Source organism: Plantibacter sp. CFBP 13570 (genome assembly GCF_014841395.1).
In the GTDB taxonomy this organism is placed as follows: Bacteria; Actinomycetota; Actinomycetes; order Actinomycetales; family Microbacteriaceae; genus Plantibacter; species Plantibacter auratus.
Map to the genome: position 1 here is coordinate 1 of NZ_JACYTW010000025.1, position 50,651 is coordinate 50,651.

The window sequence follows — 50,651 nt, forward strand, 5'->3', positions numbered from 1 at the left end:
ACGCTGTTGAGTTCTCAAGGATCGGATGCTCCTGCCTTTGGCCATCACGACCGCCCTGCAGGGCAACTTCTCTAACTTACCACTTTTTCGGTTCTTGTCAAGTCGAACCAGGAGCTGATCTGAGTGGACCGGAGTCCGTCTGATCCTCACCGCTTCGATGACCCGAGATCTGGGAAGTTCCAACCTAGTCTTGAAGTGAGACGATCTCAAGTGTGAGTTTGACTCACGTGGAGATCCTCGGCTTTTGGCTGGGTATCAGTCCCACTTGAGGCCGGGAAGCTCTTCCGCTTCCCGCACCTTTGGGGTGACGAGTGATTACTTTACGCAGACCGCCAGGGGCTGGCAAATCATCACTGCATCCCGGGCGTGTCGCCCGGATCCACGCGCTTCAGTCCCGATCAGCGTCACCGATGCCGAGGACGGCCGCCGAGTCGGAACCGGCCGCGACGACCGTCGCGACGGCCAGTGGGCTTCCGCCCCAAGCGGTGAACGAGTACTCGTCTCCGGCGGAGTCGACCGACCAACCGCGCTCGCCCGTGGTCGCGTCGATGCCGACGAGCGTGCCGTCGAGCGTGAGCAGGAGGGTCCGATCGCTGTATCCGACGAGGCTGCCCTCGGCGTCCTGCTCCTCGTATCGGATCTCACCGTCGCGAGCGCCGACCCCGGTGTATCCGCCTTCGCCGTCACCGAGCATGATCGTGTCGCCCACGGTGTAGGCGCCGTCCCAGGTGCTCGTCAGTCCGCTGCGCCACTCGACCTCGCCGGATCGCGGGTCGAGGCGGCGGACCCGCTCCCCCGACTGGTCGGCGACGACCAACAGCCCGCTCGCGTCGAGCACCACCGGCAGCGCCCCGGTCGCCTTCCAGCGCTCGGCGCCGGTGCGGTCGTCCACCCCGCGGATCGTGGTGTCGTTGCCGGAGTAGTCGATCGCGACGAGATCGCCGCCCACCTGCTGGTAGTACCAGGAGAGGTCGCCCTGCCAGTCGATGGTCGATCCGTCGTCGAGCGAGTAGACCGCACCGTCGTAGAAGAGCTTGTCGCCCGCGGTGGTCGCCCGCTCGCCGGCATCACCGCTGACCTCCCAGACCGGGTCGGTCAGGTCCGTCGACCGGTAGCGGCCGACCGTCCCGGTGCCGTCGGCCGTGGTCGACGAGATGAGCAGGTCACCCTCGAGACCCGGGACGAACGCCGCCGGCGCAGCGAAGTCGGCGAAGCCGATCCCCTCGACACTCGAGTGCTCTTGCGAGGTGGACACCACGTGCCCGTCGCGACGGCTCACGGCCACCATGAGGTCGCCCTGACTCAGCACGATCGCGGCCGCATCCGGTGGGGAGACGACCACCGGTGCGTCGAAGCGGTCGAACTCCGGAGAGAGCTCGGTGACGCGACGGTCCCAGAGGGTGTGGCCGTTCGCCGTGTTCACCAGGGAGACCACCGTCTCGCCCGGAGCGTCGTCGAGGGTCGTCTGATCCAGTGGCCGGTCGGTCGACCACACGAGCAGCGCGGTGTTGGGGCTCGCGGTGTACCCGTTGAGGTAGAGCTCGTCGCCCGCGGGCACCTCGTCGTCCAGCGGATGCGCGAGTTCCCACGTTCCGACGGTCGGCCTCGTCGGGAGGTCGCGGAGGAGCGCGAGCCCCTCGACGCGGTGGGGAACGGCCGCGACCACGATGAGCACGACCGCGACGATCGCAGTGACCACGGCCAGCGCGAGTCCGCCGAGGAGGAACCATCGTCGGCGCGAGGGGGCCCGCTTGACCGTGGTGGGCAACGAATCAGGGTGCCAGAGGGCGCGGGGCGCAGTCGGTTCCCCAGGTGCCTCCCCCGCGGCGGTCGCCGAGACAGGTTCGGCCGCAGCGGCTGTCGCCGGGTGCGGAGTCGACGCCTGCGCCGGCGCCGGGTCGGTGGATTCGGGATCCGGGACCGGTGTCGGCACCGCGCTCGGGGCGATCGACGTCGCGGTACCGGGGTTCGCGGGCTCAATCGTGTCGACGTCCGGCGACGGCAGTCGATCGGCTTCCGCTGCTTGGGCACCGGTCTCGACGTGGGGTGCATCGGTCTCGACGAGGTCGCCGTCATCGGCCGGCGTGGGCCGGCCGTCCGTCGACTCCGACTCGAGCCCGTCCGCCGGCTCCGGCTCGGCCGGCGTCTCCACCGCCGACAGCTCGCCCGTGCGCAGCGGCAGCATGGCTCCACAACTCGGGCACACACCGTCGCGACGGTCGACGATCTCGGTCCCGCACGCCTCGCAGAGCTGCACTCGGAGCATCCCCTTCAGGTTCGATGACGACGACGATGCCGTCGTCGGCGGATCAGGCGGGCGCTCCGTCGAGGAACAGCCCGGCGAGGGTGCGCTTGCCGCGGCGCAGCACGGCCACCCCGCCCGTGAGGAAGCGGTCGTCGAGGGTCGCGTCGACGTCGTCGATCTTGCGGTTGTTCACCGAGACGCCTCCCTGGGCGACCGCGCGTCGAGCCTCACCGAGGCTCGAGCACAGCTCCGTGTCGACGAGCGCCTGGATGACGAGCGTCTCCGCGGCCACCCGCGCGTTCGGCAACTCCGTGACGGCCGACCGCAGCGTGTCCGCGTCGAGAGCGTCGAGATCGCCCTGACCGAAGAGCGCGGCCGACGCGGCGATGGCCGCATCCGTCGCGGCGACCCCGTGGACGAGCGCGGTGACGGCGTAGGCGAGGGTCTTCTGCGCCTCACGCTTGAACGGTTCCGACTCGGTCGCGGCCGCCAGTCGCTCGATCTCCACCCGATCGAGGAACGTGAACACCTTCAGCCGGGCGATGACGTCCGCATCGTCGGTGTTGACCCAGAACTGGTAGAACGCGTACGGGCTCGTCATGCTCGGGTCGAGCCAGACCGCGTTACCTTCGCTCTTCCCGAACTTCGTGCCGTCCGAGTTCGTGATCAGCGGGGTCCCGATCGCGTGGACGGTGGCCCGCTCGACCCGGTGGATGAGGTCGGTGCCGCTCGTGAGGTTGCCCCACTGGTCGCTCCCGCCGGTCTGCAGGACGCAGCCGTATTCGCGGTACAGCTCGAGGTAGTCCATCCCCTGCAGGATCTGGTAACTGAACTCGGTGTAGCTGATCCCCGCCTCCGAGTTGAGACGGGCACTGACCGCGTCCTTCTTCAGCATCGTGCCGACGCGGTAGTGCTTGCCGATCTCCCGCAGGAAGTCGATCGCGGAGAGCGGTGCGGTCCAATCGAGGTTGTTGACCATGCGCGCGGCGTTGTCGCCCTCGAAACTGAGGAAGCGTTCGATCTGCGCGCGGAGCGACTGCACCCACTCGGCGACGGTGTCCGGCGTGTTCAGCGTGCGCTCGGCGGTCGGTCGTGGGTCGCCGATGAGGCCGGTCGAACCGCCGACGAGCCCGAGCGGGCGGTGTCCGGCAAGCTGAAGCCGACGCATGACGAGCAGCTGGACCAGGTTGCCCAGGTGGAGGCTCGCCGCCGTCGGGTCGAACCCGCAGTAGTAGGTGATCGGCGTTCCGCCGAGCAGGCGCTTCAGCTCCTGCTGATCCGTCGACACATGGACGAGCCCGCGCCAGACGAGTTCGTCCCAGACGTCCTCGAAGGTCGGATCGTTGCGCTGGTCAGGAAGAGCGAGGTTCGACACGCTTGCAAGGCTATCAGCGCGGCATCGGCTGCCGGATCGGGCGCATCGGCACCGGCGCGATCGTGGCGACCGTGACGTGCAGGAATTCCTCTCATTCGTCAGAGTTGTGGAAATACCTGCATGTTGCGACTAGGGTGATCGAGCCCACCCACCGCCGAGAGGAGAACCGTGTACGTGCTGACCGTCGATCAGATCGCGAGCCGGACCGGCCCTGATCGAGCCGCCGGTGTCATCGAGTCGATCAACGACCGGTTCCCGGACCGCCTGCTCCTCCAGGCCGAACGCACGGCGGGCGACGAGTTCCAGCTCGCCACCGAGGACGCCGAGGTCGCGCTCGCCATCGCCTTCGACCTCCTCCGGGATCGCGGCTGGAGCGTGGGTGTCGGACAAGGCGACGTCCGGCGTCCGCTCCCCGATTCGACCCGAGCCGCGACCGGTCAGGCCTTCTACGCCGCGAGGGAGGCCGTCACGCGGGCCAAGCGGGCGCCCTTCCGGTTCGCGCTCGAGGCGGCCGACCAGCAGGGCGGCGCCGACGTCGAAGCGCTCATCGTGCTCCTCCTCCACCTCCGCGACCGGAGGACCGCCGGCGGCTGGGAGGTCGCCGACCTGCTCGCGGCCGGCGTGACCCAGTCCGAGGCCGCGGCACGACTCGGCATCACCGAGAGTTCGATCAGTCGCCGGGTCGCGGCCGCCGGAGTCCGAGCCGAAGCCGCGGCGACCACCGCGCTCATTCGCCTCCTGGCGAAGCTCGACCAGGACGCCTCCGTGCACCACCCCGACGACCGAAAGGACGAGCGATGAACCTCATCACGCTCACGCCCATCACCTGGCCGACCGTCATCGGCCTCCTCGGAAGCGCGCTCGTCTTCCTCCTGCTGGCCCGGGTGCTGACCGCGCGTCTCGCGGATCGTCTCATGGTCGTGGCGGCTGCCCTCATGGTGATCGGGGCCCTCCTGGTCGCGCTCGTCCCCTCGGTTCCGCCGACCGGTCCGGCACTCGTGCTCCTCGGCGTCTTCGTCCTCGCCGTCGCGGTCGCCGGCGGTGGTCCGGTCGCCTCCTTCGTCCTCGCCCTCGCGACGAAGGGCAGCGTCGCCCCCGGGATCCACGGCGGCATCCTCGTGGAGCACCGGAACCCGAGCGCCTCGCAGGTCGTCGGACGTCCGATCGAAGTGCTGCGCGGCGGGACCGCGATCGGGATCCTCGAACGGCTCGCCCTCGTCGCCGCGTTGTTCTCCGGCTATCCGGAGGCGATCGCGGTCATCGTCGCCGTGAAGGGTGTCGGACGCTTCACCGAACTCGACTCGGCCGAGGCGCGCGAGCGGTTCATCATCGGCTCGCTCGCCAGCCTCCTCTGGGCTGCCGGGGTGGCGTCGATCCTGCTGCTCGCGCGAGGCTGAGTCGGCGGGTCAGTCCACGGCCCTGGGCGAGCGGCGGTAGGGCGAGACGGTCGTCTCCCCCGGGAGCACGAACCGCCACGGGTAGGCGGCTCCCCCACCGACCCCGCTGACGCCCGTCCGCGGACCGGCCGCTGAGGCGAGCGGGCGCTCGGGCAGGAGCAGATCGAACGGCGGCTCGGCGAGGTCGTCACCCGACTGGTCGAGCGCGATCCCGAGCGACACGGTGAGCCGCGCCGGTCCTCTGGCCAGGTCGCGATCCAGCACCCGGTCACCGCGTCGCAGCCGCGCGAGCTCCAGCCCCGCGACGACCTCGCCGGCACGCAGGAGGACGGCCGACGCCGTGCCGACCGGTGAACACACGACGTTGATGCAGACGTGCATGCCGTAGCTGAAGTACGCGTAGAGATGCCCGGGCGGACCGAACATCGGACTCGTGCGCGGGGTCGGACCACGGTGCGCATGGGATCCGGGATCCTCGCCGACCCCGAGATAGGCCTCGACCTCGGTGAGACGGACCGACACGGTGCCCTCGGGCGTCGTGTGGGACAGCACCGCGCCGAGCAGCGCGGGCGCGACCTCGAGGGCCGATCCCGAGGTCAGCGCCCGCAGCGGACCGGCCGACGTCATCGGACCCCGCCCCGTCTAGAGCGAAAGGGCCTGCGACAGCGTGCCCACCCGCCCGACGAGTGCCACGAGCTGGTCCTGGACCCGCTCCGGCGCCGTCCCGCCGGCGCCGAGTCGGCTGCCGATCGAGCCGTCGACGGTCAGTACCCGTCGCACAGCCGGCGTGAGGTGCTCCGAGACACCCGCCAGTGCGGCGTCGTCCGGTTCGTCGAGGGCCAGCCCGCGCTCCTCGCAGTACCGCACGAGCTCGCCGCTGATCTCGTGGGCGTCGCGGAAGGCGACACCCTGCTTGACGAGCCACTCGGCGACGTCCGTCGCGAGGGAGAACCCCTCCGGTGCGAGCTCGCGCAGCCGTGCCGTGTCGAAGCGGAGCGTCGCCACCATCCCGGTGAACGCCGGCAGCAACACCTCGAGCTGGTTCACGGAGTCGAACACCGGCTCCTTGTCCTCCTGCAGGTCGCGGTTGTACGCGAGCGGCAGCGCCTTCAGCGTCGCCAGCAACCCGGTCAGGTTCCCGATGAGTCGCCCGGACTTCCCGCGGGCGAGTTCGGCGATGTCGGGGTTCTTCTTCTGCGGCATGATGCTCGAGCCGGTCGAGTAGGCGTCGTCGAGGGTCACGAACCCGAACTCGCGGGTGTTCCAGACGATGATCTCCTCGGCGAACCGGGACAGGTTGATCCCGATCAGCGAGGTGATGAACGCGAACTCGGCGACGACGTCGCGGCTGGCGGTCGCGTCGATCGAGTTCTCGGTCGGCCGGTCGAGCCCCAGCTCGTGCGCGACGAGCACCGGGTCGAGCCCGAGGGAACTGCCGGCGAGTGCTCCGGAACCGTACGGCGAAGCGCTCGCCCGGGCGAGCCAGTCGCGGAGCCGTTCCAGGTCACGGGTGAGCGGCCAGGCGTGCGCGAGCAGCTGGTGGGCGAGCAGCACCGGCTGGGCGTGCTGCAGGTGCGTGCGGCCGGGCATCACCGCGTCCGGGTGCGCCTCGGCCTGGGAGACGATCGCGTCGATCAGGTGGATGACGTCACGGGCGATCACCCGTCCGTGATCGATGAGGTAGAGCCGCACGAGCGTCGCGATCTGGTCGTTCCGGCTCCGTCCGGCGCGCAGCTTCCCACCGAGTTCCTTGCCGGCCCGTTCGACGAGCCCGCGTTCCAGCGCCGAGTGGACGTCCTCATCGCTCTCCGCCGCGACGAACGTCCCGTCGGCCACGTCGGCGTCCAGGACGTCGAGGGCGGCAAGCATCCCACTGAGCTCGTCCTCGTCGAGGTACCCCGCCGACGCGAGCGCTTTGGCGTGGGCGCGGGAACCCGCGATGTCGTATGCGGCGAGGACCCAGTCGAACTGTGTGGACTTGCTCAGACGGGCCAGTTCCGGCGACGGTCCGCTCGCGAAGCGTCCACCCCAGAGGGCCCCGGATTCGCCTGCTCGGTTCTGCTGATCTGCCACGATGGGCCTCCTGTACTGCTGGCGTCCGGAGTGCTCCGGACTGGTCGGTCGGCCGCAGCCGGGGAAGGGTCAGGCCGCGGAGCCGGCGTGCTGCTGCTCGAGCAGCCACACGAGCAGGGCCTTCTGCGCGTGGAGGCGGTTCTCCGCCTCGTCCCAGATGATGCTCTGCGCCCCGTCGATGACCTCGGCCTCGACCTCGAAGCCGCGATCGGCGGGCAGGCAGTGCATGAAGACGGCGTCGGACGCGGCGAGCCCCATGAGCCTGCGGTCGACCCGGTAGCCGCCGAAGATGGCGACGCGTTGCGCCTTCTCGTCCTCCTTGCCCATCGACACCCAGGTGTCGGTGATCATCACGTCGGCATCCGCCGCCGCCGCGTCGGGGTCGGTGGTCACGAGCACGGAGCCGCCCGTCGTCGCGGCGATGCGCTCCGCGTCGGCGACGACGTCCGCAGCCGGGGCGAACTCGGCCGGGGCGGCGATGCGGACGTGCATCCCCGCCGTCGCGCCGGCCAACAGGTAGGAGTGGGCCATGTTGCTCGCTCCGTCGCCGAAGAACGACATCGTCAGACCGGCGAGCTCGCCCTTGTGCTCGCGGATCGTGAGGAGGTCGGCGAGGAGCTGGCACGGGTGGAAGTCGTCGGACAGCGCGTTGACGACGGGCACCGTCGTCCCGGCCGAGATCTCCTCGAGACCGGACTGGGCGTAGGTCCGCCAGACGATCGCCGCGACCTGACGTTCGAGGACGCGAGCGGTGTCGGCGGCCGTCTCCTTGCCGCCGAGCTGGCTGTTGGCCGTCGAGATGATGAGCGGTGATCCGCCGAGGTCGGCGATCCCCACGGCGAAGGAGACGCGTGTCCGCGTCGAGGACTTGTCGAAGATGACCGCGACGGTCTGCGGGCCTTCGAGCGGCTTCCGCGACCAGCGGTCGCGCTTCAGCTCGGTGGCGAGGTCGAGGATCTCGGCCTGCTCGGCCGGGCTGAGGTCGTCGTCGCGGAGGAAGTGACGGGTCATGGCTGGTGGTCCTGTTCGTGTGGGTCGATGGCTGGTCAGGCCTGGACGGCGTCGAGCGCCGCGCGGAAGAGGGAGGTGAACTCGTCGATCTCGGCGTCGCCGATGATGAGCGGCGGCGCGATCCGGATGCTCGTCGCGTTCGGGGCGTTGATGATGAGCCCTCGGTCGAACGCCGCGGCCGACAGCTCGGCCGCCACCGGGGCGCTCAAGCCGATGCCGATGAGCAGCCCGTGTCCGCGGACCTCCTCGACGAGCGGGGAACCGATGGCGGTGATGACGGCCCGCAACTGCTCACCGCGCGCGGCGGCGTTCTGCACGAGGCCGGCGCGCTCGATCTCCTCGAGCACCGCGTTCGCCGTCGCGGTCGCGAGCGGGTTGCCTCCGAAGGTGCTGCCGTGCTGGCCGGGTCCGAACAGCTCGGAGGCGGCGCCGAAGGTGACGAGGGCGCCGATCGGCATGCCACCGCCGATCCCCTTGGCGACGGTGATCGCGTCCGGGACGATGCCGTCCCGCTGGAACGCGAACCACTCCCCCGTCCGACCGGCCCCGGTCTGGATCTCGTCGATGATGAGCAGCACACCGTGTGCCTCGGTGAGTGCCCTGGCACGGGCGAGGTAGCCCTCCGGCAGGTCGATGACGCCGGCTTCGCCCTTGATCGGTTCGAGGATCAGCGCGGCGACCCGGTCGTCGATCGCCGCCTCGAGTGCCTCGATCGTGGTCGGGATGTGCTCGACGCCGCCCGGGAGCGGGTGGAACCCCTCCTGCAGGGCAGGCTTGCCGGTCAGGGCGAGCGCGCCGAAGGTCCGCCCGTGGAAGGAGTTCTCCAGGGTGAGGACCCGGGTCCGCGATCCGTCGCCGTGGTTGAGTCGGGCGAGCTTGAACGCCGCCTCGTTCGCCTCGGCACCGGAGTTCGCGAAGTACACCCGACCGCCCTCGTCCGCTCCGGCGAGACGCTTCAGTCGGGCCGCGAGCTCGAGCTGCGGCGGACTCGAGAAGTAGTTGGAGACGTGCGCGAGCGTGCTCGCCTGTCGCGTGATCGCACCGACGAACGCCGGATGAGCATGTCCCAGTGCGTTCACCGCGATGCCCGCGAGGAAGTCGAGGTAGCGGTTGCCCTCGGCGTCCCAGACATGGCATCCCTCACCGCGCGTCAGCATCGCGATCGGCGTGTTGAACGTGCGCATCATGTCGCGGTCGACGCGGCTCTTCCAGTCGCTCATGAGTCCTCCGGGACGACCTCGGTGCCTGAGCCGTTCTGGGTGAACACCTCGAGCAGGATGGAGTGGGGTACGCGGCCATCGATGATGGCGGCCTTGGCGACCCCGCCGTCGACGGCGTCGAGGCAGGCGGTCATCTTCGGGATCATGCCCGATTCGAGCGTGGGCAGCATGGCTCGGAGCTCACTCGTCGTGATCTGCGAGACGAGCGAGTCGCGGTTGGGCCAGTCGCTGTACAGCCCGGCGACATCGGTCAGGATGACGAGCTTCGCGGCACCGAGTGCCACGGCGAGCGCCGCGGCGGCCGCATCGGCGTTCACGTTGAGCGTCTGGCCGGGCTGGTCGAGGTCGGGGGCGATCGAGGAGACCACCGGGATGTTGCCGGCGTCGAGGTAGGCCTGCACCGAGGTGGGGTCGACGCTGACGACGTCGCCGACGAGCCCGATGTCCACGGTCTCGCCGTCGACGACGATCGAGCGACGACGCCCGCCGAACAGGCCCGCGTCCTCGCCGGACAGTCCTGCGGCGAGCGGGCCGTGTTCGTTGATCCGCCCCACGAGCTCGGGGTTGACCTGACCGGTGAGGACCATCCGGACGACCTCCATGGCCTCGGGCGTCGTGACCCGGTACCCGCCGCGGAACTCGCTGTGGATGTCGAGCCGCTCGAGCATCGCGGAGATCTGCGGGCCACCACCGTGCACGACGACGGGCTTCAGCCCCGCGTAGCGCAGATAGACCATGTCCTCGGCGAACGCCTGCGCGAGCTCGTCGCTCACCATCGCGTTGCCGCCGAACTTGACGACGATCGTCTGGTCGCGGAAGGTCTTCAGCCAGGGAAGCGACTCGATGAGGGTGGCGGCCTTGATCGCCGCCTCCTCGGGAGAGTTGTCTCGATACTGGGTCATCATCAGCTCGCGTACGCGCTGTTCTCGTGCACGTAGTCGTGCGTGAGGTCGTTCGTCCAGATGGTGGCTCCCGTGTCGCCGGCGTGGAGGTCGATGAGCACGTGCACGGCGCGCGGCGACAGGTCGACGAGGTCGCGCGACTGATCCGGCTCGCCGGCCGTGCACACCTGGACGCCGTTCATGGCCACGTCGATCCCGTACGGGTCGAACTCGGCACCCGTGGTCCCGACGGCCGCGAGCACCCGGCCCCAGTTCGGGTCGTTGCCGAAGATGGCCGCCTTGAAGAGGTTGCTGCGGGAGACCGCGCGGGCGACCTCGACCGCGTCGTCCTCGGACACCGCGCCGACGACCTCGATCGCGACGTCGTGGGCCGCGCCCTCGGCATCGGCCTGCAACTGCAGGGTGAGGTCGCGGCACACCTCCGTCAGCGCCTCGGTGAAGGCGGACAGCTCCGGGGTCACGCCGCTCGACCCGGAGGCGAGGAGTGACACCGTGTCGTTGGTGGACATGCAACCGTCGGAGTCGAGACGGTCGAAGGTGACGCGGGTCGCGCTGCGGAGCGCCTGATCGAGCTGCGCCGGCTCGAGCACGGCGTCGGTCGTGATGACGACGAGCATCGTCGCGAGCCCGGGGGCGAGCATGCCCGCACCCTTCGCCATGCCGCCGACGGTCCATCCGTCCGCGCTCCGAACGGCCTGTTTCGGCTTCGTGTCGGTCGTCATGATCGCGGTCGCCGCGGCGAGCCCGGCCGCTTCGCTCGCACCGTCCTCGTCGGCGACCGCGCGGGTGGCGTCCCAGACGCCCGCGGTCAGCTTGTCGAGGTCGAGCTGTTCGCCGATGAGCCCCGTGGAGCAGACGAGGACGTCGCCGGCCGAGATCGCGAGCCGCTCGGCGACGGCCTCCGCGGTCGCGTGCGTCGTCTGGAAACCGCGCGTCCCCGTGTAGCAGTTCGCGCCGCCGGAGTTCAGGACGATCGCCGAGACGATGCCGTCCTGCATGACCTGCTCGCTCCAGAGGACCGGGTTGGCCTTGCACCGGTTGCTCGTGAACACCGTCGCCGCGTGCTGCAGCGGACCGACGTTGTGGACCACCGCGAGGTCGAGGCCCCCGGAGGTCTTGAGGCCGCAGGCGACGCCCGCCGCGAGGAACCCTGCTGCTGCTGTCACACTCACGGCGCCACTCCATTCACACTCAAGCCGGTCGTCTCGGGGAGCCCGAGCGCGATGTTCGCCGATTGGATCGCCGCGCCGGCGGTCCCCTTCACGAGGTTGTCGACGGCGGTCACGACGACGACCCGTCCCACCGTCTCGTCGACGGCGAGTCCGATCAGCGCGGTGTTGGCGCCGAGGACGTCGGCCGTCCGGGGGAACGAGCCCTCGGGCAGCACCTGGACGAACGGCTCGTCGGCGTAGGCCGTCTCCCAGGCCTCGCGGACCGCTGCCGCCGTGGTGCCCGGGACGATGCGTGCCGTCGAGGTGGCCAGGATGCCGCGCGACATCGGGACGATGACCGGGGTGAACGAGATGGACGCGCGATCGGCACCGGCCGCCCGGAGGCTCTGCGTGATCTCGGGGATGTGCCGGTGGGTACCGCCGACGGCGTACGGGTTGGCCGTGCCGAGCACCTCGCTCGCGAGCAAGTTGACCTTCAGGCTCTTCCCCGCGCCGGACGGCCCGACGGCGAGCACGGAGACGAGGTCGAGCGGCTCGATCACCCCCGCGGCGATGCCGGGCGCGAGGGACAGGGCGACGGTGCTCGCGTTGCATCCAGGAGCGGCGATCCGCTTGGCGCCCACGAGAGCGTCGCGCCCCCGACCGGTGGACGTCTGGAGCTCCGGCACACCGTAGGCCCAGGCGCCGAAGTAGTCGCCGCCGTAGAAGGCGTCCCAGTCGGCTTCGTCGACGAGCCGGTGGTCGGCTCCGCAGTCGACGACGAGGGTCTCCGGTGGAAGCGATGCCGTGACCTCACCCGACTTGCCGTGCGGCAGGGCGAGGAAGACGACGTCGTGTCCCGCGAGCACCTCCGGCGTCGTCGCCTCGAGGACGAGATGCCGGAGTGATCGGAGGTGTGGCTGGTGGTCGACGAGCGGTTGACCGGCGTTCGCGTGCGCGGTCACCGTCCGGACGTCGAAGTCGGGGTGGTCGGCGAGCAGCCGAAGCAGCTCGCCTCCTGCGTAGCCGGATGCTCCGGCCACCGCTACAGAGAAGGACATGGCTCTACCTTATTGAGTGGACGCTCGAGGGGCGGAGGCGGCGACTCCTGGACGACTGCACGGTCACCTGGACCGTGCGAGCACCTGGGTCGCCTATCGTCGCTCTGCGGTAGCGCGTGCGGACACGGTACGGCGGAGGGCGCGGAGCGTGATCGCCCGCGAAGAACCCTGTGCCTGGAAACGTGCCATGTCGAGAGCGTACTACGACGACGAGGATGCCGACGAATCCGCGCCCGGAGCAGCCCGCTCCGCGATGAGCGCGGCCTGGACCCGCGACCGTGCGTCGAGCTTCACGAGGATCCGGGACACGTGCGTGCGGGCCGTCGCCTCGGACAGCCCGAGCGCGGTCGCGATCCCGGCGTTGCTCAGCCCCTCGCGCAGCTGCTCGAGGACCTCACGCTCCCGCGGTGTCAGCGTGGCCAGACCGGGGTGCGCCGGCGCCGGCGCCGGCACGACCGGAGGTCGGGCTGCGGCGAGACGTTCGAGGACTCGGCGGGTCACCTCAGGGGCGAGCACCGCCTCGCCCGCGTGCACTCGTCGGATCGCATCGACGAGGCCGGCAGCGGAGACCGTCTTCGCCAGGAAGGCGTTCGCCCCGGCCGCCAGCGCCTCGTCGACGTACCGGTCGAGCGCGAAGGTGGTGAGCATGATGATGCTCGGCGGTGGGGTGGCCGCAGCGAGGATGGCCGGGATCGCGTCGATCCCTGAGGCACGCGGCATCTGGACGTCGAGCAACACGACGTCCGGTCGGTGTCGCACGGCTTGCGCGACGACGGCCTCCCCGTCCGCCGCCTCGGCGATGACCAGGATGTCGTCCGGCTCGTCGAGCAGCGCTCCCAGACCCGCTCTGACGGCCGCATGGTCGTCCGCGATGAGGACCGTGATGGTCATGACGCCCCTCCTACAAGGGCGACCGCGGCGGTGGAGGTCGGCACCCGGGTCGGCACCGTGAGCGCCGTCCGCCAGTCGGGACCGTCCGGCCCCGCGACGAGGTCGCCTCCGACCAGACGTGCCCGCTCGGCCAGGCCGACGAGGCCGACCCCACCGGACCCGGCGAGCACCGAAGACGAGGTCGCCGTCGGCAGCGGGTTGCTGAGCGTGACGGACAGGGCACCGGGCGGGAGCGAGACCTCGACCCGCACGGAGGCACCCGGTGCGTGCTTCGCGGTGTTCGTCAGGCCTTCGACGAGCGTGCGGAGCCCGACGATCGAGGTCTGCGCGGGGACCTCGGCGAGCGCCGCGTCGTCCGGTGCCCGTACCTCCACCTCCAGTCCGTTGGCACGGGCGACCTCGACCGCGCGGCGGACCGACTCGGCCGTGAGCCGGTCTGGCGCCTGGGCCAGCTCGTCGGCCGACTGGTCACCGCGGAGCACGTCGATCATCGTGCGCATGTCGGCGAGCGCGTCGAGACTGCTGGTCCGGACGAGTGCGAGGCTGCGCCGCAGCGCCACCGGGTCGGTGCCGTCGCGTCGTTCCAGGGCCGCCGCCGACTGCATCGCGATCGCCGAGAGGTGACCGGCGATGACGTCGTGCAGCTCCCGGCTGAGCTCGAGCCGTTCACGGGTCACGGCGTCCTGCCGGAGCGCAGCCGCTGCCTGGGCGATCGTGTCCGCGCGCTCGCGCTGGCGTTCGGCCTCGAGACGGGGGTACCGGACCATCCTGCCGTACCAGATCGAGCTCGCCAGGATGACCGGGACGATGATGAGCGAGCCGAGGACCACTCCGCGACCGAGCCGGGTGACGGCCTCGACGTCGTCGGTGAACCAGATCACCGCGAAGACACCGACCGACACGACGGCGAGCGCGGTGCAGGCGAACGCGGCGACGTCCATGACCCGGGACCGTGAGTAGAGCGCCGCCGCGTAGGCGAGGTCGGACACGACGATGAGCATCCCGAGGCCGCTGCCTCCGGTGGTGAGCGCTTCGGCGAGGGCGATCAGGACGCCGACGGCCAGCGTGGTCAACGGGCGTCGGCGGCGGAGCAGGTGCACCGTCAGGATGGCGACGAGGAACGCGAGCGTGAGGAGGAGCGGCGGTTCCGACACGGTCGTCCCCCAGGGGACATGGATCCCGAGGAGGGCGAACAGGAGTCCCATGGCCGCGCACACCGTGGTGATGACCGGCTCACGGTGTCGATCCACCCATGCGCGCGGTCCTTCGAGAGCAGCCATACTTCCATCACACCAGCTCGAGCCGCGCGGCGCGAGCGTCGGAGGGACGAGCCGGCGTACGCAGTTCCGCTGACCCCGTCGCCGGAGGATCAGCAGCACGGTCGATGTGGCACGGCATCACCCCGCGACACCATCGGAACATGGACAGCTTCACTGAACTCTTCGGCACGAGCCCACTCATCTGGGCCATCCTCGGCGCGGAGGCCGCGTTCTGGATCCTCCTCTTCGGCGGGCTCGCGGTCCGCTACCTCCTCCGGCGGCGCCGGCTCAGCGCGATCATGTTGATCGGTGTACCGGTCGTGGACCTCGTCCTCCTGGTCCTGACCGCGACCGACCTCGCGTCCGGCGAGGAGCCGAACGTCACGCACCTCCTCGCGACCATCTACCTGGGCTTCACGGTGGCGTTCGGCCACGCGCTCATCACGAAGGCGGACGTCTGGTTCGCACACCGGTTCGCGGGCGGTCCAGCACCGCGGCCGAAGCCGAAGTCCGGGCCCGCGTACGTCCGGGCCGCCTGGTCGGAGTGGCGTCGGGTGGTCCTCGCCGTCGCGATCGCGGTCGCCGGGCTCCTCGCGATGCAGGCCATGGTCGGCTGGACCGTCCCCGCCTCCTTCGCCCTCGCGAACGAGGACGTCATCTGGGGCATGATCATCAAGCTCGTCGCGGTCACCGCCATCTGGTTCGCCGCAGGCCCGGTGTACTCCGTCCTCTTCCGGAGCTCCGCGCCCGCGTCTGACACCACGGAGCGGGTTTCGGATTCCGTTCCGACATCTCAGGGGCGTCCCTAACGGCGCTCTATCTCATATCTGAGATAGAGTGACGACATGGAAGACACGGCAACGTTTGAACGAACGGACCCTGCGGCACCGCTCCGGCAGGTCGGAGCACTCATCCGCGGCGCCCGTCAGGGACGCAAACTCACCCAGGCCCAGCTGGCGGAACGCGTCGGTACGAGCCAGAGCGCGATCAACCGGATCGAGCAGGGCAGTCAGAACATCAGCATCGACCTCCTGAGCCGGATCAGCACCGCGCTCGAGAGTGAGATCGTCAGTTTCGGCGAACAGAAGAAGAACTCGCACCTCCGCGTCCAGGGTGGCCGACAGCTGCACGGGACCATCGCGGTGCGTTCGAGCAAGAACGCCTCGGTCGCGCTCCTGTGCGCCGCGCTCATGAACCGCGGCCGCACCACGCTGCACGGCATCGCCCGGATCGTCGAGGTCGACCGCATCATCGACGTCCTGCGCAGCCTGGGCGTCTCCGTGGTCTGGTCGCCCGACGGCCAGGACGTCGAGATCCACGTCCCGGACGACCTCTCACTCGAGAGCATCGACGAGGACGCCGGTCGCCGGACCCGCAGTGTGCTCATGTTCCTCGGTCCGCTGCTCGGCCGCTACGACACCTTCGCCCTCCCCTACGCCGGTGGTTGCGACCTCGGGACCCGCACCGTCGAGCCGCACCTCATCGCGCTCCGGCCGTTCGGCCTGTCCATCGAGGCGACCGCCGGCTGGTACCAGGCCACCGTCGCCCCCGACGTGCCCGAGGAGCTGAGCGTCGTGCTCACCGAGCGCGGCGACACCGTGACCGAGAACGCCATCATGGCCGCCGCGGTACGCGACGGTGTGACGACCATCCGCAACGCCAGCCCGAACTACATGGTGCAGGATTTGTGCTTCTACCTGGAGCTCCTCGGCATCACCATCGAGGGCATCGGGAGCACGACGCTCCGGATCACCGGCCGCAGCGTCATCAACGAGGACGTGGACTACTGGCCGAGTGAGGACCCGGTGGAGGCGATGAGTCTGCTCACCGCCGGGATCGTCACCGACTCGGAGATCACCGTCACGCGCGTGCCGATCGAGTTCATGGAGATCGAGCTCGCGACGCTCGGCGAGATGGGACTGCGCTACACCCGCTCCCCCGAGTACGCAGCCGCGAACGGTCGGACCCGTCTCGTCGACGTCACCGTGCATCCCTCGAAGCTGCACGCCCCGATCGACAAGATCCACCCCATGCCGTTCCCGGGGCTCAACATCGACAACCTCCCGTTCTTCGCGGTCATCGCGGCCTGCGCCGAGGGCGACACGCTCATCCACGACTGGGTGTACGAGGGCAGGGCGATCCACCTCACCGACCTGACCCGACTCGGCGCGAACGTCCGCCTGCGCGACCCGCACCGCATCGACGTCTCCGGGCCGACGCACTGGTCCGGCGCCGAGGTGAGCTGCCCTCCCGCGCTGCGACCGGCAGTCGTCATCCTGCTCGCCATGCTCGCCGCGAAAGGTACGAGCGTGCTCCGGAACGTCGACATCATCGCTCGCGGGTACGAGCAGCTGCAGGAGCGGCTCATCACCCTGGGTGCGTCGATCGAGACCTTCCGCGACTGAGTCCGTCCCGTCCGACGGACGCGGCCCCGCAGATCGTCGATCCGCGGGGCCGCTGTCGTCCGGTACGACCGGCTCAGTCCCGGATGCTCGCGCCGAAACGCTCGGCCGCCACTGCCGCGCCGGCGAGCTTCGCGTCGCTCGCCTCCGCCGCGGTGAGCGTGCGGTCCGGCGCGCGGAACCGCAGCGCGAAGGTCAGGCTCTTGCCGCCCTCGGGGACGCCCGAGCCGCGGTAGTCGTCGACGAGGCGGATGTGCTCGAGCAGTGAACCGGCTCCGACCCGGACGGCGTCGAGGACCTCGCCGGCGGAGACCGTCGCGGGGACGAGCAGCGAGAGGTCCTGCGTCGCAGCGGGCAGGGTGCCGATGCCGACGGCCTCGGGCAGTGCGTCGCCGAGCGCGATGATGCGATCCAGGTCGAGTTCCGCGACCGCTACGACGCGCGGCAAGTTCGCCTCCTCGGCGACGGCCGGGTGGACCTCCCCCGCGTATCCCACCAGGACGTCGCCCACGTGCAAGGCCGCGGTCCGTCCGGGGTGCAGTGCCTGGTGGCTGCCCTGCGAGACGGTGATGTCGACACCGGTCGCCACTGCGACGGCCTGGACGGCCTCGAGCGCGTCCGCGATACCGGCCGCGACCGCGGGCTGGCCCGGCTGCTTCGCGACGGCGTTGCCGACCGCGAGGAATCCGAGATGACGCGGTTGGGCCGGGACGCCCGCCTCGAGCTCCTCGAGCTGGGCCTCGCTCGGACGGACCGCCGCCTGCGGGAGTTCGGCCTGGCCGAACGCGCCGTGACGGGACGGACGGAACACCGCGCCGACCTCGAAGATCGAGAGGTCGGTCAGACCGCGCGAGACGTTCCGGTGGGCCACCGCGAGGAGACCGGGCAGGATCGACGCGCGGAGGAAGGGGGCCTTCGCGTCGAGCGGGTTCGCGAGCTTCACGGCCGGGAACTCACCTGGTTGCGGTGCGCCGAACCGGGCGTTCTCCCCGGCGGAGACGAACGGGTAGGCCAACACCTCGGTGGCGCCGCCGTAGGCGAGCGCGTCGGCGACCCCACGGCGCAGCCGCTGCGAACGCGAGAGCCCGCGTCCCGGAGGCGCGACGGGGAGCACAGACGGGATGCGGTCGTATCCGAGGATCCGCGCCACCTCCTCGGCGAGGTCCTCCTTGCCGGTGATGTCGTGGCGCCAGCTCGGCGGCGTCACGAGCAGGCCGCCATCGGTAGCCTCGACGGCCGCGCCGATCTCGGCGAGCGCGGATCGTGTCTCGTCCGCTCCGAACGTGACGCCGATGAGGCCGTTGATGTAGTCGTCGGGGAGCAGGATCGGCTCGCGATCCGGCGCCGTGGTGACGGTGGAGCCGAGGTCGTCCGTCCGGCCGCCGGCCAGGTCGACGAGCAACTGCGCGACGCGACCGGCGGCCGCGACGGCGATCTGTGGATCGACACCGCGCTCGAACCGCTTGGACGCCTCGCTCGGCAGCTTGTGGCGACGCGCGCTCCGCGCGATGGACACCTGGTCGAAGTTCGCGGCCTCGATGATGACGTTGCGCGTGGCATCGGTGATCTCGGTGTCGAGGCCACCCATCACGCCCGCGAGCCCGATCGGGCCCGAGTCGTCGGTGATCAGCAGGTCCTCGTCGTGGAGCTTCCGCTCCTGGCCGTCGAGCGTGACGAAGGTCTCGCCGGACCGCGCGCGCCGGACGACGATGCCGCCAGTGAGCTTGTCGAGGTCGTACCCGTGGATCGGCTGCCCGAGCTCGAGCATGACGTAGTTCGTGATGTCGACGACGAGCGACAGCGAGCGGATGCCGGCGAGCTTCAACCGGGCAACCATCCACGGCGGGGTCGGCTTCGTCGGGTCGACGTCGCGCACGACGCGGGTGACGAACACGCTCGACCCGACGCGACCGCGGATCGGCCCCGCATCCTCGATCGTGACGGGGAAGCCGTCGAGTGGCCCGGTGAACGCCTCGGGGACGCTCGCCGCCGGGTCGCGGAAGGCCGCACCGGTCGCGTGCGAGTACTCGCGTGCGACCCCTCGGATCGAGAACGCGTAGCCGCGATCGGGCGTCACGTTGAGCTCGACCGCGGCGTCGTCGAGACCGAGCAGGCTGATCGCGTCGGTGCCGACGGGTGCCTCGACCCCGATCGTCGAGAGACGCAGGATCCCGTCGTGGTCCTCACCGAGGCCGAGCTCGCGAGCCGAGGCGATCATGCCGTCCGACACGTGGCCGTAGGTCTTTCGAGCGGCGATCGGGAACGGACCGGGCAGCACGGCGCCGGGCAGGGTGACGACCACCTGGTCGCCGACGAAGAAGTTGCCGGCACCGCAGACGATGCCCCGTACGGCCCCGTCGGCGTCACCCTCGGCGACGCGGACCTGGCACCAGCGGATGGTCTTGCCGTTGGACTGCGGCTCCTCGACGAACTCGAGGACCTCGCCGACCACGATGGGACCGGTCAGCTCGAAGCGGTGGACGTCCTCCTCCTCGAGCCCGACGCGCACGAGCGCGGCGTGGACGTCTTCAGGGGTGGTCCCCGGGGCGAGTTCGACGAACTCCCCGAGCCAGCTCAATGGAACACGCACGACTACACCACCATCCCGAACTGCTGGGAGAAGCGGACGTCGCCCTCCACCATCTCTCGCATGTCCTGCACGCCGTCGCGCAGCATCAGGCCGCGCTCGACGCCCATCCCGAAGGCGAAGCCCGAGTAGACCTCGGGGTCGATACCGGCGGACCGGAGCACGTTCGGGTTGATCATGCCGCACCCACCCCACTCGATCCAACGCGGTCCGTCCTTGAAGGTCGGGTGCCAGAAGTCGAGCTCGGCGCTCGGCTCGGTGAAGGGGAAGTAGCTGGGACGCAGGCGGACCTTCGCGTCGTCGCCGAAGACGCTCTTCACGAAGTGGTCGAGCGTTCCGCGGAGGTGCGCCATCGTCAGGCCCTTGTCGACGGCGAGACCCTCGAACTGCATGAAGACGGGCGTGTGCGTCGCGTCGAGCTCGTCGGTGCGGTAGACCCGCCCGGGGGCGAGCACGTACACGGGGAGTTCGCGCTCGAGCAGCGAGCGCACCTGGACCGGCGAGGTGTGCGTCCGCAGGACGAGGTGCGACTCCAGCGGCTCCACGAAGAAGGTGTCCTGCATCGCGCGGGCCGGGTGGTCGGCGTCGAAGTTCAGGGCGTCGAAGTTGAACCACTCGCTCTCGACCTCTGGCCCCTCGGCGATCTCCCACCCCATGCCGACGAAGATGTCGGACACGCGGTCCTGGAGCAGCGTGAGGGGGTGCCGGGCACCGGGCAGGCGTCGCAGCGGGACGGCGGTGACGTCGATCGCCTCGGCGGCGAGGCGTGCCTCCGTCTCGGCGGCGACGATCTCGCCCTCGCGCTCGCTCAACGCCTTCGAGACGCGCCCGCGAGCCTGACCGACCAGCTTGCCGAGCGCGGCCTTCTGGTCGTTCGGCACGCTGCGGAGCGATCCGTTGAGGGCGGCGAGCGGTGACGCTTCGCCGGCGTGGGCTGATCGGACCGCTTTCAGGGCGGCCGAGTCGGTGGCTGCGGCGATCGCTTCGAGAGCGGCGTCGACCGCGGCGTTCACCGCTGGTTCGGATATTGGGGATGCGTCGGACACGAGAGCCAAGTCTACCCAGGCGGTCGGCCCGCATGGGCGATCGTCCTCGCCCCGACGGGGACCCGGTCGCCCGGGCTCCGTCGGGACGACGTCAGATGCTCGCGCCGGACGACTGGTTCCCCGCCTGGATGCCGAGGATCTTGGTCGTCGTGTCCTCGGTCACGGCCTGTTCCTTCGGCGTGCGTGGCGACCGTCGGGTACGCACCTCGACGATCTTCGCGACGCCGGAGAGGATCAGGCAGAGCACGATGTAGATCGAGCCCATCACGATGATCGAGGGGATGATCGGGCTGCCGTAGAGCGCCTGCGACCCGAACTGCTTCGCGAGGTAGAGAAGCTCCTGGTAGGTGATCAGGAAGCCGAGTGCGGTGTCCTTGAGGGCGACGACGAGCTGGGCGATGATGACCGGCAGCATCGCGCGGATCGCCTGCGGGAACAGGATGAGGCGCAGGACCGCGGACTTCCGCAGGCCGATGGCGTAGGCGGCCTCGCCCTGCCCCTTCGGCAACGACTCGATGCCCGCTCGGAAGATCTCGGAGAACACCGCGCCGTTGTACAGCGTCAGCGCGATGGCGACGGCGACGAACGGCGTCACGAAGGTGAAGCCGAGGGGCGGCAGCCCGTAGTACATGAGCATCATCAGGATGAGGACCGGGACCGCCCGGAAGAACTCGATGAAGATCGTGAACGGGACGCTGATGATCTTGTGGTCGGACAGTCGGCCGATCGCCAGCAACAGTCCGAGGACGACGCTGCAGACCGCGGCGACCGCGAACGCGGACAGGGTGGCACCCGTCGCCTGGAGGATCTGCTCCCAGACGCGCGGGAAGGTGAAGAGCTTCCACTTCGAGGCGGTGAACTGTCCGGTCTCGATGAAGCGGAAGACGACGAACGCGAGGATGCCGGCGACGACGAGCACCGTCGCCGCACCGATCCAGCGATAGCGGACGATGGCCTTCGGGCCGGGGGTGTCGAACAGGACGGAGCTCATCGCGCGATCCTCCACTTCTTCTCGAAGGCCCGTTGGGCGAGGGACAGGAGCGACACGAGCGCCACGAAGATGAGGGCCACCCACAGCAGTCCGATGAGGAGCGGCTCACCGCGCTCGGACAGGTTCGCGCGGATCGCGCCCGCTTCGGCGACGGAGAAGCCGGCGGCGACCGTCGTGTTCTTGAGCAGGGCGATGAGCACGCTGAACAGCGGTGGCAGGACGGCACGGAACGCCTGCGGCAGGATGACGAGCGTCATGGTCTGTCCGAACGGCAGCCCGATCGCGCGTGCGGCCTCGGCCTGACCGATCGGCACCGTGTTGACGCCGGACCGCAGGACCTCTGCGACGTAGGTCGCGGTGTAGAGGCTCAGCCCGATGATCGCGAGCGTCGTGTAACTCACTTCGGGGAGCCCGAGCTTCGGGTAGCCGAAGGCGAAGAAGAAGAGGATGAGGGTCAGCGGGGTGTTGCGCACCGTGTTGACGTACACGGTGCCGAAGAGGCGCATCGCCGGGACCGGCGAGACCCGCATGGCACCGACGATGGTGCCGAGGATGAGCGCGAAGAACCCCGACACCACGAAGAGCAGCAGGGTGTTGCGGAAGCCCGTGACGAAGAGGTCGAGGTTGTCGAGCAGGACGTTCATGTCGCGCACGCCTTTCGGGAGGGGGACGCCCGTGGCGGGCGCCTGGGCGGAGTCGACGGGACAGCTCCCCCGGACGGCCGCTGGTCGGCGGCCGCCCGGGGCGCTGCTTAGTAGTCGTCGACCGCCGGCTGGGTCACCTTGGTGCCGGAGGCGCCGAGGGTGGCGTCGTAGATCTTGGTCCAGGTGTCGCCGCCATCGGTGAACATCGTGTTGATGAAGTGGCGGAGGGCGTCGTCACCCTTCGGCAGACCGATGCCGTAGAGCTCGGTGCTGAACGGCTCGCCCACGACCTTGAGGTCGTCGGGGAACTGCGCCGCGTACCCGATCAGGATCGCCTGGTCGGTCGTGACCGCGTCGACCTTGCCGTCGTTCAGGGCCTCGACACACTGCGAGTAGGTGTCGAACTCCTCCGTCTTGGTGTCGGGGAAGTTGTCCTTGATGTTCTGGATGGGCGTGGAGCCCGTCGCCGAACACACGGTCTTGCCGGCGAGGTCGTCCTCGCCCTTGATGTCGTCGTTGTCCGCGGCGACGAGCAGGCCCTGGCCGGTCTCGAAGTACGGTCCGGCGAAGTCGATCTGCTCCTTGCGCTTGTCGGTGATCGAGTAGGTGCCGACGTAGTAGTCGATGTCACCGTTCACGATGGCCGACTCGCGGTTGGCGCTCGGGATCGCCTTGAACTCGATCTTGTCGGCATCGAAGCCGAGCGACGCGGCGATCCAGGTGGCCATCTCGACGTCGAAGCCGGAACGCTCGCCGGTGGCGGCGTCGAGGTAGCCGAGACCGGGCTGGTCCTCCTTGACGCCGATGCGGACCTTGTCGGCCTTCACCATCGCGTCGTACGTGGGGCTGCCCTCGAGCTGGACGTCGGTGGCGACCTCGAAGAGTGCGCCGCCGTCGGACGCGCCGTCGGTCGATCCGGTGCCGGCGTCGCCGCCGCTGCACCCGCTGAGCGCGAGCGCTGCTGCAGCGACTCCCGCGGTGATGAACATGAGCCTCTTGCGCATGTTTTCCTTCCTTCCTTGGTGCCCGGGACGGGCCGATCGGTTGGTCAGTTCCGGGTCGCCGCGCGGGTCGCGCGATCCGGAGTCGGATGGGTCAGTGGGTGAGGAGCTTCGACAGGAAGTCCTTCGCCCGCTCGGACTGCGGGTTCGTGAAGAACGACTCGGGGTCGGTGTCCTCGAGGATCTCGCCGTCGGCCATGAACACGACGCGGTCGGCGGCCTTCCTGGCGAAGCCCATCTCGTGGGTGACGACGATCATGGTCATGCCCTCACTGGCGAGCTGCACCATGACGTCGAGGACCTCGTTGATCATCTCGGGGTCGAGGGCCGAGGTCGGCTCGTCGAACAGCATGACCTTCGGCTTCATCGCGAGGGCGCGGGCGATCGCCACGCGCTGCTGCTGCCCGCCGGACAACTGTGCCGGCAGCTTGTCCGCCTGCACGCCGATGCCGACGCGCTCGAGCAGCACCTTCGCCGCATCGTCGGCGTCGCGCTTCTTCTGCTTGCGCACCTTGATCGGGCCGAGGGTGACGTTCTCGCGGATCGTCTTGTGCGCGAACAGGTTGAACGACTGGAACACCATGCCGACGTCGGCGCGCAGCTCGGCGAGCTGCTTGCCCTCCTCCGGCAGCTTCTTGCCGTCGATCCGGATCTCCCCCGAGCTGATCGTCTCGAGCCGGTTGATCGTCCGGCAGAGGGTGGACTTGCCGGACCCGGACGGTCCGATCACGACGACGACCTCACCCTTGTTGACGGTGAGGTTGATGTCCTTCAGGGCGTGGAACTCGCCGTAGTGCTTCTCGACGTTCTCCATGACGACGAGGGGCTCGCCGCGCCCTGCCTGGATCGGGTTGCTCGTGGTCTCGTATGCGCCGGCGGCACCATGCGAGGCTGCTGCATCGGGTTCCGTCGGGCCGGAGTTCGGGGACACTGTTGGCTCCATGTAACCCAAACTAGGTGACCGTGTGTTTCGTGCGCATGACGGAAGCGCTACGGTTACCGTTTCGTAACCTCGACGGTCGACGCCTCAGGCGCTCAGGCGTGCTGCGCGAACGCGCTCTCGAAGACGCACACCGACGCCGCAGTGGCCAGGTTCATGCTCTCGGCACGGCCGTAGATCGGTACCGTAACCGCACGGTCGACGAGCTCGAGGTGCTCATCGGTGAGTCCCCTGGCCTCGTTGCCGAACACCCATGCCGTCGGCCGCGCGAGCACGCCTTCCGACCGGGCCACGAGGAGGTCCTCGCCCTTGATGTCGGCAGCGAGCGTCTGCAGTCCCGCTGCGCGGGCCCGTTCCAGCACGGCGGGCAGCTCGACACCGACCGCGACGGGCAGGTGGAAGAGCGAGCCGGTCGTGGAGCGCACGACCTTCGGGTTGTAGAGGTCGACGGTCCGTCCGCTCAGGACGACGGCGTCCGCGCCGGCGGCGTCCGCGGCTCGGATGATCGTCCCGAGGTTGCCCGGGTCGCGGACCTCCTCCAGGATGACGACGAGCTGCGGCTCTCCGGCGAAGATGTCCTTGATCGAGGTCGGGAACTGCTGCGCGACCGCGATGAACCCCTGCGGGGTGACGGTGTCGGCCATCGACTCGAGGACCTGCTCGGTGACGAACTCGATCTCGAGTCCCGCATCGGTGGCCGCGGCCCCGATGTCGGTGTAGCGCTCGAGGGCCGTCGGCGTCGCGTACAGCTCGAGGATCAGGTCGGGCCGGAACTGCAGGGCCTCCGAGACCGCCTGTGGTCCTTCGAGGAGGAACAGGCCGGTCTCCTGTCTCGCCGGACGCTTGGCGAGTTTGGCGACGGAACGGACGCGCGGTGACCGCGGATTGTCAAGCACGCACCCATCCTATGGGTCGCACTCCGGACAGACGAAACGGCCCGATCCCTGGTGGGATCGGGCCGTTCGAACACATCGTCCGGGCGGACGCAGGGCTTCCGACTACGCGGAGACCTTGGGCGCCGAGGTGTCGGCGGGCAGCGCGGCCTTGGCCGACGCGACGAGGGCCGCGAAGGTGGCGGGCTCGTGCACCGCGAGGTCCGCGAGGATACGGCGGTCGACCTCGATCCCGGCGAGGCCGAGACCCTGGATGAAGCGGTTGTACGTCATGCCGTTGGCACGCGAAGCCGCGTTGATGCGCTGGATCCAGAGGCGACGGAAGTCACCCTTGCGCGCACGACGGTCGCGGTACGAGTAGACGAGGGAGTGAGTGACCTGCTCCTTGGCCTTGCGGTACAGACGCGAACGCTGACCGCGGTAACCGGCGGCGCGCTCGAGGATGACGCGACGCTTCTTGTGAGCGTTGACCGCCCTTTTGACTCTTGCCATGTTCCTAGTTCCTTACGGGTAAACGGTCTAGCGACCGAGCAGCTTCTTCATGACCTTGGCGTCGGCGGGCGCCAGCACCTGGTCCTGGTTCAGGCGACGGGTGCGACGGCTGGACTTGCTCTCCAGGTTGTGTCGCATACCGGCCTGCTGCTTCATCAGCTTGCCGCTGCCGGTGACCTTGAATCGCTTCTTGGCCCCGGAGTGGGTCTTCTGCTTCGGCATGGGATTCCTCGTTTCTTATCGGTTCTCGTCGGTGGATGACTCCACCGGAGCAGCCTCGTCGGCTTCGTCGGCGTCAGCCGGACGTGCCTTGGATGCCGCACGTTGTGCGTTGGCTTCGGCTTTCGCCTCGGACTTGTTCTTGAGTGGACCGACGACCATCACCATGTTGCGACCGTCGACCATGGGGGTGGACTCGACGGTGCCCCACTCGGACACGTCCTCGGCGAACTTCTGGAGCAGGCGGACGCCCTGCTCTGGGCGGGACTGCTCGCGGCCGCGGAACTGGATCATGGCTTTCACCTTGTCACCGGCCTTGAGGAAGCCCTCGGCGCGCTTGCGCTTGGTCTCGTAGTCGTGCTGATCGATCTTGAGGCGGAACCGGACCTCTTTGAGGATCGTGTTCGCCTGGTTGCGCCGGGCCTCTTTGGCCTTCTGCGCAGCCTCGTACTTGAACTTGCCGTAGTCCATGATCTTCGCGACGGGCGGCTTGGAGTTGGGTGCGACCTCGACGAGGTCGAGATCCGCTTCCTGCGCGAGGCGAAGGGCGACCTCGATTTTGACGACGCCGACCTGTTCTCCGCCGGGACCGACGAGTCGGACCTCCGGGACGCGGATACGGTCATTGGTACGGGGATCGCTGATGCGGAGCTCCTCTGACTGGGTGGGATGCCACGCGACCAGGTCCGATACCTGCGACGCGACGAAATCGGTTCACCACACACCCGTACCCTCCGCCGGTGTTCAAAACACCTGTCGGAAGGCACCACGCCCGACGACCCGAAGCGGTGAAGCGACAGGCGGAGCGTGACAACCCGGTAACCTTGTGAAGCGGTCAAGCGCGGGTGGGAGAATCTCCTCTTTCGTACCGAGACATGTCTCGGAGCACCGCACGAGTCTAACAGAGGATCCACGTGAACAACACCACCAGCCCGTACGACCACGACGACGAGTCGGGAGGGGCCGATCAGGCCACCCGGGACATCGCCGACGTCCCCGCCGTCGAGGTCATCACCACCGCCGCCGTGCACCTCATGAGCGCTGCAGCGGTCAAGTGCGGCCTCGCGGATGCCCCCGACGCCCAGACGGACCTCGACGAAGCCCGCAAGCTCATCAACGCCCTCGCCGGGCTCATCACCGCAGGTGCCCCGGAGATCAGCGACATGCACGCCCGCTCGCTGCGCGACGGCCTGCGGTCCCTGCAGCTCGCCTTCCGGGAGGCGTCCACCATCCAGGATCCCATCGGCAAGGGTCCCGGCGAGAAGTGGACCGGCCCGGTCACCTGATCGCAGGGCGGTGCTCCGCCTCGCCGATCAGTCGGCGGGGCGGAGCGACACCGCGAGCGAGTCGACGCGCGTCGCGATGACCTCGTCCGCGGCCCAGCGCTGAGCGAGCCGCGCGAGCACCGCGTCGAGCTCCTGCTGGGTCAGTCCCTGCAGCAGGCCGAGCTCGACCACGAGCTCGGATCCGGCGAGCTTCGCCTCCGGATCTCCGGCTCGCAGACGCACACTCACGACCGCGAGCTCCTGCTCGATCGATCGCTCGAACGCGCCGCGCACCAGCGGGTCCGCGAAGCTGGGCGTCCACGGCTGCGACTGCGCGATCGCCCACAGCGCGGGGCGGCGTACGGCGAACTCGGTGCTCGACGTCGGATCGAGGACCACCACGTCCGTCTGCTCACTCGCGGCCGCCAGGGCGACCCGGACGCCGTCGGCCGGGATCGGCCTCGCCGTCCGGTTCCAGGCGGACATCGCCTGCACCGAGCTGAACACCGGGAGCACGGTGCGGCCGTCCGGACCCGTCACGGTCACGATGGACAGCTCCTGCGACTTGTCGACCAGTTGGCCGTGCTCGTTCTCGCCGGCCTCACCGAGGTGGGCCACGAGCGGGATGAGCAGGCGGGAGTCCCGGAACGCGTCGACGACCTCGGCCTCGCCGACCTCGCCGGCCCGGAAGCGTCGGAGGGACTCGATCAGCCGCTCGGGCGCACTGCCGTCGTCACCGGAACTCGCGTTCGGCTGGAAGCTCCGACCGGCCCAGGGCTGGCCGGCCGAATCGGCACCACCCATCGCATGGTGGGCATGCCCGCCCGACGGACCCTGCCGGTCGGGCTCGGAGGATTCGTCAGCGGCCCGAGACATCCAGCGCCTCGGCCAGGGTGAATGCGCCGTTGTAGAGCGCCTTCCCGATGATGGCCCCTTCGAGCCCGAGGGGGACCAGCTCGCGCAGCGCGACCAGATCGTCGAGGCTCGAGATGCCGCCGGAGGCCACCACCGGCCGCTCCGTGCGCTCGAGCACCTGTCGGAGCAGTTCGATGTTCGGCCCCTGCATCGTGCCGTCCTTCGTGACGTCCGTCACGACGTAGCGTGCGCAGCCCGCCTCCTCGAGACGGTCGAGGACGGTCCACAGGTCGCCGGCGTCCTGCGTCCACCCGCGAGCGGCGAGCGTCGTGCCACGGACGTCGAGGCCGACCGCGATCGCCTCGCCGTACTGGGCGATGACGCTCGCGGCCCACTCGGGGTTCTCGAGCGCTGCGGTCCCGAGGTTCACGCGTGCGACGCCCGTCTCGAGCGCCTGCTCGAGGGAGGCGTCGTCGCGGATGCCGCCCGACAGTTCGATGTTGACGCCGCGCGCCTTCGAGATGACCTTGCGGATGATCGACCGGTTGTCGCCACGACCGAACGCGGCGTCGAGGTCGACGAGGTGGATCCACTCCGCCCCCTGACGAGCCCAGTCCAGGGCCGCGTCGACGGGCTCGCCGTAGTTCGTCTCCGAACCGGCCTCGCCGCGCGTCAACCGGACGGCCTTGCCGTCCACGATGTCGATCGCGGGGAGCAGCGTCAGTCCGGCCGTCGTGTTGAACTCGTTCATGATCCACCGTCTCTTCGGGAGCTGCGAGCCCCTCGGTTCCCGGCGCACAGCATGCCTCGTGGCACAAGCACCTGATCCTAGTCGGCTACAGGGTGCCGAGCCAGTTGGACAGCAGACGGATACCGGCGTCGCCCGACTTCTCCGGGTGGAACTGCGTCGCCGACAGCGGACCGTTCTCGACGGCCGCGAGGAACGGCACGCCGTGGGTCGCCCAGGTGAGGCGCGGCTCGGGGAACGGCGGCATGACCTCGAGGGTCCACTGCTGTGCGGCATAGGAGTGGACGAAGTAGAAGCGCTCGTCGGCGAGGCCGTCGAAGAGCACGGACCCCGCGTCCGGCGACACCGTGTTCCAGCCCATGTGCGGCAGGACGGGCGCCTCGAGTTCTGTGACCGCGCCGGGCCACTCCCCCAGGCCCTCGGCCTCGGAACCGCGCTCCAAACCACGCTCGAACATGACCTGCATCCCCACGCAGATGCCGAGGACGGGACGGCCTCCCGCGAGACGACGGTCGATGACCTCGTCGCCGTGGGAAGAACGGAGGGCGCCGATCACCGCATCGAAGGCACCGACCCCTGGCACGACGAGACCGTCGGCGGCCTGGGCGGCCTGGCGGTCGCCCGTCAGCACGACGTCGGCGCCGGCGAGCTCGAGGGCCTTGACGGCGGAGTGCACGTTGCCGGAGCCGTAGTCGAGGACGACCACCGACGGGCGTGCACTCACAGCGCGCCCTTCGTCGACGGGATGCCCTGGACCAGCGGGTCGAACGCCTTCGCCTGCCGGAAGGCCCGCGCGAACGCCTTGAACTCCGCTTCGGCGATGTGGTGCGGATCGCGACCGCCGAGGACGTTCACGTGCACGGTGAGGCCCGCGTTGAAGGTGATCGCCTCGAAGACGTGACGCACCATCGAACCCGTGAAGTGCCCGCCGATGAGGTGGAACTCGAATCCGGCCGGTTCCCCGCCGTGCACGAGGTACGGACGACCGGAGATGTCGACCACGGCCTGCACGAGCGCCTCGTCGAGCGGGACCAGCGCGTCGCCGTACCGAGAGATGCCTGCTTTGTCGCCGAGCGCCTGACGGATCGCCTGGCCCAGGACGATACCGACGTCCTCGACCGTGTGGTGGACGTCGATGTCGACATCGCCCGTCGCACGGACGGTCAGGTCGGTCAGCGAGTGCTTCGCGAAGGCCGTGAGCAGGTGGTTGTAGAACGGGACGGAGGTCTCGATGCTGCTCGTGCCGGTGCCGTCGAGGTTCAATTCCAGCTCGATGCTGGACTCGCTCGTCGCGCGCTGGATCCGGGCCGTGCGCTGCTGGGTGGTCATGGGATCCAGTGTATCGAGCGCACCGGCGCTGCACGCCGTGTGTCGACGGGTGGGCATCGTCGCGTCATGCGGCTGCACCAGGGCGTGGCGACGCCTATCGTTGAGAGGTCATGACTTCCACACCCAGCATCGCCCCGGCCGTCCCACTCGACGCGACGGAGATCGCCGCTCTCCGTGAACGGTTCCCGATCCTCGCCCGGGAGATGAACGGACACCCGCTCGTCTATCTGGACTCCGGAGCCACCTCGCAACGCCCGATCGAGGTCATCGACGCGGAGCGTGACTACGCGACGCACCAGAACGCCGCCGTCCACCGTGGCGCCCACCTCCTGGCCGCCGAAGCGACGGAGCTCTTCGAGGACGCGCGCGCGACCGTCGCCGCGTTCATCGGTGCCGACGAGCGGGAACTCGTCTGGACCTCCGGCGCGACCGCAGCCCTCAACCTCATCGCCGGGGCCATCGGGAATGCGAGCGCCGGCCTCGGTGGTGCCGCCGCCGAGCAATTCCGCCTCGGCCCAGGCGACGAGATCGTCGTCACGGAACTCGAACACCACGCGAACCTCATCCCCTGGCAGCAACTCGCCGCACGCACCGGTGCGACCCTCCGTCACCTGCCGGTCGACGACCACGGCGTGCTGCGTCTCGACGCCGCAGGCGACGTCATCGGCGAACGCACGCGCATCATCGCGTTCGCACACGTGTCCAACGTCACCGGGGCGATCGCGCCGGTCTCTGAGCTCGTCGCCCTCGCCGAACGCGTCGGCGCGCTGACCGTGCTCGACGCCTGCCAGTCCGTCCCGCACCTGCCCGTCGACGTCCCGTCCCTCGGGGTCGACTTCCTCGTGTTCTCCGGCCACAAGATGCTCGGTCCGAACGGCATCGGGGCCCTGTGGGGTCGCCGCCGGCTGCTCGATGCCCTTCCCCCCTTCCTCACCGGCGGGTCGATGATCACGACCGTCACACTCGACGGCGCGGAGTTCCTGCCCGCCCCGCAACGGTTCGAGGCCGGGACCCAGCCGGTGTCGCAGGCGATCGCCCTCGCGAGCGCCGTCCGGTTCCTGCAAGCGGTCGGCATGGACCGTGTCCACGCCACCGAGGCGGCCTACGGACAGCGACTCGCGGCCGGACTCGCCGCCATCCCCGGCGTCACGCTCATCGGCCCGCCGCCCGGAACTCCTCGCGCCGGGCTGGCGAGCTTCGACCTCGCCGGCGTGCACGCCCACGACGTCGGTCAGTTCTTCGACGATCGCGGCATCGCGGTGCGCGTCGGTCACCACTGCGCGCAACCACTCCACCGCCGGTTGGGCCTCACCGCGTCCACCCGCGCGAGCAGCTACCTCTACACGACGGAGGCCGAGATCGACGCCTTCCTCGAGGCCGCCACCCTCGTCGGTCCGTTCTTCGGGGTGTCCCGATGAGCGGCCTGGAGAGCCTCTACCAGGAGCTCATCCTCGACCACGCCCGCCAGCGCCACGGCTTCGGGTTGCGGGACGCGCCCGCCGCCGAGTCGCACCAGCTCAACCCCACCTGCGGCGACGAGGTCACCCTGCAGCTCCACCCCGGGCCCGACGGTCGTCTCGCACCGATCGCCTGGGAGGGGCACGGCTGCTCGATCTCGCAGGCGTCGAGCTCCTGCTTGAGCGACCTCGCGGCAGGCCTCACACCGGCCGAGCTCCAGGCCCTGGTCGACGAGTTCCGGACGGTCATCCGCTCGCGGGGCACGCTCGAGTTCGACGAGGAACGGTTCGGAGACGCCGCGGCGTTCAGCGGCGTCTCGCGCTACATCGCCCGCGTGAAGTGCGCCATGCTCCCCTGGGTCGCCGCCGAGGCGGCCCTGACCCGCCTGCCGTGAGCAGGCGCCCACCTCCGCCCGGCCGAGGGCTGGTCAGGCGGGGCTGATCGCCGCCAAGGCCTCGAGGAACGCGGTCGTCTCCGCTTCGGTGCCTGCGGTCACCCGCAGGTGGTTTGGGATACCCACGTCACGGATGAGGATCCCCCGCGCCAAGAGCGCCTCGAACGCCGCGTGCGGATCGGCGACGCCGCCGAACAGGACGAAGTTGGATCCGCTCCGCTTCGGGTCGTAGCCGAGACGCCCGAGCTCGACGACGAGGCGATCGCGCTGGGTCCGGATGTCGTCGACCATCGCCAGCATCTCGTCGGCGTGTCGGAGTGCGGCGGTCGCGGCCGCCTGCGTCAGGGCGCTCAGGTGGTACGGGAGCCGGACGAGTCTCAGCGCGTCGACGACCGCGGGGTCGGCGGCGAGGTACCCGAGACGGACCCCGGCGAAGGCGAATGCCTTGCTCATCGTCCTGGAGACGATCAGGCGCGGACGCCCCTCCAACAGCGTGAGCGCGCTCGCCTCGTCGTCAGGAGCGAACTCCGCATACGCTTCGTCGACGATCACCATGCCCCGCGAGGCCTCGTAGACCGCGGTGACGGTCTCGAGCGACAACGGTGTTCCGGTGGGGTTGTTGGGCGAGCAGAGGAACACGAGGTCGGGATCCGCCTCGGCCACCTGACGCGCGGCGGTCTCGGGCGAGAGCTCGAACTCGGCGTCGCGCGTCGCGGGGATCCACCTGGTGCCGACGCCGGCGGCCAGGAGCGGATACATCGAGTACGTCGGCGTGAACCCGAGGAGCGATCGCCCGGGACCACCGAAGGCCTGCAGGATGTGCTGCAGCACCTCGTTCGACCCGTTCCCCGCCCAGATCTGCTCCGGGGACACCCCGTGACCCAAGTATCCCGCCAGGGCCTCGCGGAGTTCCGTGAACTCGCGATCGGGGTATCGGTTCACCGTGAGGACCGCCGACGCGAGCGAGGCGACGATGTCGTGCGCGACCGCTTCAGGGATCGGGTGCGTGTTCTCGTTGACGTTGAGCGCCACCGGCACCAGGGCCTGGGGAGCGCCGTACGGGCGCTGTCCTCGGAGGTCGTCGCGGATGGGGAGGTCGTCGAGAGCGGTCACTCCACAATGCTAGCCACTCCGACCGGCGCGCTCACTCCGCCTGACGCTCCCGACGAAGGACCTCGTGCCGGGGGCTCGCCGGGTTCAACAGCGAGTGGCGTCGCCCGTAGGCGAAGTACACGATGAGACCGATCACGAGCCAGACCCCGAACCGCAGCCAGGTCTCCCAGTGCAACTGCAGGATCAGGAAGCCGGACGCCAGGACGCCGAACGCCGGGACGAACGGCATCAACGGCAACCGGAAGGAGCGGGGCTCGTCCGGCTTCGTGTACCGGAACACGATCACCGACACGCAGACCACGATGAAGGCGGCCAGGATGCCGATGTTCGTGAGGTCGGCGACCTGCTTGATCGGGAACACCCCGGCGAAGACGGCTGCCGCGCCGCCGGCGATCCAGGTCACCCGCTGCGGCACGCCTCGCCGGTCCGTGCGCGAGAACCACCGCGGAAGGAGACCGTCACGACTCATCGAGAACCAGACACGGGTGACGCCCAACAGGAACGTCAGCATCACGGTGAGGATCGACAGGACGGCGAACACGGAGATGATCGTCGCCACCACGGGCAGGCCGACACTCTGGAACGCCGATGCGAACCCGGCGGTGGGGTCGATGTCGGTGTAGTTCTGCATACCGGTCAGGACGAGGGTGGCCGCGACGTACAGGAGCATGGCGACGATGAGGGAGAGGATGATCGCCTTCGGCATGTGCTTCTTGCCGTCCTTCGCCTCCTCGGCCGCCGTGCTCATCGCGTCGTATCCGAAGACCGCGAAGAAGACCGTCGCGGCACCGGCGAACACCGGCCCGAAACCGCTGGGGAGGAACGGATCGTAGTTCTCCCCGTTGATGTAGAAGACCCCGAGGCCGATGATGAACAGGATGAGCAGGACCTTGATGCCGACCGCGATGAGCTCGAATCGACCGAAGGCCTTCGTCCCGCGACTCAAGATGAAGGTCACGAGGAGACAGACGAAGATGGCGGGGAGATTGACGAGGCCGCCCTTCCCCTCGTCGGCGGTCGAGGTCATCCAGGCCGGCATGTGGATCCCGATGCCGGACAGGAAGGCGTCGAAGTAGCCGGAGATCCCGATCGCGACCACCGCGACGATCGCGATGTACTCGAGCAACAGGTCCCAGCCGATGAACCAGCCGATGATCTCGCCGAGCGCCACATACCCGTAGGTGTAGGCGGACCCGGCTCTCGGGATCATGCCGGCGAACTCCGCGTACGACAACGCCGCGGCCGCGGAGGCGAGACCCGCGATCAGGAACGAGAAGAGGACGGCCGGCCCGACAGCGGGCGAGGCCTCGCTCCCATGAGCGACGAGTCCGGCGAGGGAGAAGATCCCCACCCCGATGATGCCACCGACCCCGATGGCCGTGAGTTGCCAGAGCCCGAGGCTCTTGAACAGCTTCGAACCGGAGGTCTCATCCTCGATCTCCGCGATCGGCTTCTTCCGGAGCAGCGAGCGGCTCCGATCGTCTGTACTCATGCTTGCCTCCGACGATGCTGCGGGCGTCGTTGCACCGCGCCATCGACGATAGCTGAGAACCAGCGCGGAGTGACCCGCCGATTGTCGGCCTACTCGGCCGCGTACCGCTGCGGGATCGCCAGGCGCTGCCCGGGCTCTACACCGGCGGTGCTGAGCTGGTTGAGGTTCATGATCTCGGCGATGACGTCGCGCGGGTCGGCGTCGGGCGCGATGGACTCGGCCAGCTGCCAGAGCGACTCGCCCGGGTCGACCGTGATGTACGTGAACGTGGCTCCCGCCGCCGCTGTGTTGGCCGCGGCACCGCCTGCGGAGAGTCCGACGACCGCGACGCCGATGACCAGCGGGATGGCGGCGAGCGTGGTGAAGACGACGCGGCCGCGCTTCGTCAGGCGGAGTCGGCGTGTGGACGGTGCGTCTGACGCCGGTGCCTGCGCCGTCCGTGCGGGAAGCGCCCGGTGGGACCCGATCAGTGCTGCGCTCATGTCAACCCTCCAAGAGTGTGCTCATCATGTGATGAGGACTCGTACCCGACACTCGACCAGGAGTGCCGGATACGAACCTGTGTTCCGAATATATCTTCGATTGTTCGAATACTCAACCCTGTCTTCGTACCTGAGACGCGCGGGATCGGCGACACGCTCGAACAGATGTTTGTCTGGACGAGCTGGTGCGGATACAGTTTCGAGTGTTGGAAGCAGTACACCACCACCCACCGACATCGGTCACCGACAGCCGATCAGGGCAGGAGCGAAGATGGCAGCGAACACGGCGGGCGACGGAGCCCGGGAGCGCCAGATCGGCGGCACCCGGCGACGGAAGAGCCTGAGCGACAAGCAGCTGGCGATCCTCGACGTCATCCAGCGTTCGGTCTCACAGCGCGGATATCCGCCGAGCATGCGCGAGATCGGCGACGCCGTCGGGCTCGCCTCCCTGTCGAGTGTCACGCACCAACTCGGACAGCTCGAACTCAGCGGATACCTCCGACGCGATCCCAACCGTCCCCGCGCCATCGAGGTGCTCATCGACCTGCCGAGCGCCGTCGAGGGGAGCGATCCCGACTCCGCTCCCCCGGTCGGCGACGCAGCCATGGTCCCGCTCGTCGGTCGCATCGCCGCCGGCATCCCGATCACGGCCGAGCAGCAGGTCGAGGAGATCTTCCCCCTGCCGCGTCAGCTGGTCGGCAAGGGCAGTCTGTTCATGCTGAAGGTCGTCGGCGACTCGATGGTCGACGCCGCGATCTGCGATGGCGACTGGGTCGTCATCCGCGAGCAGAAGACCGCCGAGAACGGCGAGATCGTCGCGGCCATGCTCGACGAGGAGGCGACCGTGAAGGTGTTCCGCCAGCGCGACGGCCACACCTGGCTGCTCCCCCGGAACTCGGCCTTCGAACCGATCCTCGGCGACCACGCCGAGGTCCTCGGCAAGGTCGTCGCCGTGCTCCGGACGGTCTGACCGACCGGACCACTCCGCGGCACGGACGAGGGCCGGGACGATCCGTGGATCGTCCCGGCCCTCGTCCGTGCCGGACCGACGACGTCAGCCGGTCGCACCGACCCGTGCGCGGACCACACGCGTGGCCTCGACGATGTTGGCGAGGGAGGCGACCGTCTCCTCGTACCCTCGCGTCTTGAGTCCGCAGTCCGGGTTCACCCAGACCTGGCGCTGCGGGATCCCCTCCAGCGCGATCTCGAGCAACGCGGTCACCTCCGCGACGCTCGGCACCCGAGGCGAGTGGATGTCGTAGACGCCCGGGCCGATGCCGTGGTCGAAACCACTCGCCCGGATGTCGGACACGACCTCCATCCGAGACCGGGCCGCCTCGATGCTCGTCACGTCGGCGTCCAGGCGCCGGATCGCGTCGATCACCACACCGAACTCGGAGTAGCAGAGGTGGGTGTGGATCTGCGTCTCGGCGCGCACGCCCGCGGTCGCCAGCCGGAAGGAGCCCACCGACCAGTCGAGGTACCGCCCCTGGTCGGCCCGCCGGAGCGGGAGTAGTTCGCGGAGTGCGGGTTCGTCGACCTGGATGATGCGGATGCCGGCCCGCTCCAGGTCGGCGATCTCGTCACGCAGGGCGAGGGCGACCTGGTTCGCCGTCTCGGCGAGCGGTTGGTCGTCGCGCACGAACGACCAGGCGAGGATCGTCACCGGGCCCGTGAGCATGCCCTTCACCGGCTTGGTGGTCAACGACTGCGTGTAGGCCGACCACTCGACCGTGATCGGCGCCGGCCGCGAGACGTCACCCCACAGGATCGACGGACGGGTGCATCGCGAACCGTAGGACTGCACCCACCCGTGCTCCGTCACGGCGAACCCGTCGAGGTGCTCGGCGAAGTACTGGACCATGTCGTTGCGCTCGGGCTCACCGTGGACGACGACGTCGATGCCGAGGTCCTCCTGCAGCGCCACGACGCGCCCGATCTCCGCGCGCATCGTCTCGACGTAGGCCTCCTCGTCGAGCGTCCCGGCGACCCGCTGCGCGCGGGCGCGACGGATGTCGCCGGTCTGCGGGAAGGAACCGATCGTCGTCGTCGGGAGGAACGGCAGGCCGAGCGCCTGCTCCTGCGCCGTGGCGCGCTCCTGGTAGTCGTCTCGGGTGAAGTCCGCTGGTGCGAGCGCTGCCGTCCGTGCGCGGATGGCGGCATCGACGACCCCGGGCGCGGCGAGCCGATCGTCGAGCGCGGCCGACGCTGCGGTGAGCTCGGCCGCGATGGCCGCGCGCCCTTGGGTGAGACCGCGTGCGAGGACCGCGATCTGATCCACCTTCTGGTCGGCGAAGGCGAGCCAGCTCCGGAGACGGGGGTCGAGCTTCGTCTCCACCGACACGTCGTGCGGGACGTGCAGGAGGGACGTCGAGGTGGACACCGCGAGCTGTGGGAAGCGCTCCGCCGCGCTCGCGAGCAGGTCGGCCGCGGCCACGAGGTCGCCGCGCCACACGTTGTGGCCGTCGATCACTCCCGCGACGACGGTCTTCGTGTCGAGTCCGGGAGACGAGTCCGGCAGGCCTCCTCGGACGAGGTCGACACCGACCGCCTCGACCCCCGACTCGGCGAGCACCGGGAGGGCGTCGCCCAAGGCGCCGTACGGAGCCGCGACGAAGATCGCCGGGCGGTCCGACACGGCGGACAGGACGGCCGTCGATCGTTCGAGCGCCGCGAGGACCGTCGACCTCGGCACGTCGAACGTCTCCGACACCAGTGCGGGTTCGTCGAGCTGCACCCAGGGCGCGCCGGCAGCGGCGAGGCGCTGGAGGAGTTCCGCGTAGACGGGCAGCAACGCCTCCAGTCGGTCGATCGGGGCGAATCCCGCTGAGGCCCCCTCGGCCGCCTTGGACAGCAGCAGGAACGTCACGGGGCCCACGATGACCGGCCGCGTCACGTACCCCTCGGCGAGGCCCTCGCGGAACTGCTCGACCACTCGGTCGTCGGAGAGCGCGAACGGCGTCGACTCGCCGATCTCCGGGACGAGGTAGTGGTAGTTCGAGTCGAACCACTTCGTCATCTCGAGCGGGGCGAGGTCGCCGGCGCCACGAGCGATCGTGAACGCCCCGACGAGGTCGACCCGACCGTCGGCCCCGACGAGCGACGAGAAGCGCTCCGGGACGGCGCCGACGGTGAGCGCTGCGTCCAGGACCTGGTCGTAGAACGAGAAGCTCTCGGGGATCGCGGCGTTCGTCGGGTCGAGGCCGAGCCCCGCGAGGCGGGCACGCGTGGCGGCGCGCAGCTCGGAGGCCGTCCGCTCGAGCGCCTCGGCGTCGATCCGGCCGGCCCAGAAGGACTCGACGGCGCGCTTCAACTCCCGGTTCGGCCCGATGCGCGGGTAGCCGAGGATGGTGCCGACGGGGAATGCGGAAGTGGGGTTCATCGTGCGTCCTTGCTGGTGAGTGGATCGGGGATGGGATGACGGACCGGTCGGCCGCCTTGCACGGGGATGCCGGCACGGTGCAACACGTCGAGCACCGTCCGATGCTGGTTGAAGGCGTAGAGGTGGACGCCCGGCGCGCCGCCCGCGACGACGTCGCGGATGAGCCTCGCGGAGTAGTCGGTGCCGATGTCGATCCGTCCCGCTTCGTCCGGCTCGACTTCGAGCGCGATGGCCAGGTCGCTCGGGAGCGCCTCGCCGCTGAGCTCGAGCACTCGACGCAACCGCGCCGGACTCGTGATGGGCATCACGCCCGGCAGGATGGGCATGGTGACGCCGTGACGTCTCGCGCGTTCGGCGAAGGCGAGGTAGTCGTCGGCGTGGAAGAAGAGCTGGGTGATGGCGAGCGTCGCCCCAGCCGCCTGCTTGGCCAACAGGGTGTCGAGGTCCTGCGTCGTCGACCGCGAGCGCGGGTGTCCGTTGGGGAACGCGGCGACCGCGATCCGCGGCCGATGGCGTCGCCCGAGCTGCACCGCGCCCGGGAGGCCGACCAGCGACCCCTCGGCGTAGGGCTCGTGCTCGGCACAGACCCGGCCGATGAGCTGCACGAGTTCCGCGGCACTCCCCAGATCACCGAGGAAGGCGTCCCCCTCGACGGCTCCGGCAGGCGGGTCGCCGCGGAGCGCGAGGAAACTGTGCACCCCGGCATCGAGGAAGTCCTTGATGAGTCGGCTGGCCTGCGCGTGCGTCGAACCGACGCAGGTGAGATGGGCCATCGGGTCCACCGAGGTCGACGTCCGGATGCTCCGCAGCACGTCCAGGCTCGCCGTTCGCGAGGAACCGCCGGCGCCGAAGGTGACCGAGATGAACTCCGGGCCGGCGGCGGCCAGGTGCTCGACCGTCCGTGCGAGCGCGACGCCGCCGTCGAGCGTCTTGGGCGGGTACAGCTCGAAGGAGAAGGGGGTACGCCCGGGACAGGCGGGCTCCGTCATGGTCATGGGGTCTCGTCTCGGTGGCAGCGGATCGAGAGCCGGCGACCACGCAGCACGCAGCGGTTCCGCTGGTGTGTCGTGGGCGGGTGCCGGGCTCGGCTGTCGCTCCGATTCCGCCGGTGAGGGCGGTTACGATGCGCACGACGATAGCAACGCCCGACGATCCGCGCGACGGACATCTGTCCGACAGCGTCATCCTGCGACACATTCCCCCGGCGGCGCTCCGGTCCTACGCTGATGCCATGACCGAGGGCACCAGGCACCGGGGCGCCGAGCGCCGAGTACTCGGTTCGCGCGTCATCGCGTCCTGCGTGGCGGTGGTGATCGCCCTGTCCGGGTGCACGGCCGCCGGTTCGTCCGCGCCGACGGCGACACGTGCAGCCTCAGCGGAGGACCTCGTCGTCGAGTTCCGTCAGAACCGGGACCAGTACGCGAGCGACGCCGCGATCGTCCGGGTCGGCAACGGCGGCGACCACGACATCACGATCGTCGGACTCGAGCTGGCGGGGTCGGCGTTCACCGCGCCGACCGTCCGGGACCGATCCTCGACGATCCGCGCTGGACAGACCACGGATCTCGCCGTCGAGCTGCCACCGATCGACTGCGACGCACGCGACGGGGACGTGCAGGTCGATCTCCAGCTCCAACTCGACGACGGCGCCGTCCTCACCGCATCCGACCTGTCCGATCCGACGGACGCGCTGCAGCGGATCCGTGCCTCGACGTGCACGGTGGTGGCGGTGCAGCGCATCGCCGAGGTGGCCGCCGCTCCCGGGATCCGCCTCGAGGGTGCCGGAGCCACGACGGTCGCCGTCCTGACGATCACGGCCGTGCCGACCGGCGCTCCGGGTCGGCTGGAGCTCGTCGCGCTGCGGTCGACGGTCCTGTTGCGACCGGCGCCGACGGACGGCGGCGGTGACCCACCCCAGGACTGGCCGCTCAGCTTGACCGTCGACGCCGCAAGCGGTCCGCAGTCCATCGAACTGCGGATCGTACCGACCCGGTGCGACCCGCACGCCCTGGCCGAGGACAAGGTGGGAACGCTCTTCCCACTCGTCGTGCGGATCGACGACGGCCCGGAGGCCGTCATGACCCTGCCGCTCGACGCCGACACGGCGGAGGCGCTCAAGGACGCCGTCCGCGCGCGCTGCGCGTGAGGGGTCGGGTCAGCCGGCCACGGCGGGTGCCGGGACGACCTCGGCGAACGGCGCGAGGGCGGCGGCGAGTTCCGCACCGACCAGGGCGTGCACGATCGTGCCACGCTCGTCGTAGTCCGTCGACAGCACCTTGCCGCGTTCGTGCAGCAGCGTGACCAGGTCTCCGCGGTCGAAGGGCACGATGACGTGGACCTCGTTGCTCGGCGACGGGATCAGCGTCTCGATGCGCTCCATGAGCTCGTCGATCCCGAGCCCGGTCCGGGCCGACACGAAGACGGCGTCCGGGACGAGACCGCGGAGCACGAGCAGCTGGCCGTCGTCCACGAGGTCGGCCTTGTTGAACACGACCAGCTCGGGGATGTGCCGAGCTCCGACCTCACCGATGACATCGCGCACGGTGGCGATCTGGCCGGCAGGATCGGGGTGGGCGGCATCGACGACGTGCACGATGACGTCGCTGTCGGCGACCTCCTCGAGCGTCGAGCGGAAGGCCTCGACCAGCTGGTGCGGCAGGTTGCGCACGAAGCCGACCGTGTCGGCCAGGGTGTACTCGCGTCCGTCGGAGGTCACGTTGCGGCGGACCGTCGCGTCGAGCGTCGCGAAGAGCGAGTTCTCGACCAGGACGCCGGCCTTCGTGATGCGGTTCAGCAGGCTCGACTTGCCGGCGTTCGTGTACCCCGCGATCGCGACCGACGGCACCGTGTTACGGCGACGGTTGGCCCGCTTGGCCTCGCGCGCCGGCTTCATCGCCGTGATCGACTTGCGCAGTTTCGCCATCCGGGTGTGGATGCGGCGTCGGTCGAGTTCGATCTTCGTCTCACCGGGGCCCCTCGACCCCATACCGGCACCGGCACCACCGACCTGGCCACCGGCCTGACGGCTCATGGACTCGCCCCAGCCGCGGAGGCGGGGCAGGAGGTACTCGAGTTGGGCGAGCTCGACCTGTGCCTTGCCCTCCCGGCTCTTCGCGTGCTGGCTGAAGATGTCGAGGATGACCGCCGTGCGGTCGATCACCTTCACGCCGACCGCGTCCTCGAGGGCGCGACGCTGGCTGGGTGCGAGTTCCGTGTCGGCGATCACCGTGTCGGCGCCGAGCGCCTGGACGATGGACTTCAGTTCCTGGGCCTTGCCTCGACCGAGATACGTGCTCGGGTCGGGGTGCGGTTTGCGCTGCAGGAGCCCGTCGAGCACGACCGCTCCGGCTGTCTCCGCGAGCGCTGCGAGTTCGCGCAGGGAGTTCTCCGCGTCGTGGAGCGCACCCTGCGGGTAGACGCCGATGATGACGACGTTCTCCAGCCGGAGCTGCCGGTACTCGACCTCGGTGACGTCCTCGAGCTCGGTCGAGAGCCCGGCGACGCGACGGAGGGCCTGTCGGTCCTCGCGGTCGTACTGCTCGCCGTCGTCGGAGCTGCCGCCCGAGGCATCACCGGTCTGCAGGGCCGCGGCACCGCTGCCGAACAGGGTGTACCCGCTCGATCGGGACGCGGCGCTCGTGAGCACGCGCGCGACGACGTCGTCGGGATCGGTGACCGAGGCGTCGTCCACCACCGCCTCGACATCGACATCGGTGTCGTCTGCGTGGTCCTGGGGTGCGTCCATCGGTGGTCTAGGCATCGCGTTAACCCTACTTCCTCCTGGTCCGGTACCGTTCCTGTATGTCGAACGAGCACTACTTCACCGCCGAACCCGCGAGCGAGTTGCAGCTCAAACCGATCACCGCACGCCTCGGCGGCGTCGACCGTTCGCTCGTCTCGGCGGGTGGCGTCTTCAGCCCGGGCCACCTCGATCAGGGCACCCAGGTGCTGCTCGCGAACACCCCTCCTCCCCCGCCGACGGGCGACCTCCTCGACATCGGCTGCGGCTGGGGCCCGATCGCCCTGTCGCTCGGGCTCGCGTCGCCGGGCGCGACCGTCTGGGCGGTCGACGTCAACGAACGGGCGCTCGACCTGACCCGGATCAACGCGGAACGCCTCGGACTCGTCAACATCCGAGCCGTCCTCCCCGACGACGTTCCCGACACGGTCCGCTTCGCGACCATCTGGTCGAACCCGCCGATCCGCGTCGGCAAGGACGAACTGCACCGCATGCTCATGCACTGGCTGCCGCGGCTCGAGGACGAGGGTGACGCCTGGCTCGTCGTGCAGAAGAACCTCGGCTCGGACTCACTGCAGAAGTGGTTGCAGGAGCAGCTGCCGACGTCGTTCCACGTCGGACGTGCGGCCATGGCCAAGGGCTTCCGCGTCCTGCACGCCCGGCGCCGGGAGCTCCGTTCGGCCTGACCGGCTCAGGCCAGGGTGATCGTCCCGGAGTAGACGAGCGTCGCCGGACCGGCCAGCACCACGTGCTCGCCGTCTGCGCCGGGAACCATGCGCACCCCGAGCACTCCGCCCGGTACCTCGACGCGCCAGTCGTTCGGAGCCGCCGCGCCCGCCCAGTGGCGGAATGCGAGGGCCGCGGCAGCCGTCCCGGTGCCACAGCTCAGGGTCTCGCCGCTCCCGCGCTCGTGGACGCGCATGCGGATCCGGGCCACGCCGTCGGCGATGAGCGGCTCACCCGGGACGACCAGCTCGACGTTGGCACCGTGCGGCGGTACGGGGTCGAGCTGTGGGACGTACTCCAGTTCCGCTCCGTCGAGTTCGGCGGCGTCGGCGACCGCGACGACGATGTGCGGGTTGCCGACGTCGATCCCGATCCCCGGGCGGGCCACGGGCAGCCCCTTCACCCGGACGAGCGTCTCCCGCTCGTCGAGGCTCCAGCGGCCGAGGTCGACGGCGTAGCCGAGCGGGTCGTAGCCGACCATCCGGACGCCGGCGCGGGTGCCGATGGCGAGCTGTTCGCCGGGGGCCAGCTCCACGAGCCCGCTCTCGAGCAGGTAGTGCAGGAACACCCTGATGCCGTTGCCGCACATCTCCGCGACCGAACCGTCGGCGTTGTGGTAGTCCATGAACCACTCCGCGGCAGGGTCTTCAGCGAGCACGGCCGCCCCGGCATCGAGGTTCGCGGACCGGACGGCGCGGATGACGCCGTCGGCCCCGATCCCGAAGTGCCGGTCGCAGAGCGCCGCGATCTGGCCCGGATCGAGGGCCTCCTGGCCGTCAGGATCGGAGAAGAGCACGAAGTCGTTGCCCGTGCCGTGGCCCTTCGTGAAGGAGAGTGTCGACGCCATCCGACCAGTCTACGGGCGCACTCGGCGGGCCAGCTCACTCGCCTCGGCGCTGCCGCCCTCCACCCAGGTGATCGCCGGATAGCGCTTGAACCAGCTGACCTGACGGCGCGCGTACCGCCTCGTCAGACGCTGGGTCTCGGCGATCGCCTCCGCTTCGGTGAGCTCCGACCGCAGTTGCGCCACCGCTTGGGCGTACCCGATCGCACGGCCGGCGGTGACGCCCTGCTCGAGGCCGTGCTCGAGCAGCTCGGCGGTCTCCGCGACGAGTCCTGCGTCCCACATCATCTCGACGCGCCGGTCGAGGCGCTCGACGAGGACCTCTCGCGGCGTCGAGACCCCGACGACCTCGACCGGCCGCCAGTGGACGGGGCGTTCCGGAAGCGCTGCACCGTGGCCGCGCTCGGCCAACTCGTGGACTTCGAGTGCGCGCACGACCCGGCGGGCGTTCGCCGCATCGATGCGGTCGGCGGTCGCGGGATCGGCCAGGCGGAGCCGCTCGATGAGCGCCGGGAGCCCCTCCTCCTCGAGTTCCCGTTCCAGGCGCTCGCGCAGGGCGCGGTCTCTCGGGGGGAACCGGAAGTCATGGATGACGCTCGAGACGTACAGCCCGGAACCGCCGACGAGGATCGGCGTCACCCCACGCGCGGTGAGCTCGTCGATCACTGCGCGAGCCGTCGGCTGGTACCAGGCGACGGACGCCTCCTCCGTGACGTCCAGGACGTCGAAGAGGTGGTGCGGGATCCCGCGCCGCTCCTCCATGGGCAGCTTCGCGGTCCCGATGTCCATGCCGCGATAGAACTGCATGGCATCGGCGTTGACGATCTCGGCTGGACGCCCCGCCTCGCGGAGAGCGGTCGCCAGCTCGAGCGACAGTGCGGACTTCCCCGTCCCGGTCGCTCCGACGACCGCGAGGAAGCCGGTCACCGACGTTCGCCGTCGCTCGGGTCGTAGATGGGAGACGTGGTCACGCCGACGGTCGGCGCCCCGATGCGCATCCCCGGCAAGCCGAGTGAGACTCGGCCTGGCTCCGCCGCGGCGGCCGTCGTCGGCACACCGCAGGAGTCGGCCTGAGCTCGATCCCAGGCGTCTCCGGCACGCGTCCGACGTACCCGCAGTGGCTCACCGCCGGGTGCGTCGGCGATGAGGTGGAACGACGCCGCCTCGGTGATGGTCACGGTCACGACGTCGCCCGGTCGCGGCACCTCGGAGCCCGCCGGCACCTCGAAATGGACGAGCCGGGAGTCCTCGGCCCGCCCGCTCAGTCGATGCGTGGCGTCGTTCTTGCGCCCCTCGCCGACCGCGACGAGCAACTCGACCTGCCGGCCCACCTGGCGCTGGTTCTCCTCGAGACTGATGCGGTCCTGCAACGCGATGAGGCGCTCGTACCGCTCCTGCACGACGGCCTTCGGGACCTGATCGGGCATGGTGGCCGCCGGTGTACCGGCACGGATCGAGTACTGGAAGGTGAAGGCGCTGGCGAACCGTGCGGCCTCGACCACGCGGAGGGTCTCCTGGAAGTCCTCCTCCGTCTCACCGGGGAACCCGACGATGATGTCGGTCGAGATGGCCGCGTGCGGGATCCTGGCACGGACCCGGTCGAGGATCCCGAGGAAGCGCTCGGACCGGTAGGAGCGACGCATCGCCTTGAGGATGCGGTCGGACCCCGATTGCAGCGGCATGTGCAGTTGCGGCATCACGTTCGGCGTCTCGGCCATCGCATCGATCACGTCGTCGGTGAAGGCGGCCGGGTGCGGGCTCGTGAACCGGACGCGCTCCAAGCCCTCGATCGTGCCGGCCGCCCGCAGGAGCTTGCCGAACGCCTGACGATCCCCGAACTCGACACCGTAGGAGTTCACGTTCTGCCCGAGCAGCGTCACCTCGATCGCGCCGTCCTCGACGAGCGCGCGCAGCTCACCGAGGATCTCGCCCGGGCGACGGTCCTTCTCCTTGCCACGGAGCGACGGCACGATGCAGAAGGTGCACGTGTTGTTGCATCCGACGGAGATCGAGACCCAACCGCTGTAGCTGGAATCGCGTTTGGTCGGGAGGGTGGAGGGGAAGGTGTCGAGCGACTCCAGGATCTCCAGCTGGGCCTCGTCGTTGTGCCGAGCCCGCTCCAGCAGCGACGGCAGTGAACCCATGTTGTGCGTCCCGAAGACGACGTCCACCCACGGGGCCTTCCGGAGGATGACCTCTTTGTCCTTCTGCGCCAGACAACCGCCGACGGCGATCTGCATGCCGCTGCGCTGCTTCTTGATCGATGCCAGGTGGCCGAGGTTGCCGTACAACTTGTTGTCGGCGTTCTCGCGGACCGCGCAGGTGTTGATGACCACGATGTCCGCCTGCTCGCCGTCCGCCTTGATGTAACCGGCGGCCTCGAGTGACCCGCTGAGCCGCTCGGAATCGTGCACGTTCATCTGGCACCCGTAGGTGCGGACCTCATAGCTCCGCTGCCGACCTGACTCGTCGATCGCGGCGGGTGAGGCGCTGATGACCGTGGGCGTCTCGACGATGCTGCTCATACCGGCAGTCTACGCGCGGCCTGAGATGCCTCCGGTCAGCGGAAACTCACGCCGGAACGCTTCGACCCCGACAGGGCACGCGAGCACGCCTCACGGATGATCGCCGAGCCGTATCCGCGTCTCGCGAGATAGGCCGACAGACGTCGCTCGGCCGTCGCCTGATCGAGGGAGCGCAGTTGACCGGCGCGCTTCTCGGCGACGACCAGCGCTCGTCGGAGCTCGTCGTCGTCGTCGATGGCTTCGAGGGCCTCGGAGACGATCGAGGCGTCGATGCGTCGCGAGGAGAGTTCGCGGCCGATCACCGCACGGGACTGCCCCTTGCGGGTGTGCAGGCTCTCGACGAGTTGACGCGCGAGTTCGGCGTCGTCGAGATAGCCGCGTCGGCGGAGCTCGGCGAGGACGTGCTCGACCTCGTCGGGTGCGGCGTCGTGGCCACGGAGGAGTTCCGCGATCTCCCACTCGGAACACCCGCGGCGGGCGAGTCGTCGCACCGCGAGCAGATCGAGTTCGGCCAGCCGGACCTCCGGATCGACCGGAGCCTCGACCTCATCGGCTTCGGCGCGGTCGTCTGCGTCGTCGTCCTCCGGCGCCTCGACGACCGCGGTCCAGGCGAGGGTCCGCGGTGCGGGCTCGGGTGGTGTCGTCGGGTTCGTCGCCGCGGGGAGATCGCTCGACACGTCGCGCGGCGGGGTGGTCTCCGTCTCGGTGCGTTCGGTGGACGTCCGCCGCAACGGAGCGACGGGACGCACGACGGGCGCGGCCACGACCGGTGCGTCGTCGGTCTGCCCGACGAACCAGCCGCTGGGCTCGGCAGCGGCATCGGGCGCCGGACGGCGACCGAACAGCGAGGTCACGGGGGCCACGTGCTCCGACGACTCGTCGGCCGGACCGGCGGGAGGGAAGGAGACGACCATGGTGACCTCGCTGTTCGGGGCGCGCGTTACGCGCTGCGCTTCGCGGCGGACTTCGGTGCGCCGGCGGCTGCGAGCTGCGGGGCTCCACCGGTCGCCGCCTCGAGCGCCGCGGCCTCGGCAGCAGCGACCTCGGCTGCGGCGGCATCCGCGGCCTTCTTGGTGGCGGCACCCTCGGCACCGACACCGAGCTTGCCGAGGATCCGGCGCTCGATCTCAGCGGCGATGTCCGGGTTCTTCAGCAGGAAGTTCCGGGCGTTCTCCTTGCCCTGACCGAGCTGATCGCCCTCGTAGGTGTACCAGGCGCCGGCCTTCTTGACGATGGCGTGCTCGACACCGAAGTCGATCAACGACCCTTCGCGGGAGATGCCCACGCCGTACAGGATGTCGAACTCGGCCTGCCGGAAGGGCGGAGCCATCTTGTTCTTGACGACCTTCACGCGCGTGCGGTTACCCACGGCCTCCGTGCCGTCCTTCAGCGTCTCGATGCGACGGATGTCGAGTCGGACCGAGGCGTAGAACTTCAGGGCCTTACCACCGGCGGTCGTCTCGGGGCTGCCGAACATCACACCGATCTTCTCGCGCAGCTGGTTGATGAAGATCATCGTCGTGTTCGTCTGGTTCAGGCCACCGGTCAGCTTGCGCAGCGCCTGCGACATGAGGCGGGCCTGCAGACCGACGTGCGAGTCACCCATGTCGCCCTCGATCTCGGCGCGGGGCACGAGCGCCGCGACGGAGTCGATCACGATGAGGTCGATGGAACCCGAGCGCACGAGCATGTCGGCGATCTCGAGCGCCTGCTCACCAGTGTCGGGCTGGGAGACGAGCAGCGAGTCGATGTCGACGCCGAGCTTCTTGGCGTACTCGGGGTCGAGTGCGTGCTCCGCGTCGATGAAGGCGGCGATGCCCCCGGCACGCTGGGCGTTCGCGATGGCATGGAGCGTGAGCGTCGTCTTACCCGAGGACTCAGGCCCGTAGATCTCGACGATGCGGCCACGCGGGAGCCCTCCGATGCCGAGTGCGACGTCGAGGGCGATCGAGCCGGTGGAGACGACCTCGACCGGTGCGCGCTCGTCGCTACCGAGGCGCATCACCGAGCCCTTGCCGAACTGACGGTCGATCTGGGCGAGTGCGGTTTCGAGGGACTTCTCGCGTTCAGCTGGACTTGGCATGGTGTGCTTCTCTCTGCTCGGTGTCGGGTGCCTATAGGCTGTCGCCGCGTGTTCCGGGACCCGCTTCTGCTGAAGGTCGGGGCCCGAGGGCGACAAGGCGTCGGTCGTTCCTGATGTCTCCGACGGTACGCGCCACCACCGACATACACCGGCGGACGGCCCGATCCGTGCAGAACGCACTCACGAATGATCCTGTGGAGGACACTAGCACCACTAGAACGGATGTTCGATACCGATCGGGCGGCGTGTCGAAGACCGCTTCGCCCGTGGCCCTGGACGCGCTACGCGCCCGGCTGCAGTCGTCCGACGCCGTGGCGTCGCTCGTCCGGCACGTCGGTCGCGGTGCAGAGCGCGATCCAGACGTCGCGGGGCGGGACACCGGCGCGCAACGCCTCCTCGGCGGTCTTCGAGCCGAACTCGGTGAGTCCGAGGTCACCGGTGAGTACCGCTCCGTAGGCCGCGCCGAACTCGTCGGCGACGGCCGTCCTGAACTCACTCAGCTTCATTCCTGCTCCTGTCCCTTCCTCCGTCGTCCGTCCGGACGCGGAAACGCCCCGGGAGAGGGATCCCGGGGCGTTCTGCTGCCGTGCTCGCTCGATCAGCGGGAGACGAGTTCGTCCAGCTCGTTGACCAGTTCGTCCGGAACGGTGTCCGGGATGTTCGGGGAGAGACCCTCGATGACCGCGAGGCGGTCTCCGACCTCTCGCATGATGACGGAGATGGGGGTGTCGAGGGCGTCGGCCACCGATGCGAGGATCTCGCTCGATGCCTCCTTCTGGCCTCGTTCGACCTCGCTCAGGTATCCGAGTGCGACGCTCGCCTTGCTCGCCACCTGGCGCAGCGTGCGACCCTTCTGCAACCGAAAGTCCCTCAGCACGTCGCCGATCTCTTGACGGACTAGAACCACGTGACCCTCCCTCTGTGCTCTACGACCTCGTGTCGTACAGCGCTCTGCTTCTGCAACGCGGATTCACGTCGTCCCAGCTGATCGCCGTCTCGTTCGTGGATGGCCAACATTACAACCACCGTATGCCGAACAGTAACCAGGATCACTGGGCTTTTCTTGTGAATACGTCATCTGTAACGCGATGGAAACGGACGGTATTCCGCCGATCGGAGTCGGCGTTCACTCGAGTGCGTCGAGTTCGCGCACGAGGGCTTCCAACGCCAGCTCGACGGTCCGGTGTCGGATCTCCTGACGGCCTCCGTCCAGGGTGAGCGGCACCACCCGTCCACCCGCTCGCGTCACGATCCCGACGAAGACCGCCCCGACGGCCTGGCCGTCCTGCGGGTCAGGCCCGGCGACGCCGGTCGTCGCGATACCGACGTCTGCCGGAAGCCCGTCGATCGCCAGGGCACGGCGCACGCCGTCGGCCATCTGGAGGGCCACCTCCGGGTGCACGGCGCCATGGAGCGCGAGGAGGCCGGCGTCGACTCCGAGCAACGAGTGCTTCAGGCGGGTGTCGTAGGCGACCACACCGCCTCGAACCGTGGCGGACGCACCGGGAACGCTGATGAGCGCCGCGGCCAGCAGCCCGCCGGTCAGGGACTCCGCGACACCGATCGTCAACCGGGCGTTGATGAGGGCGTGGACCGCCGAGGCGGCACCGGCATCGGCCGACTCGACGGCATCGGACGTCATCGCTTGACCTGCCGGTCGGCGCGCGACCCCCGGACGGCGGTGACGACGTAGTCGATGCCGCTCGCGATGGTCAGGAGCACGGCGATGGTCATGAAGACCCCGTTCACCCAGAGCACCCAGTCACCGAGGAGCACCCAGAACGGCGCGAGGGCGAGTGAGATCGCGACGGCCTGTGCGAGAGTCTTGAGTTTCCCCATCCACGCGGCGGCGACGACATGGTCGGAGATCACGATGAAGCGGTGGACGGTGATGCCGATCTCGCGCACGAGCACGACGATCGTGACCCACCACGGCAGTTCGCCGAGGATCGACAACGCGACGAGCGCTCCGCCCGTCAGCACCTTGTCGGCGATCGGGTCGAGGATCTTGCCGAGGTCCGTCACGAGGTTGCGACTGCGGGCGATGTGCCCGTCGATGCCATCGCTCGCGATCGCGACGACGAAGAGCAGGGCCGCCCACCACCGCAGTGCGCCGTCGGATCCGTCGTCCGCCAGCAGCATCCACATGAACACGGGCGCGAGCACGATCCTCGCGACGGTGATCGCGTTCGGGAGGTTCCAGTTCGAGATGCGCGGCGCAGCAGCCGACGCGTTCGATGCCGTCATGTCTACTCCCGACCGGTGAGACTCCAGGCGTCTTCGTCAGAACCGCCCTCGACCTCAGGATAGTCCTGGAACTGGGCCTCGACCGGGTCCGCACCGTAGCGGTCGGGCTCGACGCCGCCGGCGGCACCGACGACCGGGGCGGCCACGGCGGCTGTCGAGGCCGCCGCTG

At 69.5% G+C, this 50,651-nt stretch carries 50 protein-coding genes; 10 read left to right on the forward strand and 40 right to left on the reverse strand.

Annotated elements, in window-relative coordinates:
* Positions 1–388 precede the first annotated feature (388 nt).
* Together IFT89_RS10200 and tyrS are read right to left on the reverse strand one after the other, a co-directional pair.
* Positions 389–2,266, reverse strand: a complete 1,878-nt coding sequence (locus IFT89_RS10200) for an outer membrane protein assembly factor BamB family protein (RefSeq protein ID WP_202938871.1) — start codon at positions 2,264–2,266, stop codon at positions 389–391.
* Between the two features lie 43 nt (positions 2,267–2,309).
* Positions 2,310–3,620, reverse strand: coding sequence for a tyrosine--tRNA ligase (gene tyrS, locus IFT89_RS10205; RefSeq protein ID WP_124769483.1), 1,311 nt, complete (start codon positions 3,618–3,620; stop codon positions 2,310–2,312).
* Between the two features lie 168 nt (positions 3,621–3,788).
* Between tyrS and IFT89_RS10210 the strand changes: the two genes are divergently transcribed.
* Positions 3,789–4,421 carry a DNA-binding protein gene (locus IFT89_RS10210; RefSeq protein ID WP_202938872.1) on the forward strand — a complete coding sequence of 211 codons (633 nt, stop codon included), beginning with the start codon at positions 3,789–3,791 and terminating at the stop codon, positions 4,419–4,421.
* The gene (locus tag IFT89_RS10215; protein WP_194645660.1) at positions 4,418–5,017 is read left to right on the forward strand and encodes a hypothetical protein; all 600 of its coding nucleotides are present in this window, start codon (positions 4,418–4,420) and stop codon (positions 5,015–5,017) included. The genes IFT89_RS10210 and IFT89_RS10215 overlap by 4 nt, the downstream gene beginning before the upstream one ends.
* Positions 5,018–5,026: 9 nt before the next feature.
* Here the strand turns inward: IFT89_RS10215 and IFT89_RS10220 are convergent, their stop codons facing one another.
* The 9 genes from IFT89_RS10220 to IFT89_RS10260 form a co-directional block, all read right to left on the reverse strand.
* Positions 5,027–5,644 (reverse strand): DNA-3-methyladenine glycosylase, encoded by a 618-nt coding sequence (locus IFT89_RS10220; protein ID WP_202938873.1) that lies wholly within the window; start codon positions 5,642–5,644, stop codon positions 5,027–5,029.
* A gap of 15 nt (positions 5,645–5,659) precedes the next feature.
* Positions 5,660–7,090: an argininosuccinate lyase gene (gene argH, locus IFT89_RS10225; protein WP_202938874.1), complete on the reverse strand. Its 1,431-nt coding sequence runs from the start codon at positions 7,088–7,090 to the stop codon at positions 5,660–5,662.
* 69 nt (positions 7,091–7,159) lie between these two features.
* Positions 7,160–8,101, reverse strand: coding sequence for an ornithine carbamoyltransferase (argF, locus tag IFT89_RS10230; protein ID WP_192018608.1), 942 nt, complete (start codon positions 8,099–8,101; stop codon positions 7,160–7,162).
* Positions 8,102–8,136: 35 nt separating this feature from the next.
* Positions 8,137–9,321, reverse strand: a complete 1,185-nt coding sequence (locus tag IFT89_RS10235; protein ID WP_079707057.1) for an acetylornithine transaminase — start codon at positions 9,319–9,321, stop codon at positions 8,137–8,139.
* The gene (argB, locus tag IFT89_RS10240; RefSeq protein ID WP_079707058.1) at positions 9,318–10,223 is read right to left on the reverse strand and encodes an acetylglutamate kinase; all 906 of its coding nucleotides are present in this window, start codon (positions 10,221–10,223) and stop codon (positions 9,318–9,320) included. The genes IFT89_RS10235 and argB overlap by 4 nt, the downstream gene beginning before the upstream one ends.
* 2 nt (positions 10,224–10,225) lie before the next feature.
* Positions 10,226–11,395 carry a bifunctional glutamate N-acetyltransferase/amino-acid acetyltransferase ArgJ gene (gene argJ / locus IFT89_RS10245; RefSeq protein WP_194645651.1) on the reverse strand — a complete coding sequence of 390 codons (1,170 nt, stop codon included), beginning with the start codon at positions 11,393–11,395 and terminating at the stop codon, positions 10,226–10,228.
* The gene (argC, locus tag IFT89_RS10250; RefSeq protein WP_064294415.1) at positions 11,392–12,435 is read right to left on the reverse strand and encodes an N-acetyl-gamma-glutamyl-phosphate reductase; all 1,044 of its coding nucleotides are present in this window, start codon (positions 12,433–12,435) and stop codon (positions 11,392–11,394) included. The genes argJ and argC overlap by 4 nt, the downstream gene beginning before the upstream one ends.
* 201 nt (positions 12,436–12,636) lie before the next feature.
* Positions 12,637–13,326, reverse strand: a complete 690-nt coding sequence (locus IFT89_RS10255; RefSeq protein WP_202938875.1) for a response regulator — start codon at positions 13,324–13,326, stop codon at positions 12,637–12,639.
* Entirely contained in the window at positions 13,323–14,606 is a 1,284-nt protein-coding gene (locus IFT89_RS10260) for a sensor histidine kinase (protein ID WP_194645649.1), read from the reverse strand. Before IFT89_RS10260 ends, IFT89_RS10255 begins: the two co-directional genes overlap by 4 nt.
* A 140-nt stretch (positions 14,607–14,746) precedes the next feature.
* On the opposite strand from IFT89_RS10260, the gene IFT89_RS10265 reads away from it, so the two are divergent.
* Entirely contained in the window at positions 14,747–15,394 is a 648-nt protein-coding gene (locus IFT89_RS10265; RefSeq protein ID WP_202938876.1) for a hypothetical protein, read from the forward strand.
* Between the two features lie 36 nt (positions 15,395–15,430).
* Positions 15,431–16,990, forward strand: a complete 1,560-nt coding sequence (locus tag IFT89_RS10270; RefSeq protein ID WP_124769494.1) for a helix-turn-helix domain-containing protein — start codon at positions 15,431–15,433, stop codon at positions 16,988–16,990.
* 73 nt (positions 16,991–17,063) lie between these two features.
* On the opposite strand, the gene pheT is transcribed toward IFT89_RS10270, so the two are convergent.
* The 10 genes from pheT to infC all read right to left on the reverse strand — a co-directional run bounded on the left by pheT (position 17,064) and on the right by infC (position 26,484).
* Positions 17,064–19,577, reverse strand: coding sequence for a phenylalanine--tRNA ligase subunit beta (gene pheT, locus IFT89_RS10275; protein WP_137243213.1), 2,514 nt, complete (start codon positions 19,575–19,577; stop codon positions 17,064–17,066).
* Positions 19,578–19,579: 2 nt separating this feature from the next.
* Positions 19,580–20,620, reverse strand: coding sequence for a phenylalanine--tRNA ligase subunit alpha (gene pheS / locus IFT89_RS10280; protein ID WP_137243214.1), 1,041 nt, complete (start codon positions 20,618–20,620; stop codon positions 19,580–19,582).
* Positions 20,621–20,711: 91 nt separating this feature from the next.
* Complete coding sequence (locus IFT89_RS10285) at positions 20,712–21,611, reverse strand: amino acid ABC transporter permease (protein ID WP_137243215.1); 900 nt, start codon at positions 21,609–21,611, stop codon at positions 20,712–20,714.
* On the reverse strand, positions 21,608–22,255 hold the full coding sequence (locus IFT89_RS10290) for an amino acid ABC transporter permease (RefSeq protein WP_079707378.1): 648 nt from the start codon (positions 22,253–22,255) through the stop codon (positions 21,608–21,610). Before IFT89_RS10290 ends, IFT89_RS10285 begins: the two co-directional genes overlap by 4 nt.
* A gap of 107 nt (positions 22,256–22,362) precedes the next feature.
* Positions 22,363–23,259 carry a glutamate ABC transporter substrate-binding protein gene (locus IFT89_RS10295; protein ID WP_137243216.1) on the reverse strand — a complete coding sequence of 299 codons (897 nt, stop codon included), beginning with the start codon at positions 23,257–23,259 and terminating at the stop codon, positions 22,363–22,365.
* Between the two features lie 91 nt (positions 23,260–23,350).
* A complete protein-coding gene (locus IFT89_RS10300; protein ID WP_079707380.1) occupies positions 23,351–24,070 on the reverse strand; it encodes an amino acid ABC transporter ATP-binding protein in 720 nt (239 codons plus the stop codon).
* A gap of 221 nt (positions 24,071–24,291) precedes the next feature.
* Positions 24,292–25,092, reverse strand: a complete 801-nt coding sequence (locus IFT89_RS10305; protein ID WP_085512981.1) for a TrmH family RNA methyltransferase — start codon at positions 25,090–25,092, stop codon at positions 24,292–24,294.
* A gap of 102 nt (positions 25,093–25,194) precedes the next feature.
* Positions 25,195–25,581 carry a 50S ribosomal protein L20 gene (rplT, locus tag IFT89_RS10310; RefSeq protein WP_064294422.1) on the reverse strand — a complete coding sequence of 129 codons (387 nt, stop codon included), beginning with the start codon at positions 25,579–25,581 and terminating at the stop codon, positions 25,195–25,197.
* 27 nt (positions 25,582–25,608) lie between these two features.
* Positions 25,609–25,803 carry a 50S ribosomal protein L35 gene (gene rpmI / locus IFT89_RS10315; protein ID WP_056012069.1) on the reverse strand — a complete coding sequence of 65 codons (195 nt, stop codon included), beginning with the start codon at positions 25,801–25,803 and terminating at the stop codon, positions 25,609–25,611.
* A gap of 15 nt (positions 25,804–25,818) precedes the next feature.
* Positions 25,819–26,484 carry a translation initiation factor IF-3 gene (gene infC / locus IFT89_RS10320; protein ID WP_199862229.1) on the reverse strand — a complete coding sequence of 222 codons (666 nt, stop codon included), beginning with the start codon at positions 26,482–26,484 and terminating at the stop codon, positions 25,819–25,821.
* A 230-nt stretch (positions 26,485–26,714) separates the two neighbouring features.
* Between infC and IFT89_RS10325 the strand changes: the two genes are divergently transcribed.
* Positions 26,715–27,086: a DUF1844 domain-containing protein gene (locus IFT89_RS10325; RefSeq protein WP_056012072.1), complete on the forward strand. Its 372-nt coding sequence runs from the start codon at positions 26,715–26,717 to the stop codon at positions 27,084–27,086.
* 27 nt (positions 27,087–27,113) lie between these two features.
* On the opposite strand, the gene IFT89_RS10330 is transcribed toward IFT89_RS10325, so the two are convergent.
* From IFT89_RS10330 to hisB, 4 genes are all read right to left on the reverse strand, one after another.
* On the reverse strand, positions 27,114–27,941 hold the full coding sequence (locus IFT89_RS10330; RefSeq protein ID WP_202938877.1) for an SseB family protein: 828 nt from the start codon (positions 27,939–27,941) through the stop codon (positions 27,114–27,116).
* Positions 27,925–28,671, reverse strand: coding sequence for a bifunctional 1-(5-phosphoribosyl)-5-((5-phosphoribosylamino)methylideneamino)imidazole-4-carboxamide isomerase/phosphoribosylanthranilate isomerase PriA (gene priA / locus IFT89_RS10335; protein WP_079707068.1), 747 nt, complete (start codon positions 28,669–28,671; stop codon positions 27,925–27,927). Before priA ends, IFT89_RS10330 begins: the two co-directional genes overlap by 17 nt.
* 85 nt (positions 28,672–28,756) lie before the next feature.
* Positions 28,757–29,392, reverse strand: a complete 636-nt coding sequence (gene hisH / locus IFT89_RS10340) for an imidazole glycerol phosphate synthase subunit HisH (RefSeq protein WP_137243219.1) — start codon at positions 29,390–29,392, stop codon at positions 28,757–28,759.
* On the reverse strand, positions 29,389–29,997 hold the full coding sequence (gene hisB / locus IFT89_RS10345) for an imidazoleglycerol-phosphate dehydratase HisB (protein ID WP_079707070.1): 609 nt from the start codon (positions 29,995–29,997) through the stop codon (positions 29,389–29,391). The genes hisH and hisB overlap by 4 nt, the downstream gene beginning before the upstream one ends.
* 110 nt (positions 29,998–30,107) lie before the next feature.
* Between hisB and IFT89_RS10350 the strand changes: the two genes are divergently transcribed.
* A complete protein-coding gene (locus tag IFT89_RS10350) occupies positions 30,108–31,415 on the forward strand; it encodes a SufS family cysteine desulfurase (RefSeq protein ID WP_202938878.1) in 1,308 nt (435 codons plus the stop codon).
* Positions 31,412–31,849, forward strand: coding sequence for a Fe-S cluster assembly sulfur transfer protein SufU (gene sufU / locus IFT89_RS10355; protein ID WP_137243221.1), 438 nt, complete (start codon positions 31,412–31,414; stop codon positions 31,847–31,849). The genes IFT89_RS10350 and sufU overlap by 4 nt, the downstream gene beginning before the upstream one ends.
* 33 nt (positions 31,850–31,882) lie before the next feature.
* Here sufU and IFT89_RS10360 read toward each other — a convergent pair whose 3' ends face one another.
* The 3 genes from IFT89_RS10360 to IFT89_RS10370 form a co-directional block, all read right to left on the reverse strand.
* Complete coding sequence (locus IFT89_RS10360; protein WP_137243222.1) at positions 31,883–32,962, reverse strand: histidinol-phosphate transaminase; 1,080 nt, start codon at positions 32,960–32,962, stop codon at positions 31,883–31,885.
* A gap of 31 nt (positions 32,963–32,993) precedes the next feature.
* Entirely contained in the window at positions 32,994–34,454 is a 1,461-nt protein-coding gene (locus IFT89_RS10365) for an amino acid permease (RefSeq protein ID WP_137243223.1), read from the reverse strand.
* A gap of 89 nt (positions 34,455–34,543) precedes the next feature.
* A complete protein-coding gene (locus tag IFT89_RS10370; protein WP_137243224.1) occupies positions 34,544–34,936 on the reverse strand; it encodes a LysM peptidoglycan-binding domain-containing protein in 393 nt (130 codons plus the stop codon).
* Between the two features lie 271 nt (positions 34,937–35,207).
* On the opposite strand from IFT89_RS10370, the gene lexA reads away from it, so the two are divergent.
* On the forward strand, positions 35,208–35,906 hold the full coding sequence (gene lexA, locus IFT89_RS10375; protein WP_071262299.1) for a transcriptional repressor LexA: 699 nt from the start codon (positions 35,208–35,210) through the stop codon (positions 35,904–35,906).
* 84 nt (positions 35,907–35,990) lie between these two features.
* Here the strand turns inward: lexA and metE are convergent, their stop codons facing one another.
* Both metE and IFT89_RS10385 read right to left on the reverse strand, forming a co-directional pair.
* Positions 35,991–38,318, reverse strand: coding sequence for a 5-methyltetrahydropteroyltriglutamate--homocysteine S-methyltransferase (metE, locus tag IFT89_RS10380; RefSeq protein WP_202938879.1), 2,328 nt, complete (start codon positions 38,316–38,318; stop codon positions 35,991–35,993).
* On the reverse strand, positions 38,315–39,313 hold the full coding sequence (locus tag IFT89_RS10385; RefSeq protein ID WP_244650682.1) for a methylenetetrahydrofolate reductase: 999 nt from the start codon (positions 39,311–39,313) through the stop codon (positions 38,315–38,317). Before IFT89_RS10385 ends, metE begins: the two co-directional genes overlap by 4 nt.
* A gap of 236 nt (positions 39,314–39,549) precedes the next feature.
* Here IFT89_RS10385 and IFT89_RS10390 point away from each other — a divergent pair, with 236 nt between their 5' ends.
* Positions 39,550–40,464, forward strand: a complete 915-nt coding sequence (locus tag IFT89_RS10390; protein WP_202938880.1) for a hypothetical protein — start codon at positions 39,550–39,552, stop codon at positions 40,462–40,464.
* 9 nt (positions 40,465–40,473) lie between these two features.
* Here IFT89_RS10390 and hflX read toward each other — a convergent pair whose 3' ends face one another.
* Positions 40,474–42,078, reverse strand: coding sequence for a GTPase HflX (hflX, locus tag IFT89_RS10395; protein ID WP_228498742.1), 1,605 nt, complete (start codon positions 42,076–42,078; stop codon positions 40,474–40,476).
* A gap of 41 nt (positions 42,079–42,119) precedes the next feature.
* Between hflX and IFT89_RS10400 the strand changes: the two genes are divergently transcribed.
* Positions 42,120–42,743 carry a class I SAM-dependent methyltransferase gene (locus IFT89_RS10400; protein WP_202938881.1) on the forward strand — a complete coding sequence of 208 codons (624 nt, stop codon included), beginning with the start codon at positions 42,120–42,122 and terminating at the stop codon, positions 42,741–42,743.
* A 5-nt stretch (positions 42,744–42,748) separates the two neighbouring features.
* Here the strand turns inward: IFT89_RS10400 and dapF are convergent, their stop codons facing one another.
* The 9 genes from dapF to pgsA all read right to left on the reverse strand — a co-directional run bounded on the left by dapF (position 42,749) and on the right by pgsA (position 50,482).
* Positions 42,749–43,630, reverse strand: coding sequence for a diaminopimelate epimerase (dapF, locus tag IFT89_RS10405; protein WP_202938882.1), 882 nt, complete (start codon positions 43,628–43,630; stop codon positions 42,749–42,751).
* A gap of 9 nt (positions 43,631–43,639) precedes the next feature.
* The gene (gene miaA, locus IFT89_RS10410; protein WP_192018599.1) at positions 43,640–44,554 is read right to left on the reverse strand and encodes a tRNA (adenosine(37)-N6)-dimethylallyltransferase MiaA; all 915 of its coding nucleotides are present in this window, start codon (positions 44,552–44,554) and stop codon (positions 43,640–43,642) included.
* Entirely contained in the window at positions 44,551–46,152 is a 1,602-nt protein-coding gene (miaB, locus tag IFT89_RS10415) for a tRNA (N6-isopentenyl adenosine(37)-C2)-methylthiotransferase MiaB (protein WP_202938883.1), read from the reverse strand. The genes miaA and miaB overlap by 4 nt, the downstream gene beginning before the upstream one ends.
* Before the next feature lie 35 nt (positions 46,153–46,187).
* Positions 46,188–47,066 (reverse strand): regulatory protein RecX, encoded by an 879-nt coding sequence (locus IFT89_RS10420; RefSeq protein ID WP_192018598.1) that lies wholly within the window; start codon positions 47,064–47,066, stop codon positions 46,188–46,190.
* Positions 47,067–47,092: 26 nt separating this feature from the next.
* Positions 47,093–48,235 (reverse strand): recombinase RecA, encoded by a 1,143-nt coding sequence (gene recA / locus IFT89_RS10425; RefSeq protein ID WP_079707085.1) that lies wholly within the window; start codon positions 48,233–48,235, stop codon positions 47,093–47,095.
* A 281-nt stretch (positions 48,236–48,516) separates the two neighbouring features.
* Entirely contained in the window at positions 48,517–48,741 is a 225-nt protein-coding gene (locus tag IFT89_RS10430; RefSeq protein ID WP_079707086.1) for a DUF3046 domain-containing protein, read from the reverse strand.
* A gap of 92 nt (positions 48,742–48,833) precedes the next feature.
* Entirely contained in the window at positions 48,834–49,142 is a 309-nt protein-coding gene (locus IFT89_RS10435) for a helix-turn-helix domain-containing protein (protein ID WP_056012120.1), read from the reverse strand.
* Positions 49,143–49,361: 219 nt separating this feature from the next.
* Entirely contained in the window at positions 49,362–49,877 is a 516-nt protein-coding gene (locus IFT89_RS10440; protein WP_202938884.1) for a CinA family protein, read from the reverse strand.
* Entirely contained in the window at positions 49,874–50,482 is a 609-nt protein-coding gene (gene pgsA, locus IFT89_RS10445; RefSeq protein WP_137243233.1) for a CDP-diacylglycerol--glycerol-3-phosphate 3-phosphatidyltransferase, read from the reverse strand. The genes IFT89_RS10440 and pgsA overlap by 4 nt, the downstream gene beginning before the upstream one ends.
* Positions 50,483–50,651 lie beyond the last annotated feature (169 nt).

Excerpts from the sequence above, each read along its gene's own strand:
- IFT89_RS10200 (WP_202938871.1), bottom strand. The coding sequence starts at position 2,266 with ATGCTCCGAGTGCAGCTCTGCGAGGCGTGCGGGACCGAGATCGTCGAC.
- IFT89_RS10215 (WP_194645660.1), top strand. The coding sequence starts at position 4,418 with ATGAACCTCATCACGCTCACGCCCATCACCTGGCCGACCGTCATCGGC.
- IFT89_RS10220 (WP_202938873.1), bottom strand. The coding sequence starts at position 5,644 with ATGACGTCGGCCGGTCCGCTGCGGGCGCTGACCTCGGGATCGGCCCTC.
- argF (WP_192018608.1), bottom strand. The coding sequence starts at position 8,101 with ATGACCCGTCACTTCCTCCGCGACGACGACCTCAGCCCGGCCGAGCAG.
- IFT89_RS10235 (WP_079707057.1), bottom strand. The coding sequence starts at position 9,321 with ATGAGCGACTGGAAGAGCCGCGTCGACCGCGACATGATGCGCACGTTC.
- argB (WP_079707058.1), bottom strand. The coding sequence starts at position 10,223 with ATGACCCAGTATCGAGACAACTCTCCCGAGGAGGCGGCGATCAAGGCC.
- argC (WP_064294415.1), bottom strand. The coding sequence starts at position 12,435 with ATGTCCTTCTCTGTAGCGGTGGCCGGAGCATCCGGCTACGCAGGAGGC.
- IFT89_RS10255 (WP_202938875.1), bottom strand. The coding sequence starts at position 13,326 with ATGACCATCACGGTCCTCATCGCGGACGACCATGCGGCCGTCAGAGCG.
- IFT89_RS10260 (WP_194645649.1), bottom strand. The coding sequence starts at position 14,606 with ATGGCTGCTCTCGAAGGACCGCGCGCATGGGTGGATCGACACCGTGAG.
- IFT89_RS10265 (WP_202938876.1), top strand. The coding sequence starts at position 14,747 with ATGGACAGCTTCACTGAACTCTTCGGCACGAGCCCACTCATCTGGGCC.
- IFT89_RS10270 (WP_124769494.1), top strand. The coding sequence starts at position 15,431 with ATGGAAGACACGGCAACGTTTGAACGAACGGACCCTGCGGCACCGCTC.
- IFT89_RS10285 (WP_137243215.1), bottom strand. The coding sequence starts at position 21,611 with ATGAGCTCCGTCCTGTTCGACACCCCCGGCCCGAAGGCCATCGTCCGC.
- IFT89_RS10290 (WP_079707378.1), bottom strand. The coding sequence starts at position 22,255 with ATGAACGTCCTGCTCGACAACCTCGACCTCTTCGTCACGGGCTTCCGC.
- IFT89_RS10295 (WP_137243216.1), bottom strand. The coding sequence starts at position 23,259 with ATGCGCAAGAGGCTCATGTTCATCACCGCGGGAGTCGCTGCAGCAGCG.
- IFT89_RS10300 (WP_079707380.1), bottom strand. The coding sequence starts at position 24,070 with ATGGAGAACGTCGAGAAGCACTACGGCGAGTTCCACGCCCTGAAGGAC.
- rplT (WP_064294422.1), bottom strand. The coding sequence starts at position 25,581 with ATGGCAAGAGTCAAAAGGGCGGTCAACGCTCACAAGAAGCGTCGCGTC.
- rpmI (WP_056012069.1), bottom strand. The coding sequence starts at position 25,803 with ATGCCGAAGCAGAAGACCCACTCCGGGGCCAAGAAGCGATTCAAGGTC.
- IFT89_RS10330 (WP_202938877.1), bottom strand. The coding sequence starts at position 27,941 with ATGTCTCGGGCCGCTGACGAATCCTCCGAGCCCGACCGGCAGGGTCCG.
- priA (WP_079707068.1), bottom strand. The coding sequence starts at position 28,671 with ATGAACGAGTTCAACACGACGGCCGGACTGACGCTGCTCCCCGCGATC.
- hisB (WP_079707070.1), bottom strand. The coding sequence starts at position 29,997 with ATGACCACCCAGCAGCGCACGGCCCGGATCCAGCGCGCGACGAGCGAG.
- IFT89_RS10350 (WP_202938878.1), top strand. The coding sequence starts at position 30,108 with ATGACTTCCACACCCAGCATCGCCCCGGCCGTCCCACTCGACGCGACG.
- sufU (WP_137243221.1), top strand. The coding sequence starts at position 31,412 with ATGAGCGGCCTGGAGAGCCTCTACCAGGAGCTCATCCTCGACCACGCC.
- IFT89_RS10365 (WP_137243223.1), bottom strand. The coding sequence starts at position 34,454 with ATGAGTACAGACGATCGGAGCCGCTCGCTGCTCCGGAAGAAGCCGATC.
- IFT89_RS10370 (WP_137243224.1), bottom strand. The coding sequence starts at position 34,936 with ATGAGCGCAGCACTGATCGGGTCCCACCGGGCGCTTCCCGCACGGACG.
- lexA (WP_071262299.1), top strand. The coding sequence starts at position 35,208 with ATGGCAGCGAACACGGCGGGCGACGGAGCCCGGGAGCGCCAGATCGGC.
- metE (WP_202938879.1), bottom strand. The coding sequence starts at position 38,318 with ATGAACCCCACTTCCGCATTCCCCGTCGGCACCATCCTCGGCTACCCG.
- IFT89_RS10385 (WP_244650682.1), bottom strand. The coding sequence starts at position 39,313 with ATGACCATGACGGAGCCCGCCTGTCCCGGGCGTACCCCCTTCTCCTTC.
- IFT89_RS10390 (WP_202938880.1), top strand. The coding sequence starts at position 39,550 with ATGACCGAGGGCACCAGGCACCGGGGCGCCGAGCGCCGAGTACTCGGT.
- hflX (WP_228498742.1), bottom strand. The coding sequence starts at position 42,078 with ATGCCTAGACCACCGATGGACGCACCCCAGGACCACGCAGACGACACC.
- IFT89_RS10400 (WP_202938881.1), top strand. The coding sequence starts at position 42,120 with ATGTCGAACGAGCACTACTTCACCGCCGAACCCGCGAGCGAGTTGCAG.
- dapF (WP_202938882.1), bottom strand. The coding sequence starts at position 43,630 with ATGGCGTCGACACTCTCCTTCACGAAGGGCCACGGCACGGGCAACGAC.
- miaB (WP_202938883.1), bottom strand. The coding sequence starts at position 46,152 with ATGAGCAGCATCGTCGAGACGCCCACGGTCATCAGCGCCTCACCCGCC.
- IFT89_RS10420 (WP_192018598.1), bottom strand. The coding sequence starts at position 47,066 with ATGGTCGTCTCCTTCCCTCCCGCCGGTCCGGCCGACGAGTCGTCGGAG.
- recA (WP_079707085.1), bottom strand. The coding sequence starts at position 48,235 with ATGCCAAGTCCAGCTGAACGCGAGAAGTCCCTCGAAACCGCACTCGCC.
- IFT89_RS10430 (WP_079707086.1), bottom strand. The coding sequence starts at position 48,741 with ATGAAGCTGAGTGAGTTCAGGACGGCCGTCGCCGACGAGTTCGGCGCG.
- IFT89_RS10440 (WP_202938884.1), bottom strand. The coding sequence starts at position 49,877 with ATGACGTCCGATGCCGTCGAGTCGGCCGATGCCGGTGCCGCCTCGGCG.
- pgsA (WP_137243233.1), bottom strand. The coding sequence starts at position 50,482 with ATGACGGCATCGAACGCGTCGGCTGCTGCGCCGCGCATCTCGAACTGG.